41 protein-coding genes and 1 riboswitch (1 of these 42 cut by a window edge) are annotated in these 45,212 nt (G+C 53.1%); of the genes, 18 read left to right on the forward strand and 23 right to left on the reverse strand.

The features are described from left to right. Together AB1598_08755 and gap are read right to left on the reverse strand one after the other, a co-directional pair. Nucleotides 1-453, reverse strand: partial view of a phosphoglycerate kinase gene (locus AB1598_08755; GenBank protein MEW6145090.1) — the 5' portion only. Its footprint begins 768 nt before the window's first position; only the first 453 of its 1,221 coding nucleotides appear in the window; its start codon is at nucleotides 451-453; its stop codon lies off the left edge, out of view. Continuing rightward, nucleotides 453-1,460, reverse strand: coding sequence for a type I glyceraldehyde-3-phosphate dehydrogenase (gene gap, locus AB1598_08760; protein MEW6145091.1), 1,008 nt, complete (start codon nucleotides 1,458-1,460; stop codon nucleotides 453-455). The genes AB1598_08755 and gap overlap by 1 nt, the downstream gene beginning before the upstream one ends. 190 nt (nucleotides 1,461-1,650) lie before the next feature. On the opposite strand from gap, the gene argC reads away from it, so the two are divergent. Next, complete coding sequence (gene argC, locus AB1598_08765) at nucleotides 1,651-2,688, forward strand: N-acetyl-gamma-glutamyl-phosphate reductase (protein ID MEW6145092.1); 1,038 nt, start codon at nucleotides 1,651-1,653, stop codon at nucleotides 2,686-2,688. A gap of 13 nt (nucleotides 2,689-2,701) precedes the next feature. Here the strand turns inward: argC and AB1598_08770 are convergent, their stop codons facing one another. Together AB1598_08770 and AB1598_08775 are read right to left on the reverse strand one after the other, a co-directional pair. Further along, nucleotides 2,702-3,880 carry a cysteine desulfurase family protein gene (locus AB1598_08770; GenBank protein MEW6145093.1) on the reverse strand — a complete coding sequence of 393 codons (1,179 nt, stop codon included), beginning with the start codon at nucleotides 3,878-3,880 and terminating at the stop codon, nucleotides 2,702-2,704. A gap of 52 nt (nucleotides 3,881-3,932) precedes the next feature. Then, entirely contained in the window at nucleotides 3,933-4,838 is a 906-nt protein-coding gene (locus tag AB1598_08775; GenBank protein MEW6145094.1) for a LysR family transcriptional regulator, read from the reverse strand. 153 nt (nucleotides 4,839-4,991) lie between these two features. On the opposite strand from AB1598_08775, the gene katG reads away from it, so the two are divergent. The 5 genes from katG (at nucleotide 4,992) to tilS (ending at nucleotide 12,226) form a co-directional block, all read left to right on the forward strand. After that, complete coding sequence (gene katG / locus AB1598_08780) at nucleotides 4,992-7,244, forward strand: catalase/peroxidase HPI (GenBank protein ID MEW6145095.1); 2,253 nt, start codon at nucleotides 4,992-4,994, stop codon at nucleotides 7,242-7,244. A 259-nt stretch (nucleotides 7,245-7,503) separates the two neighbouring features. Further along, on the forward strand, nucleotides 7,504-9,915 hold the full coding sequence (gene pheT, locus AB1598_08785; protein ID MEW6145096.1) for a phenylalanine--tRNA ligase subunit beta: 2,412 nt from the start codon (nucleotides 7,504-7,506) through the stop codon (nucleotides 9,913-9,915). A 24-nt stretch (nucleotides 9,916-9,939) separates the two neighbouring features. Further along, nucleotides 9,940-10,224 carry an integration host factor subunit alpha gene (locus tag AB1598_08790; protein MEW6145097.1) on the forward strand — a complete coding sequence of 95 codons (285 nt, stop codon included), beginning with the start codon at nucleotides 9,940-9,942 and terminating at the stop codon, nucleotides 10,222-10,224. A gap of 3 nt (nucleotides 10,225-10,227) precedes the next feature. Continuing rightward, nucleotides 10,228-10,890 carry a DUF502 domain-containing protein gene (locus tag AB1598_08795; protein MEW6145098.1) on the forward strand — a complete coding sequence of 221 codons (663 nt, stop codon included), beginning with the start codon at nucleotides 10,228-10,230 and terminating at the stop codon, nucleotides 10,888-10,890. Nucleotides 10,891-10,900: 10 nt separating this feature from the next. Next, nucleotides 10,901-12,226 carry a tRNA lysidine(34) synthetase TilS gene (tilS, locus tag AB1598_08800; protein ID MEW6145099.1) on the forward strand — a complete coding sequence of 442 codons (1,326 nt, stop codon included), beginning with the start codon at nucleotides 10,901-10,903 and terminating at the stop codon, nucleotides 12,224-12,226. Between the two features lie 24 nt (nucleotides 12,227-12,250). On the opposite strand, the gene AB1598_08805 is transcribed toward tilS, so the two are convergent. Then, complete coding sequence (locus AB1598_08805; protein ID MEW6145100.1) at nucleotides 12,251-13,210, reverse strand: ROK family protein; 960 nt, start codon at nucleotides 13,208-13,210, stop codon at nucleotides 12,251-12,253. 93 nt (nucleotides 13,211-13,303) lie between these two features. Here AB1598_08805 and AB1598_08810 point away from each other — a divergent pair, with 93 nt between their 5' ends. The 3 genes from AB1598_08810 to AB1598_08820 are packed head-to-tail and all read left to right on the forward strand — an operon-like array spanning nucleotide 13,304 to nucleotide 16,518. Continuing rightward, the gene (locus AB1598_08810; GenBank protein MEW6145101.1) at nucleotides 13,304-14,440 is read left to right on the forward strand and encodes an acyl-CoA dehydrogenase family protein; all 1,137 of its coding nucleotides are present in this window, start codon (nucleotides 13,304-13,306) and stop codon (nucleotides 14,438-14,440) included. After that, nucleotides 14,437-15,594, forward strand: a complete 1,158-nt coding sequence (locus AB1598_08815; protein MEW6145102.1) for a thiolase family protein — start codon at nucleotides 14,437-14,439, stop codon at nucleotides 15,592-15,594. The genes AB1598_08810 and AB1598_08815 overlap by 4 nt, the downstream gene beginning before the upstream one ends. A 24-nt stretch (nucleotides 15,595-15,618) precedes the next feature. Continuing rightward, nucleotides 15,619-16,518: a sucrase ferredoxin gene (locus tag AB1598_08820; protein MEW6145103.1), complete on the forward strand. Its 900-nt coding sequence runs from the start codon at nucleotides 15,619-15,621 to the stop codon at nucleotides 16,516-16,518. Between the two features lie 48 nt (nucleotides 16,519-16,566). On the opposite strand, the gene AB1598_08825 is transcribed toward AB1598_08820, so the two are convergent. Next, nucleotides 16,567-17,079: a nitroreductase family protein gene (locus AB1598_08825; GenBank protein MEW6145104.1), complete on the reverse strand. Its 513-nt coding sequence runs from the start codon at nucleotides 17,077-17,079 to the stop codon at nucleotides 16,567-16,569. A gap of 161 nt (nucleotides 17,080-17,240) precedes the next feature. Between AB1598_08825 and AB1598_08830 the strand changes: the two genes are divergently transcribed. The 4 genes from AB1598_08830 to clcA all read left to right on the forward strand — a co-directional run bounded on the left by AB1598_08830 (nucleotide 17,241) and on the right by clcA (nucleotide 21,194). Beyond that, nucleotides 17,241-17,726 carry a peroxiredoxin gene (locus tag AB1598_08830; GenBank protein MEW6145105.1) on the forward strand — a complete coding sequence of 162 codons (486 nt, stop codon included), beginning with the start codon at nucleotides 17,241-17,243 and terminating at the stop codon, nucleotides 17,724-17,726. 111 nt (nucleotides 17,727-17,837) lie between these two features. Then, the gene (argH, locus tag AB1598_08835) at nucleotides 17,838-19,220 is read left to right on the forward strand and encodes an argininosuccinate lyase (GenBank protein ID MEW6145106.1); all 1,383 of its coding nucleotides are present in this window, start codon (nucleotides 17,838-17,840) and stop codon (nucleotides 19,218-19,220) included. Between the two features lie 16 nt (nucleotides 19,221-19,236). Then, nucleotides 19,237-19,656: a PPOX class F420-dependent oxidoreductase gene (locus AB1598_08840; GenBank protein MEW6145107.1), complete on the forward strand. Its 420-nt coding sequence runs from the start codon at nucleotides 19,237-19,239 to the stop codon at nucleotides 19,654-19,656. Between the two features lie 182 nt (nucleotides 19,657-19,838). After that, on the forward strand, nucleotides 19,839-21,194 hold the full coding sequence (gene clcA, locus AB1598_08845) for a H(+)/Cl(-) exchange transporter ClcA (protein ID MEW6145108.1): 1,356 nt from the start codon (nucleotides 19,839-19,841) through the stop codon (nucleotides 21,192-21,194). 96 nt (nucleotides 21,195-21,290) lie between these two features. Here clcA and gshA read toward each other — a convergent pair whose 3' ends face one another. The 8 genes from gshA to AB1598_08885 form a co-directional block, all read right to left on the reverse strand. Next, on the reverse strand, nucleotides 21,291-22,553 hold the full coding sequence (gene gshA / locus AB1598_08850; protein MEW6145109.1) for a glutamate--cysteine ligase: 1,263 nt from the start codon (nucleotides 22,551-22,553) through the stop codon (nucleotides 21,291-21,293). Nucleotides 22,554-22,560: 7 nt separating this feature from the next. Further along, nucleotides 22,561-23,493: an RDD family protein gene (locus AB1598_08855; GenBank protein ID MEW6145110.1), complete on the reverse strand. Its 933-nt coding sequence runs from the start codon at nucleotides 23,491-23,493 to the stop codon at nucleotides 22,561-22,563. Nucleotides 23,494-23,632: 139 nt separating this feature from the next. Continuing rightward, entirely contained in the window at nucleotides 23,633-24,757 is a 1,125-nt protein-coding gene (locus AB1598_08860; GenBank protein MEW6145111.1) for a thioredoxin domain-containing protein, read from the reverse strand. Nucleotides 24,758-24,870: 113 nt separating this feature from the next. After that, nucleotides 24,871-26,163 (reverse strand): adenylosuccinate lyase, encoded by a 1,293-nt coding sequence (gene purB / locus AB1598_08865; protein MEW6145112.1) that lies wholly within the window; start codon nucleotides 26,161-26,163, stop codon nucleotides 24,871-24,873. Beyond that, complete coding sequence (locus AB1598_08870; GenBank protein ID MEW6145113.1) at nucleotides 26,160-26,918, reverse strand: MBL fold metallo-hydrolase; 759 nt, start codon at nucleotides 26,916-26,918, stop codon at nucleotides 26,160-26,162. The genes purB and AB1598_08870 overlap by 4 nt, the downstream gene beginning before the upstream one ends. A 187-nt stretch (nucleotides 26,919-27,105) precedes the next feature. Continuing rightward, a complete protein-coding gene (locus tag AB1598_08875; protein MEW6145114.1) occupies nucleotides 27,106-28,647 on the reverse strand; it encodes a cellulose synthase family protein in 1,542 nt (513 codons plus the stop codon). Between the two features lie 36 nt (nucleotides 28,648-28,683). Continuing rightward, the gene (locus AB1598_08880; protein ID MEW6145115.1) at nucleotides 28,684-29,850 is read right to left on the reverse strand and encodes an LL-diaminopimelate aminotransferase; all 1,167 of its coding nucleotides are present in this window, start codon (nucleotides 29,848-29,850) and stop codon (nucleotides 28,684-28,686) included. Between the two features lie 151 nt (nucleotides 29,851-30,001). After that, nucleotides 30,002-30,772, reverse strand: a complete 771-nt coding sequence (locus AB1598_08885; GenBank protein ID MEW6145116.1) for a lysophospholipid acyltransferase family protein — start codon at nucleotides 30,770-30,772, stop codon at nucleotides 30,002-30,004. 99 nt (nucleotides 30,773-30,871) lie between these two features. Here AB1598_08885 and AB1598_08890 point away from each other — a divergent pair, with 99 nt between their 5' ends. The 4 genes from AB1598_08890 (at nucleotide 30,872) to mnmE (ending at nucleotide 35,059) form a co-directional block, all read left to right on the forward strand. Then, entirely contained in the window at nucleotides 30,872-32,026 is a 1,155-nt protein-coding gene (locus tag AB1598_08890; GenBank protein MEW6145117.1) for an SAM-dependent methyltransferase, read from the forward strand. A 133-nt stretch (nucleotides 32,027-32,159) separates the two neighbouring features. Further along, a complete protein-coding gene (locus AB1598_08895) occupies nucleotides 32,160-32,741 on the forward strand; it encodes a TetR/AcrR family transcriptional regulator (GenBank protein ID MEW6145118.1) in 582 nt (193 codons plus the stop codon). 22 nt (nucleotides 32,742-32,763) lie between these two features. Next, nucleotides 32,764-33,471, forward strand: a complete 708-nt coding sequence (locus tag AB1598_08900; protein ID MEW6145119.1) for a carboxymuconolactone decarboxylase family protein — start codon at nucleotides 32,764-32,766, stop codon at nucleotides 33,469-33,471. Between the two features lie 181 nt (nucleotides 33,472-33,652). Further along, on the forward strand, nucleotides 33,653-35,059 hold the full coding sequence (mnmE, locus tag AB1598_08905; GenBank protein MEW6145120.1) for a tRNA uridine-5-carboxymethylaminomethyl(34) synthesis GTPase MnmE: 1,407 nt from the start codon (nucleotides 33,653-33,655) through the stop codon (nucleotides 35,057-35,059). 227 nt (nucleotides 35,060-35,286) lie between these two features. Here mnmE and AB1598_08910 read toward each other — a convergent pair whose 3' ends face one another. The 4 genes from AB1598_08910 to AB1598_08925 form a co-directional block, all read right to left on the reverse strand. Then, complete coding sequence (locus AB1598_08910) at nucleotides 35,287-36,099, reverse strand: aminotransferase class IV (GenBank protein ID MEW6145121.1); 813 nt, start codon at nucleotides 36,097-36,099, stop codon at nucleotides 35,287-35,289. 28 nt (nucleotides 36,100-36,127) lie between these two features. Beyond that, a complete protein-coding gene (gene pabB, locus AB1598_08915; protein MEW6145122.1) occupies nucleotides 36,128-37,375 on the reverse strand; it encodes an aminodeoxychorismate synthase component I in 1,248 nt (415 codons plus the stop codon). A 139-nt stretch (nucleotides 37,376-37,514) separates the two neighbouring features. After that, nucleotides 37,515-39,515, reverse strand: coding sequence for a (Fe-S)-binding protein (locus AB1598_08920; GenBank protein ID MEW6145123.1), 2,001 nt, complete (start codon nucleotides 39,513-39,515; stop codon nucleotides 37,515-37,517). 323 nt (nucleotides 39,516-39,838) lie between these two features. Beyond that, nucleotides 39,839-40,993: a lytic transglycosylase domain-containing protein gene (locus tag AB1598_08925; GenBank protein ID MEW6145124.1), complete on the reverse strand. Its 1,155-nt coding sequence runs from the start codon at nucleotides 40,991-40,993 to the stop codon at nucleotides 39,839-39,841. Nucleotides 40,994-41,089: 96 nt separating this feature from the next. Next, a riboswitch (cyclic di-GMP riboswitch) is annotated at nucleotides 41,090-41,176 on the reverse strand. A gap of 178 nt (nucleotides 41,177-41,354) precedes the next feature. Here AB1598_08925 and AB1598_08930 point away from each other — a divergent pair. After that, nucleotides 41,355-42,083, forward strand: coding sequence for a hypothetical protein (locus AB1598_08930; GenBank protein MEW6145125.1), 729 nt, complete (start codon nucleotides 41,355-41,357; stop codon nucleotides 42,081-42,083). A gap of 19 nt (nucleotides 42,084-42,102) precedes the next feature. On the opposite strand, the gene AB1598_08935 is transcribed toward AB1598_08930, so the two are convergent. The 5 genes from AB1598_08935 to AB1598_08955 form a co-directional block, all read right to left on the reverse strand. Further along, on the reverse strand, nucleotides 42,103-42,714 hold the full coding sequence (locus AB1598_08935; protein MEW6145126.1) for an exosortase H-associated membrane protein: 612 nt from the start codon (nucleotides 42,712-42,714) through the stop codon (nucleotides 42,103-42,105). Then, the gene (xrtH, locus tag AB1598_08940) at nucleotides 42,683-43,240 is read right to left on the reverse strand and encodes an exosortase H (GenBank protein ID MEW6145127.1); all 558 of its coding nucleotides are present in this window, start codon (nucleotides 43,238-43,240) and stop codon (nucleotides 42,683-42,685) included. Before xrtH ends, AB1598_08935 begins: the two co-directional genes overlap by 32 nt. 137 nt (nucleotides 43,241-43,377) lie before the next feature. Then, nucleotides 43,378-44,025 (reverse strand): cation transporter, encoded by a 648-nt coding sequence (locus AB1598_08945; GenBank protein ID MEW6145128.1) that lies wholly within the window; start codon nucleotides 44,023-44,025, stop codon nucleotides 43,378-43,380. Between the two features lie 82 nt (nucleotides 44,026-44,107). After that, nucleotides 44,108-44,803: a DNA repair protein RadC gene (gene radC / locus AB1598_08950; GenBank protein MEW6145129.1), complete on the reverse strand. Its 696-nt coding sequence runs from the start codon at nucleotides 44,801-44,803 to the stop codon at nucleotides 44,108-44,110. A gap of 107 nt (nucleotides 44,804-44,910) precedes the next feature. Continuing rightward, nucleotides 44,911-45,212, reverse strand: a 302-nt coding sequence (locus tag AB1598_08955) for a TCP-1/cpn60 chaperonin family protein (protein MEW6145130.1), incomplete at its 5' end; no start/stop codon positions are given.

A 45,212-nucleotide genomic window follows, 5' to 3' on the forward strand; every position in this document is an offset into this window, starting at 1 on the left:
CGTGCCGAACGCGTCGTTCACGTATATATCGGCGTATGAAGCGAGCTCTTTCGAAAACTCGGGGTCGTTGTCGGTCTCTTCCTTGTGGAACCGGAGGTTCTCGAGAAGCATCACCTCACCGGGCTCGAGCGCGTCGAGCGCCTCCCTTACCTCGGGGCCTATGACCTTCCCCGTGAACTTGACAGACTTCCCGAGAAGCTCGGACAGCCTGGTTGCTATGGGTTTTAACGACAGGTCGGCGATCGCTATCCCCTTGGGCCTCCCCAGGTGGGACCCGAGTATAACTTTCGCCTTTCTTTCGACGAGATAGTCTATGGTCGGTAAGGCTCTTCTTATCCTGTAATCCTCGCTAATCTTTCCGTCCCTAATCGGAACGTTGAAGTCCACCCGTACAAACACTCTCTTGCCGTGGAATACGGAATCGGGAAGGTCGGATATAACGAGCTTGTCCATCACATTTTTTCTCCTATGAATTCAAGCAGATCGACCACTCTCGACGAATAGCCGTACTCGTTGTCATACCAGCCGATGACTTTCACCAGATTGCCGTCGACGACCGACGTGAGCGCGGAATCGAATACCGCCGAATGCGGGTCGCCAATGAAATCCGAAGAGACAAGCTCCTCGTCAGAATACCTGAGATAGCCTTTGAGCTCCCCTGAAGCCGCCTGCCTGAATTTCTCGTTCACCTCTTCGGGGCTAGTGTGCTTTTTGACTTCGCACGTGAAATCGACAACTGAAACGTCAGCTGTCGGGACTCTCATTGCGACCGCGCTCAGCTTGCCCTTTAACTCGGGGAATATAATCTGGATGGCCCGCCCGGCTCCGGTATCGGTCGGAATAATGGAGAGCGCCGCCGCCCTCGCCCTTCTCAAGTCTTTATGCGGGGCGTCGAGTATCCTCTGGTCGTTCGTATAGGAATGAATGGTCGTCATCTCGCCCCTTACGATGCCGAAGCTCTCGTGGAGCACCTTGACGATGAGCGCGAAGCAGTTAGTGGTGCATGACGCGTTAGAAATGATATGGTGCTTTTCGTTGTCGTAACCCTGCTGGTTTGTACCGAGTACGGTCGTGAAATCGACCTCGCCCTTGGCGGGCGCAGTAATGACCACCTTCTTCACTGTTTTGCCGAGGTGGGCCGATGCCGCTTCCTTCGTCCTGAATACGCCGCTCGCCTCAGCCACTATGTCCGCCTTAACGTCTTCCCACGGGATATTCTTAGGGTCTTTTTCGGAAAACACCCTTATCGCTTTACCGTCGACGAGTATGTGGCCGTTCTCGGATTTGACCTCGCCCTTATAAGGGCCGAATATGGAATCGTATTTGAAGAGATGGGCAAGCGTTTTGGAATCCGAGATATCGTTGATCCCCACAAACTCCAGATCCTTTCGTCCCACCCCTATGCGCAGGATGTGCCTGCCGATCCTCCCGAACCCGTTAATGCCGACCTTGATAGACATCTAAAAACCCTCCGGAACTCCCGTTTTTTAGTACTATTAAAGAATAAAGCCTAAAGAAAGTACCCTTTCAAACAATTTGAGTCAAGGTATGTGAGAGAGAGTTAAAACCCCATATAACTATACCATCGATAAAGGAAAATCTCCAAAAACTTGTATTTGACAATTTTACCGTTTATTTTCAATCCTTATCATGAAAAAGAAAGCGGCGATACTGGGAGCGAGCGGCTACACGGGCGGCGACCTGCTCAGGTTCCTGCTCATGCACCCGCACGTGGAAATCGTTTATTTAACGGCTGATAAGCACTCAGGAAGGAATATTTCCGACGTATTTCCCCACCTTCGCGGGTTCCTCGACCTGAGACTCGAGCCCCTCGATCCAAGTGCGCTGCCGGAGGATATTGACGTCGTTTTTCTGGCCCTGCCCCACGGGGAATCAGCAAGAGTCGTCAAAGAACTCTATAAGAAGGACTTAAAAATTATAGACCTTGGGGCGGACTTCAGGCTGAGTCACGTAGGCTATAAGGAGTGGTACGGCGAGCACCCGTGCCCCGAGCTAATAGAGGAAGCCGCGTACGGGCTTCCCGAGATCAACAGAGGCAAGGTAAAGAAGGCTAAATTAATAGCGAATCCGGGGTGTTATCCCACTTCCGCCATACTGGGGCTTGCGCCGCTACTCAAAGAAAAACTGATCGAGCCCGATACGATCGTGGTCGATTCCAAGTCGGGCGTATCGGGAGCCGGAAGGTCGCCCTCGCTCGACTACCACTTCTGCGAAGTGAACGAAGGGGTCAGGGCGTACAAGGTCGGGGAGCACAGGCATATGCCCGAGATCGAGGAAGTGCTCTCGATTTATTCCGGAAACGGCGTGCACGTATCGTTTACCCCGCACCTCATACCGATGGACAGGGGCATACTCTCGACCATATACGTAAAATTGAAGAAGAAAAGGACTACCGGACAGCTCATAAGTCTCTACGAGGAGCATTACGGAGGGGAGAGGTTCATAAGGATATCACCCGAGAATGTCTATCCGTCAACGTCGCAGGTGAGAGGCTCCAATTTCTGCGATATAGGCATGAGGGCTGACGAGGGCAAAAAAACGGCGGTAATAGTCTCGGTCATAGACAATCTGGTCAAAGGCGCCTCCGGAGCAGCCGTTCAGAATATGAACGTCATGATGGGGTTCGAGGAATCGGCCGGGCTCGAGGTGCCGCCGGTATTCCCCTGAGTATTCTGCGCTCTTAAATCGCCGCGGAATTCCTGCCGCGGGTTTTTCTTATCCTCTCGACCGCTCTCGGGATAATTTCGGCCGCGCTCTCTATATCCTCTTCTCCCGTAAACCTTCCCAAGCTGAATCTCACCGATGACGCGGCTTCCGCCCGTGAGAGGCCCATCGCCGTGAGCACATGAGAGGGGTCTACCTTGCCTTCCGAGCACGCGGAGCCCGTCGATACCGCAACGCCTTCAAGGTCAAGCGCCATCGAGAGCGAATCGCCGCTCACGCCGTCTATAAACACATTTAGGGTATTCCAGAGAATCCTGTCTATATCGCCGTTCAGTTTCACGCCGCCTATAATAGACGAGAGCCTTTCCCAAAGCCCGTCCCTGAGCGGCTTTATCCTCATTTCATCTTCCTTCATCTCGCGGAGAGCGATTTGAGCGGCCATGCCCATGCCCGCAATTGCAGGCACGTTCTCCGTGCCCGAACGCGCGCCCCTTTCCTGTCCTCCGCCGTGTATAAGAGGGCGGAGCGGAATCTTCTTATTAATTCCGTCCCTCACGTAAAGCGCGCCCGCGCCCTTGGGGCCGTAGAACTTGTGAGCGGATATGGTCAGGATATCGGCGGGAATCTGTTTCACGTCTATATCTATCTTTCCCGCCGCCTGCACGGCGTCCGTATGGAATATAGCCCCCTTTTCTTTTACTATGCGGGCGACTTCATTGACGGGCATGACCGCTCCCGTTTCGTTGTTGGCGAATATGCATGATACCAATAACGTGTCGTCGGAAATGGAGTCGCTTAACTCGTCGAAGTCGATAATTCCGGAAGAGTCCACGCCCAGATAAGTGACCCTGAACCCGTCACGCTCGAGGAACCTGAACGTCTCGAGCACCGACTCGTGCTCTACAGCCGTCGTAACGAGATGGCTCCCCTTTTCCTTTAAGCCGTAAGCCGCTCCCTTTATCGCGAAATTGTTGCTCTCGCTCCCGCCCGAAGTGAAGAATATCTCCCGCGGGCTCGCCCCTATAAGCCCTGCCAACTGCTCCCTCGCGCGGTCGAGCGCACCCTTCCCCTTCATGCCGAACGAATGAATGCTCGAAGGGTTCCCGAAGCCGTCCCCGAGATAGGGCATCATCGCTTCAAGCACGCGCGGGTCGAGAGGTGTAGTAGCGTTGTAATCGAGATATATTTTTTTCATCGCGCTCAGGACATTAAGTTTACATTAGAGCGGGATAATTCGTAATTCGGACTCACTGGGTTTGGGTGCCGAGAAGGCATTCATACTCGTCTTTTACGATCCGGATGAATTCCAAAGCGAGTTTCGAGGGCTTCCTGTCCCTGTGCCACGCCGCGACCACCGTACGCCTGGGGGACTGGCCCCTGATCGGCCTGTAAACGCACCTGTTGGAGGCATCCGTCATGACGAGCATCTTAGGCACGAGCGACACCCCGCTCCCGAAGGAGACGCAGTGCTGTATAGTCGACAGGTTCCACGTGCGGCAGACTATATCCGGGTTTATCTGCCTCTCGTAGCAGAAATTGTTTATCTGCTCGCCGAGGCAATGCTCCTCGTCGAGAGCGATGAACGGGATACCCTTCAGATCCTCAATCGTCACGTCCTCCGATCCCGCAAGCTCGTGAAATGGCGATATGGCGAGTATTAGGGGGTCTTCGAAAAGAGGCTCCGTCCTTATCAGTCTCTCTTCGATAGGGAGGCTCATCACGGCGAGCTCTATCTCGAGCCCGATCAGGCTTTTGATCAGTCTTTCCGTGAGGTTTTCGTTTACTGAGATTTGGGCCCCGGGAAAGGATTCATGAAACCTTTTGAGGACGCCCGGAAGAATGTAAGGCGCAATCGTCGGTATAAGCCCTACGGAAAGCTGCCCCTTGCCCGAGCTTAGCTCCTCAGTAATCCCGGACTTTATGTCTCCCGCTTCCCTTAGTATGAGCCTCGCCCTCGGGAGGAGCGCCCTCCCCGCTTCAGTGAGAACGGTGTTTCTGCCGAGCCTTTCGAAGAGCTTCTGACCGAGCTCCTGCTCAAGCTTTTTTATCTGCTGGCTTAGAGAGGGCTGAGCGACAAAGCACATCCCGGCAGCCTTGCTGAAACCGCCCGTCTCCGCGACCGCGACAAAGTATCTAAGCTGATGAAGCTCCATATCGAGACGCCCTCACGCAAACTATACAGTCTGAGACTGAATATCCATAGTCATTACCTATAGATATTATAGATAATTCATATTTGACGTCTATAGCTCGTCCGATTAATAATATTAATGCAAGGAGACAACCAAACAGGAGGTAACAAAAAAATGAGTGATAAAAGTACACTTACAACGTCACATGACAGTACTAAGGGAAAGATTATTACTGACGGTGAAAGCAAGTGCCCGTTCACGGGCGGAATGCCGAAGCACGGCGCCGGGGGCGGCACTTCAAACCGGGACTGGTGGCCGAATATGTTGAGGCTGAACATCCTGCGCCAACACTCTTCTTTATCCAATCCCATGGGCGCCGAGTTCAACTACGCCCGTGAGTTCAAGACCCTCGATCTGGATGCAGTGAAGAAAGACATCTTCGATCTTATGACCACGTCCCAGGAGTGGTGGCCGGCCGACTACGGTCACTACGGGCCGCTCTTCATCCGGATGGCGTGGCACAGCGCGGGAACTTACCGCATCACTGACGGCCGCGGCGGCGGGGGCTCCGGAAGCCAGCGCTTTGCGCCGCTCAACAGCTGGCCCGACAATGCTAACCTCGATAAGGCGCGCCTGCTGCTCTGGCCGGTCAAGCAGAAATACGGCAGAAAAATTTCCTGGGCCGACCTGATGATCCTGGCCGGCAACTGCGCCCTCGAATCCATGGGCTTAAAGACATTCGGTTTCGCCGGGGGACGCGAGGATATTTGGGAGCCCGAGGAAGATATATACTGGGGCTCTGAAGCCGAGTGGCTTGGAGACAAGCGTTACTCAGGCGACAGGGAGCTCGAGAATCCCTTGGGCGCCGTTCAGATGGGCCTAATCTACGTGAACCCCGAAGGACCGAACGGAAATCCCGATCCCATCGCTGCGGCCCGCGACATCCGCGAGACCTTCGGCCGCATGGCTATGAATGACGAAGAGACCGTAGCGCTCATTGCCGGCGGACACACGTTCGGCAAAACCCATGGAGCCGCCGATCCGCAGAAATATGTCGGTCCCGAACCCGCTGCCGCGGGCATCGAGGAGCAGGGACTAGGGTGGAAAAACAAGTTCGGCAGCGGCAACGGAGACGACACCATTACAAGCGGACTCGAGGGCGCATGGACCACAACCCCTACCAAGTGGAGCAGCAACTATTTCGAGAACCTGTTCGGTTACGAATGGGAGCTGACGAAGAGCCCTGCGGGCGCGCATCAGTGGAAGCCGAAGAACGGAGCGGGCGCCGGCACGGTGCCCGATGCGCACGACCCGAAAAAGAGCCACGCGCCGTTCATGCTTACGACGGACCTTTCCTTGCGGATGGACCCTGTATATGAGCCGATTTCGAGACGCTTTTACGAGAACCCGGACGAGTTCGCGGACGCCTTCGCACGGGCATGGTACAAGCTAACGCACCGCGATATGGGTCCGCGCGCGCGCTTGCTCGGCCCGGAGGTGCCTGAGGAAGAGCTCATCTGGCAGGACCCTATCCCGGATGTTACGCATAAACTGATCGACAATAAGGACATCGCCGCGCTTAAGGCTAAAATCCTCGCCTCGGGCCTGTCCGTGTCCCAGCTGGTATCGACCGCCTGGGCGTCGGCATCGACGTTCCGCGGCTCCGATAAACGCGGGGGCGCGAACGGCGCGCGCATTCGCCTCGCGCCGCAGAAGGATTGGGAAGTAAACAATCCGGCCCAGTTAGCGAAAGTGCTGGAGACGCTCGAAGGCATACAGAAAGAGTTCAACGCCCGAGAGACCGGGGGCAAGATGGTTTCACTCGCAGATTTGATCGTTCTCGGCGGATGCGCAGGCATCGAACAGTCGGCGAGGAACGCCGGTCATAAAGTAACAGTTCCCTTTACGCCCGGACGCGCCGACGCGTCGCAGGAGCAGACAGACGTCGAATCCTTCGCCTACCTCGAGCCGGCTGCGGACGGATTCCGCAACTACCTGTCCGGATTCGCGCTGCGGGCGGAGGAGATGCTGGTCGACCGGGCGCAGCTCCTCACGCTGACCGCCCCAGAGATGACGGTTCTAATTGGCGGCCTGCGCGTGCTTAACACCAACTTCGATCAGTCCCGGCACGGCGTCTTCACTAAACGCCCTGAGGCGCTGACCAATGACTACTTCGTCAACCTGCTCGATCTGGGCACGACATGGAAAGCGACATCCGATACCGGAGAACTGTTTGAAGGCCGTGACCGCAGGACAGGCGAGCTCAAGTGGACCGGCACACGAGTCGATCTCATCTTCGGCTCGAACTCGGAGCTCCGGGCTATCGCCGAGGTCTACGCATGTGAGGATTCTCAGGAGCTGTTTATGCATGACTTTGTGGCGGCGTGGACCAAGGTGATGAATCTCGACCGCTTCGACATGGCCTGATTACGGAAGCGCCTTAACCTCAAATATGACGGTCGGCCGGAAATAATCGGTCTAACATGGTTTCGATAAATGAGTCGCGGTGATGAACCCTCTACCCGGGAGTGTTCATCACCGTTTTTTTTGTCATATTTCAAATCCCTCCTCCTTTCAGTAAACCGGGCGACGCCGAACGAGCGGAAAATGCCGCAATTCAGAAATACGTAAAGTATTGACCCGGCTCTAAGAATATGTAATTATTAAATTTTGGTGGGTCATACATATGATAATCACGGTTAACTGGCTGAGGGAATACGTCGACTTCGGGATCACTCCGGAAGAGCTTGCTGACAAGCTCACGATGGCGGGGCTCGAGGTGGAGTCGGTCGAGTACCGCGGGAAAGGTCTCGAGAACGTGGTCGTAGCGCAAATCCTCGGAATGAAGCCTCATCCCGATGCGACGAAGCTCTCCCTCTGCGATGTCACGGACGGAGAACACAGCTACGCCATAGTTTGCGGGGCGAACAACATGAAGCCCGGAGACAAGGTCGCGCTCGCAAAAATCGGCACCAGCCTCCCGCCCGGACCGAAATTCCCCGAAGGCATGACGATCAGGAAAGCCAAGATCAGGGGCGAAGTGTCGGAAGGGATGCTCTGCGCCGAGAACGAGCTCGGCCTGGGAGAAGAGAGCGACGGAATAATGATCTTACCCGCCTCAGCGAAACCGGGAGCGAGACTTATAGACGAGATGGGACTTAACGACGTCGTATTCGGGATCAACGTCACGCCGAACCGCCCCGACTGTTTGAGCGTGGTCGGCATTGCGAGGGAGGCGGCCGCATTACTTGGAAAGGAATTAAAATACCCCGGCTTTGCCGTCACCGAATCGGGCGGCGATATAAATCAGCTCGTGAAAGTGGAACTCCTCGACAGCCAAAAGTGCCCGAGATATTCCTGCCGGGTGATAATGAACGTGAAAATCGGCCCTTCTCCCGCGTGGCTCAAGTCGAGGCTCGAATCCTCGGGCGTGAGGTCGATAAACAACGTCGTTGACGTGACGAACTACGTGCTTCTGGAGCTAGGCCAGCCGCTCCACTCATTCGACTACGACCTAATCGAAGGGAAAAAAATAATCGTCAGGGCAGCGGGCGAAGGTGAGGTTTTAACGACCCTCGACGGAGTCGAGAGGAAGCTCACGCCGGAAGACCTGCTCATATGCGACGGCAAACGGCCGGTCGCGCTTGCGGGCGTGATGGGCGGGGCGAACACGGAGGTGTCGGACGGCACGACGAACATTCTCCTCGAAAGCGCGTACTTCGACCCGACCACAGTAAGAAAAACGTCGAGAAAGACCGGGCTCAAGTCGGAATCCTCATACAGGTTCGAGAGGGGGGTAGATCCGAACGGGGTGACGAAGGCGCTCGACAGGGCGGCCGAGCTAATCAGGGAATTGTCCGGAGGAGAAGCCGCAAAAGGCAGAATAGACGAATACCCGGTAAGAATAGAGCCAAGGACTGTAAGTCTTACTCTCAAGCGCGTCAATTCGATCCTCGGCACCGGCATCGACGCGGGGGAGATCAGGCGGATATCGGAAGGGCTCGGTTTCGAAAGTGCTGCGTCATCGAACGGGGAGATCGTATTCCGCATCCCCACGTGGAGGGTAGACGTCGCGAGGGAAATCGACCTGATCGAGGAAGTCGCTAGGCATCACGGCTACGGCGGCATTCCCAGCACGCTCCCGCCCGTAATAATGAAATCGGAGGGGGTAGACCCCGCTAAAAAAGTCGAGAGGAGGTTCAAGGAGATATTCGTCTCGGGAGGGTTCTCCGAAGCGATAAACTTCAGCTTCGAAGACTACGAGATACTCACGCTTTTCGGAAAGACCGAAGCGCTCAGGATACTGAACCCGCTCTCGAGCGAGGGAGCCGTAATGAGGACGAGCCTGCTGCCCGGTCTCATAAGAAACTGCGTGCTCAACCTGAACAGGCAGGAGCAGAACGTGAGACTGTTCGAAATCGGGAAAATATTCATACCGTCGGGGAAAGGCGAGCTCCCCGTAGAAATAACTAAATTGGCCGCGGCTGCAACCGGAAGAAGACAGCCGGAACTCTGGGACAAGGAGGAATTCGACTTCTACGATTTTAAAAGCATGCTCGATAAGGGGTTCGACGCCCTGTCGATCTCGGGGATAGTCGAATTCCGCCGGGCAACGGAAACCGGATTCCTCCACCCGGGCAAATCCGCAGCGATATCGGCCGGGGACAGCGAGTGCGGTTTTATAGGCGAGCTGCACCCGGACCTGAGAGACAGGCTCGAAATCCCGAAAAGCCTCTATGTAATGGAACTCGATCTGGACAAGATAACCCTGAAATTCAGCGAAACGAAAAAAGCGTTCACGCCGCTCCCCAGGTTCCCCTCCGTAAGAAGGGACATAGCGCTGATCGTCGACGAGGAAACGCCCGCGAGCAGTATTCTGGAAGAGATCAGGAGGCTAGATTCAAAGCTTATCGAGGACGCCCTGGTGTTCGACGTGTTTACGGGAAGCCCGGTGGAAAAAGGAAAAAAAAGTGTCGCGGTTTCATTGCATCTGAGGGCTCATGACAAGACCCTCACGGAGGAAGAAATAAATAAAGTACAGGATAAGACAATTAAAAAACTTCAATTGGCTCTCGGGGCCGATTTGCGTACAATATAATAAACAGGAGGGGTAAGAAACATCATGACGAAAAAAGAACTCGCTGATGTTATACATACCAAGATCGGACTCTCCAAGAGGGAGTCTGCGGAAATAGTCGAGTTTTTCTTCGAGGTGGCAAAAGAGAAGCTAAGCAGGGGCGAGGGCATAAAGCTTCCCAGGTTCGGCAGCTTCCGCGTACAGAGCAGGAAAGCCAGGAAAGGAAGGAACCCCGCCACCGGCGAAACGATAGAGATCGCCGAGAGACGCGCTGTCGTATTCAAACCCAGCAGGTTTCTCCGCGACGCCATCGACAAGCAGACAGCTTGATGAATGAGGCAGATCTATAGTTTCTTCAGGCAAAACATTATAGCCGGTATCCTTATCACCGTTCCGTTCGGGCTTACTCTATTCATCTTATACACGATCGGCAGATGGATTGTGGAGTTTGTGAACTCTGCACCCAAGCTGATAGGAGGATTGCTCGCCGACCTCCCCGGCATCGTTGAAGTAGTTACGTTTCTAATCAGTCTTATCGGCACCTTGCTGATAGTGCTCCTGATCGGCGCAATAGCGAGAAACATAGTCGGAGGGAAGCTAGTCAGCTTCGGGGAAGCTATCATATCGAAAATACCTTTAGCAAGGACCATATACCTCGCGACCAAACAGGTAATCGAGACTCTGTTTATAGGCACCGGCATGAAAAACCTGAAGAGGGTAGCCCTTTTTGAGTTTCCGAGAAAGGGCATATACTCGATCGGGTTCATAACCGGAACGCTCGAGCATGGGCAGCAGCAAAACCAGTCAGGCAAAAAACTCATTAGCGTCTTCGTCCCCACGACTCCTAATCCGACGAGCGGCTACTACATCATGCTTCCCGAAGAGGAAATAACCGAGCTTTCTATCTCCATAGAGGACGCTATCAAGATAATAATGTCAGGCGGACTTGCGGCAAACATCATCGAAAATGCTCTCCCGGGTAAAAACAACAATTAACAAGTACAAGATGCTCGATCCCGGAGACAGAGTTGTCGTCGGGGTTTCGGGAGGCGCCGACTCGATAGGGCTCCTTCATTCCCTCCTAGAGCTAAAGGAATACAAAGCGGAACTGATCGTCGCACATCTGAATCACGGCATCAGGGGCAGGGAAGCCGAGCGGGACGCGGTATTTGTGAAACGAACGGCCGAGTCCCTCGGCCTTAAATTCGCGCTCGGCAAGGCCGACGCGCCGGGTTACAAAAAAGAAAAAAAACTATCTCCGGAAGAGGCGGCGCGGATACTCCGCTACGAATTCTTCGAGAAAACGCGAAGGAAATTCGGAGCGGACAAGATAGCGACAGCCCATACGCTCGACGACCAGGCGGAAACCGTGCTGATGAGGCTCATGAGGGGGAGCGGAGCGAAGGGGCTTTCGGGCATACCCCCGGTCTCGGAGGGCGTGATAATAAGGCCGCTTATCGAAACCGCGCGCGCGGAAATAGAAAAGTACCTTGAATCGAAGGGCGTCGGGTGGATCGAGGATTCGACGAACAAGCTGAGAGAGATACAGAGAAACAGGATAAGGCTCGATCTGATTCCCGAGCTCGAGACCTATAACCCCAGAATAAGGGAGACCCTCGCGCGGACCTCCGACCTCATGAGGATCGAAGAGGACTACATAGACCGCGAAGCGAAAAGGTATTTCGCGCGTATCTTCGCACCGGACGTGCGCGGACTCAAGGTAGACCTGAGAAAATTCAAAAGGCTCCATCAGGCGCTAAGGCTGGGCATATTGAGACTCGCAATCGAAGAGCTTAATAAAGGACTCAGGAACATTACATCTCTGCACCTTCTCTCCGCGGACGAGTATTTAACCTCGGGCGCAGTATCGGGCGAAGTGGAATTCCCGGACACGATAGTAATCGCCAAGGGTTACGATTCGTTCCTCGTAACTACCAGGTCAGGTCTCGAGCGCAAATTTTCCTATTCCATCGGCTCTCCGGGGAAATGGAGATTCCCCGAGTTCGAGGTCGATATAGTGGAGGTGACGGCCGAGACGCTCGAGGAAAAGAGGGAAGACATCGTCTATCTCGACTCAGGCAAGCTAGCGTTCCCGATCGAGGTAAGGAACTTCAGGGCCGGGGACAGCTTCATACCACTCGGGATGAAGGGCGAGAAAAAGCTGAAAAACTTCTTCGTGGACGAGAAAATCCCCCGGTTCGAGAGATACAGGATACCGATATTCACGAGCAGAGGAGAGATTTTCTGGGTCGGGGGCATGAGGATCGACGACAGGTTCAAGGTAAGGCGGAAAGGAAACAAAGCGCTAAAGCTGAGCCTCCGTATGCCGTGACTCTTCCGGCAGATCGTTTCACGCTCACTTACCTGAATTAAGCGCCAGATAGGAAGCGCCTATAATCCCCTCGTCGTCACCGAGCACGCTTTCCATTACCTTCACCCTCTCCGCAGGGGCCCTGAGCGCCCTTCGCTTGAGCTCGGCAAGCGCCCTCTCGATAAACAATTCCCAGGCCTGCGACACGCCCCCGCCTATCACTATCATTTCTACGTTGAGTATATTCACGAGGCTCGCCATCCCTATCCCGAGCGCGATACCGAACTGCTCCCAGATGCCGAGCGCAACCCTGTCGCCTTCCTGAGCGGCTTTCATCACCACTTCGGGAATTCTTCCCGGATCTTCGTCCTTAACCAGTTCCCCGAGCGCCGTTTCCGCGTCCGGGTCGGCGAGCGCCTCTTTTACCATGCGCCTTATCCCTGTCGCCGATGAATAGACTTCGAGGCACCCGTAATTTCCGCAGTTGCATTTAGGTCCTCCGGGATAGATCGTCATGTGACCGACCTCTCCGCCGAAGCCGTCCGCACCCCGCCACAGCTTTCCGTCTAACACTATCCCGCCGCCGACCCCTGTTCCGAGCGTGATCATCACGAGCGAGTCGACATCGCGGCCGGCCCCCATCCACCACTCCCCGACTGCGGCGCAGTTGGCGTCGTTTTCGATGATCACCCCGATCCCGTCCCCGAGCCTTTTGCGGAGACTCTCCCTTATTGGGTAGTTGTTCACGTTCGATATATTGGGCGCCTGCGTGATTATCCCGGTCTTGAAATCGATAATTCCCGGTATCCCGAATCCTACTCCGGATACGTCCTCGCCCTCACTCACGCTCCGGATCAGGCTCGCCAGGTTATCGATTACCGCCTCAATACCCTTATCCGCCTGTGACGCTATCTTCATGCGTCTGAGTATCTTCCCGTCCGCACTTACGACAGCCCCTCTTAAGTTCGTTCCGCCGACATCTATTCCTATAACCTTCTTTCCCATCACTAGTTTCTCGTCCGTATAAAAATATGCCGATCCATGCTGTAAAATATCATCCATACCAGCGTTTGTGTAAAGACGGAGAATAAAAAATAGATGGATTTCGAATTCACCGAAGAACAGAAGATGATAAGGAGTGTTGCGAGGGAATTCGCCAGGAAGGAGATCGCCCCTGCTGCAGCTCACTACGACAGGACTGCGGAGTTCCCGCATGAAATTCAGCGCAAGGCGCGGGAACTGGGACTCATTAACGTCATCATACCCGAAGTGTACGGCGGCTCGGGGCTTACGGCGGTCGAAATGATAATCGTCGCCGAAGAGCTCGCGTGGGGCTGCGCTGGCATCGCCGTAGGCGGTATCGCCATCAACACGCTCACGGCGCAGCCTATACTGCTTGCGGGCGCGGAGGAGCAGAAGAAAAGGTATCTCGGTATCCTCTCCGAAGGGTTCGGTTCATACTGCGTCTCTGAGCCGAACGCGGGCTCCGATGTAGCCTCCATGCACACGAGCGCGCGGAGGCTTAAAGACAAATACATACTCAACGGTAAGAAGACCTGGATATCAAACGCGAACGAGGCGGCTTTCTACGTCGTATTCGCCAAAACGTCCCTTGATGACGGACACAGGGGGATCAGCGCTTTCATTGTCGACAGGGACGCGCAGGGAGTCGAGGTATCGAAGAAATTGCACAAGATGGGGCAGAGGGCGAGCGACGCGTGCGAGGTCACGTTCAATGACGTCGAGCTTCCGCCGGAGTCGCTTCTCGGTGGAGAAGGCGAAGGGTTCAAGCTCGCCATGAAGGTATTCGACCATACGAGGCCCCTTATCGCCGCACTCGGCGTGGGAGTCTCCCAGCGCGCGCTCGACGAGTGCATAAGCTATTCGAGAGAGAGGGAGGCGTTCGGCAGGCCTATACTCGACTTTCAGGGCGTGAGCTTCAAGATAGCGGAGATGGGCATGCGGACAGAAGCAGCGAGGCTCCTCGCTTATAACGCCGCCTGGAAGGCGGCTAAGGGAGAGAGGAACACGCTCGAAGCCTCCTATGCAAAGACCTTCGCCTCCGACACCGCCATGTGGGCGGCGACAGAAGCAGTCCAGATATACGGGGGCTACGGCTATTCGGAAGAATATCCGCTCGAGAAGCTGATGAGGGACGCAAAGGTGCTGCAAATATACGAGGGCACGAACGAAATACAGCGAGTAGTAATGGCGAAGGAGCTGACGAGAGAATGAATGAACCCGTTATTATAGACGCGATACGCACGCCTGTCGGAAGGAACCGGGGAGCGCTCAGGAACATTAGACCCGATGAGCTATATGCCATGCTCATCGGCGAGATGCTGAAAAGGACCGGGATAGGAGGGCAGAGGATAGACGACGTAATCACGGGCTGCGTGACTCAGTACGGCGAGCAGGGAGCAAATATCAGTAGGCTGGCAGTGCTGCTTTCACCCCTCCCCTCGTCCGTCCCGGCCGTTACGCTCAACCGCATGTGCGGATCGAGCCAGCAGGCTGTCCACTTCGCCTCCCAGTCGATAACCGCGGGCGACGCCAGGTATGTGCTTGCGGGCGGAGTGGAGTCCATGACACGCGTACCGATGTTCTCCGACATAAACGGAGGCTTCGAGAATCTCAATCCCGGGATCGGAGAAAAATACGAGCTCATTCATCAGGGACTATCAGCAGAGCGCATAGCGGCAATATACGGCATCGGCAGACAAGAGCTCGACAAGCTCAGTTACCAGAGCCATCTGAGAGCCGCGCACGCAGCCAGGTCAGGTTATTTTAAAGAGCAGATCATACCCGTCACGGGAGTAGACGCGGAGGGTAAGCCGTTTGTTCTCGATTACGACGAAGGGATAAGATTTAAGCCCGACCTCGAAAAAATGTCCTCACTCCCTCCGATCTTCAGAAGCGGGGGTGTTGTTACGGCAGCCAATTCGAGCCAGATTTCGGACGGAGCCGCGCTCCTCCTGATCGCCGATCGCGAAACATCAGTCGCCGACGGTTTCAAACCGCGGGCAAGAATCCGGACAAGGGTGGTTTTAGGCGGAGACCCCACGCTCCAGCTTATAGAAGTCATACCCGCAACGATGAAAGCCCTCCTGAGTTCAGGGCTCAATTTGCCGGATATCGACGTAATTGAAATCAACGAGGCGTTCGCATCGGTCGTGCTCGCATGGTCGAAGGAGCTCAAGCCCGATATGGCGAGAGTAAATCCAAACGGCGGGGCGATAGCCCACGGCCATCCATTAGGCGCTACAGGGGCCGTGCTCATGACGAAGCTGCTTAACGAGCTCGAGCGCATAGACGGACAGTTCGGGCTACAGGTGATGTGCATAGGGCACGGCATGGCGACCGCGACCATAATCGAAAGACTCCGATAAATTTCAAGGTAAGGGAGATGAAGTTTGAGTGAACGGATCAAGCGCGGCACCTTATGCTCGCTCGACTCCCTCGGAGCGGATGAGGATATGTACGGGACCGCGACGACTGTCGAGACCTGGCTCGCCCTCGAATACGACGGGCGATGGTCGGGCGAAGCGTTCCGCGAGAGCTATATACCGGAGACGGTAAAAGCCGCTTTTAAACGTTATCAGGATACATTCCCGAACCCTCGCCTCCAGCTTGTAAAAAAGCGAAAGCGGAGCCCGGACGGCATAAAGCTCTTCATGGCGCATTCGAGGGAGAAGGACTCCGTGCTCTATGAGGCTACACTCGGCGCATACGAAGACCTCTGCGACCGGGACATCGATTCGCTTTTCGGAGAGAGGGCGAAAGAACCCTTATTTCTCATATGCACGAACGGGGAGCACGACAAGTGCTGCGGGAAGTTCGGCATGCCCGTGTACATGGAAGCGGCTGAGGGCATGTACGGCGAAAACGTCTGGCAATCGACCCACCTCGGAGGGCACAGGTTCGCATCCACATTCGTCTGCCTGCCCCACGGCCTCTATTACGGGCGCGTCAGGGAGGGAAAAACGGCTGAGCGAATATTCGGCGAATATAAAAACGGCAGGATAGAGCTCATGAGCTACAGGGGACGCTCCTGCTACAGCGCTCCTGTTCAGGCTGCCGAATATTTTCTGAGGAGGGAAACCGGAGTGAGGGAGATATCCGCCTTTTATTTAAATAACGTAAAGGAAGAGAGCGGTAGAATAAACGTTGAATTCTTAGCCGGCGAAGGCGGGAACATTTTCCGGGTCAATCTAAGAAGGCTCGACAGCGCTCTCAGAATACTCAAGAGCTGCGGTGACAAGGAAAGGTCATTCGCGCCTCAATTCAGACTGCTGGGCATAGGAGAAGAATGAAAAAGGAAGCCTCTCCATGCCGACCGTATGACGTAAAACGAGTCCGAATTACTTAATCGCCCTGTTCCCGAACGTATCCAGATGAAACACCACTGCGGGCGGCTTTCTGGACTTGACCGAGCCTGCATGTCTTTCGTCGAAATATCCGAACGGTAAAACAGTCAGGACGTGAAGATTATTTGGTATACCCAGATATTTCTTTAGCCCCACCCTGTCGATATTCCCTATCCAGCAGGAGCCGAGCTTATGGCTCCAGGCAGTGAGCACCATGTTCTGCACGGCGCGTGTACCGTCCGTCTCATGCCATTTCGAGGAGGGGTCCGTCACGACCACGACCGCGAAATCCACCTCGGAAACGAACCTCCCGCTAATGCAGTATTTCCCGAGCCCTTCGAGCTTCTCCTTGTCCCTCACCAAAATGAACTGCCAGGGCTGGTCGTTGTGCGCGCTCGGCGCGAGCCTGCCCGCTTCAATAACCTCTCTCACGACGCTCTCAGGCACAGGCTTTCTTATGTAGCTCCTTATCGAGCTAACTGTCTTCACACACTCGAACACGTCCATTCTATTGTCGCCTCCAATAATACAGAATCAGTGAATACTTATGCACATCCTATTATTATAGATTAGTCCAACCGACGCAAAGATTCTCCCTCCCATAACGTACGAGCAAAATCCGGATTCCTTGAGTATCATTATGCTAAACACCGTTAGAGGGGTTTAAATTGTCGGAAGGAGTAAAGATCGGCGACAGGGCCCCTTCGTTCAGCCTGCCTTCGGAGAGCGGGGAGACCGTTGACATTAGGGACTACATCGGCAAAAGACCCGTAGTCTTATTTTTCTATCCCAAGGACAATACGGCAGTATGCACTAAAGAGGCCTGCGCGTTCCGGGACAGCTACGACGAATTCCGGAATATAGACGGCGCGGAGGTATTCGGTATCAGCTCCGATCCCGTCGAATCCCATAAAAACTTTTCTTCCGGGCACAACCTCCCTTTCAGGCTCTTGAGCGATGAAAAGGGGACAATAAGGGAGCTTTACGGCGTCCCCAGAACCCTCGGCATCTTCCCCGGCAGGGTTACGTACGTAATAGACGGGGAAGGCGTGGTGATACGCATAATCTCATCCCAGCTCGACTACAGAAAACACGTCGAGGAAGCGATAAAAGCCTTGAAGTCTCCGGACAGGAAAAAACCGCAGCGGGGCTGAACGGGGGGTTCAGACTCTTATAATAAACCCCTCTCCATGATATAGTTTCTGCATCCGTTTATTCAATGACGGCCGCACTGTATTATAATGACCTAACGGAGGAAAGAGAGCGTGCTCAAAAAACCCTGGGGGGGCAGGTTCAAGAAGGATACACATAAGATCGCAGAGAAGTTTTCGGCGTCCATAGACTACGACAAGAGGCTTTACAAAGAGGACATAGAGGGGAGCATAGCGCACGTGACCATGCTCGCCGAAACAGGGATCATTCTCAAAAACGAAGCCGAAAAGATCACGAAGGGCCTAAGGCAGATCGAGAAGGAGATCGACTCGGGCAAGTTCCCCTTCAGGGAAGAATACGAAGACATTCACCTGAATATCGAAAAACGCCTCATCGAAAAGATAGGGGATACCGGGGGAAAGATACATACAGCGAGGAGCAGGAACGACCAGATAGCGCTCGACATGAGGCTTTATCTGAGAAAAGAGATAAACGAGATAATCGCTCTCTTAAAGGATATAGCGGAGCGCCTCCTCGGGCTCGCAGAGAAAAATATAGACACGGTGCTCCCTCTCTACACCCACCTCCAGAGGGGACAGCCCGTCCTCCTTTCCCATCACCTGATGGGCCTCTACGAGATGCTGAAGAGAGACAGGGAGAGGTACCTCGACTGTCTCGAAAGGGTGAACGCGATGCCGCTCGGGGCGGGGGCGGGGGCGGGGACGACGTTCCCGATCGACAGGGAATTCGTCGCGAAGCTCCTCGATTTCCCCAAAGTCACTCAGAACAGCATAGACACCGTGAGCGACAGGGACTTCATAGTCGAGTTCATAGCCGTTTCGGCCAATCTGATGATGCACCTGAGCAGGGTGTCGGAAGAGTTCGTACTCTGGTCGACGAAGGAATTCGATTTCGTCGATCTCGGGGACGAGTTCACCACCGGATCGAGCATCATGCCCCAGAAAAGGAACCCCGACATGGCCGAGCTCATACGCGGCAAGACCGGCAGGGTCTACGGGAACCTCGTTGCCATACTCACGATCATGAAAGGCCTCCCGTTCTCATATAACAGAGACATGCAGGAGGACAAGGAGCCGATGTTCGATACGGGAGACACCGTCAAATCCTCGCTTGATGTCTTAAGAGCCATGCTGGAAAACATTAAATTCAAGCATGAAAACATGAAAAAGGCCCTTACAGAGGGCTTTATCACCGCGACCGACATAGCGGATTATCTGACGCGGAAAGGCATGCCGTTCAGGAAATCGCACGAGGTCACCGGCAGGATAGTCGGCTATGCCGAGGAGAAAGGGAGAGAGCTTGTCAACCTCCACATATCGGAATACAAGATGTTCTCGAAGCTCTTCGAGGAAGACCTCTTCGACCACATCACGCTCGAAGGCTCGGTCAGCGGCAGGAAATCCTTCGGCGGCACGGCGAGGCAGAACGTCGTCAGGATGATAGCGCAGGGGAAGAAAGAGACGGGGAAATGGTGAATCCGAATTGAAGGAGATGTCCAAGGACGAATGGAGGGAATTCCTCCTCCGGGGGACCAAGACCGGCAAGCTCGCGACCGTGAGGAAGGACGGGCGCCCGCACGTCGTGCCCGTGTGGTTCGATCTCGACGGCGATGCTGTAATATTCACGACGGGAGGGGAGTCATTGAAGTACAAGAACATGAAGCGCGACCCCAGGGTATCGATCACGATAGACGACCAGACCCCGCCCTATTCATACGTAATGATCGAGGGGACGGCTTCATTTTCGGAGAACCCGGAGGAGCTCCTCTACTGGGCTACGCGCATAGGGGGCCGCTACATGGGGGAAGACCAGGCGGAAGCGTACGGAAAGCGAAACTCGACACCCGGCGAAGTGATCGTACGAATCACGCCGGCAAAGGTTGCGGCTTACAAAGACGTCGCGGGGTGGTAGGTCCTTATCGCGGACATTATCCCAGCATCGAAATGCTGCAGATCGGAATCATATATCTTCAAATTTCCTATTGCGCAAATATACCGCAGGAAAGATAATTAAATACGATTCCGGAGAGCCGGTATCCCGAAATTTCATAATTCAATTAATCGCTCGGCGCATTTAACACGCCGGAGGGAGAAATGAAGCTTCACTCGGAGCGGAAGCCCGGAAAAGAGCTATACATAAGCAGGATTATGTCGAGGTTCCTGGCGGCCGAGAAAAAATACAGCCCCATATTATTCTGGGCACTTATTGTCGGCATAATAACGGGGATAGTAGCTGCCCTCTTTCAGCTTTCGATAGAAAAAGTCCTGGATTCGAGGGAATTCCTGCTCGGGCTGCTTCCGCAAAATCAGGCGGCCCGGTTAATCGTTTCAGTGCTGTTCTCGGCCGTTCTCGTATTCATAGCCTTTCTGCTCGTAAGGAGGTTAGCCCCTGAGGCGAGCGGGAGCGGAGTGCACGAAATTGAAGGCGCGCTCGACGAGGTAAGGCCGATAAGATGGAAGAACGTTCTCCCCGTCAAGTTCATCGGAGGGGCGCTGTCTCTCGGAGGAGGGATGGTCCTCGGAAGGGAGGGACCGACGATACACATGGGGGGCAACATAGGCAAGATGGTCGCCGATCTTTTCAAAGCGGCCAGGGAAGACACTCACGCGCTTATAGCGGCAGGCGCGGGCGCCGGGCTGACGGCCGCGTTTAACGCCCCGCTTGCGGGCATACTCTTCGTATTCGAGGAGATGCGTCCCGAATTCAGATACAACTTCCTCTCCGTCCAATCGGTGATCATAGCTTCGGCGGCCTCGGACATCGCCCTCCGCTCGATAATGGGACAGGGCCCGGATATAGAAATGGCGATGCTCCCCCCTCCGCCGCTTACCTCCCTATGGTTATTCGTCATATTCGGGTTCCTCTTCGGCATACTCGGCGTCGTTTTCAACTTTTTCCTCATAAGGACGCTCGACTATTTTTCGAGCCTGAAAGGCCCGGCATTCACTCTTACCGGACTCTACGTAGGGGGGTTCATTGGGTTAGTCGCTTGGCTTTATCCCGATATGGCAGGCGGAGGATACGTAGTCATTCCCGAGGCTATTTCGGGCGTAATCCCCGTTACGATGCTCATACTCCTTTTCTTCGCTCGCTTCGGGACGACGATGATAAGCTACGGCTCAGGGGCGCCGGGCGGCATATTCGCGCCGATGCTGGCTCTCGGGACTCTATTCGGCATGTGGTACGGCAACGTCGCGGTCGGCTTCCTCCCCGCGCTCGATATTAAACCCGAGCTGTTCGCGGTAGCCGGTATGGCCGCCCTCTTCTGCGCCACTGTAAGGGCGCCGCTCACGGGCATAGCGATCACGATAGAGATGACGGGGAATTACTTCCTGATTCTCCCTCTTATAATCACATGCCTCACCGCAACGCTAGTCGCGGAGGGACTCGGAGGGAAGCCCGTTTACACGCTTCTCCTGAAACGAACACTCAGTCTCGCGAGGAAATAAAGCTGCCAAAGACAAGAAGTATCTTGTATGAAGGAAAACTAAAGAATAGACAAGTGAGACCGGCCATAGACGGTATAACGGAAAGGAATATTTAAATCAGAGAGACTCTTCCTTACATCCCCCCTCCCTCAATATCTCCTCTATTTCGTACCCCGCGGCTATGCTCGCTATACACGATACAAGCTCGTGGGCGGGAGAGTATATCATGCTGCCTTCGCCTGCCCCTGCTTTATCTCCCTCTCCCTTCATCGGGGAGAACTCCATCCCTTTCGTGTTGAGATTCTCATGGTCGCTCTTCCCCTTGTTCAGTCTCAGGAAGCCGCCTGCCACTTTCGCCTCTATGAGATAGAATACGGGCTCGGCGGCCGCACCCGATTCCAGTTTGAGCACGGTCGGTATCCCTTCCTGGATCACGATATCCCTCACGGGCTTTCCACCCTTGCTCACCCTCATGCGCTTCCTGCCCTCGGCGTTGAGTCCGCGTATCTCGTCGCCGCTCGAGACGCTTATGACGGCCATGCCGTAAGTCCCGGAGTTGCTCTTGATGAACAAGTAGGGCTCCTCGGAAACCCCCTTATCTTTATAGACCTTTCTCAACCCCTCAAGCATCGAGTCCGCAACCGAAGCGGCCTTATCCCTGTCCCCCGGACTGTCGAAGTCGATGCCTTCCAGGGAAACCGTGTCAATCGAAATGATCCAGGGGTCTATGCCGATGAGCCCGGCGACCTCGCTGGCGAGCTTATTGTAATACTCGAAATGGACGCTTTTTCTCCTCGTGTGCCAGCCTATTTCCACAGGAGGCTCGACCGGCTGAATTATATCCTTCAGGGTTTTGGGGCATTTCTCCGAGAAATCATTATTTATGAGAAGCAGGTCCGGCGACATCCTGGATGTCAGTATACTGTGGCCATCTTTCATTACCTTGTACGCAACGACCTCTTCTCCGCTCTGAGACAGGAAGCTCGCCTTGTCCTGGCTGAAGTCGTCGCTCACTATGCCGACTTCCACCTCGTAATCGACTTTCTCGAGGATGGATTTAAGCACGAAGATGTTCTCCCAGTAAAAGGGGTTCCTCGTATGGAGCTCGGGGATGATGAGGATTTTCCTGACCTTCGGGTACTTGCGGAGGAAATAGTCCTTGAAGAGCCCGGATGCACGGTCCCTGAAAGGCTGAGACAGGTTATTAAACCCGGCGGGGAAAATATTCGTGTCTACGGGAGCGATCTTGTGACCGGATACCCTGACATCGACCGAGGAGTAGAGCGGTATGAATTCCTTTTCCGCTTTTCCCCCGACCCAGGACACTATCTTATCCCTGTTTTCAGATATCCTGATGTTTAATTCATCGAGATGCCACATCACTCGCTCAATCCTTTACGACGTACGTGCCGGCGATTTTGTCGTGCCACGTCTGGCACTCGGAATCGACCAAAAACCACAAAAATCCGGCGAACAAAAAAGCACCCGAAATGTAATACCCGACCCATCTCACGAACGATTCCCAAAGCCCCACCCCCTCGCCTTCGCTGTTCATCAATTTTATACCCATAACCGTCTTTCCCACGGTTTTGCCCCCGTACCCGTGAAAAAATACGAAATACGTGGACGAGAGAAGGAAGAGCACCGCGTAGAGCGGCTGAATTATATTCCCCGAGCCGTAAGCCCCGAAATCGAAACCGTACACGACGAAGAGACCTGCGAATACCGCGAGCAGCGCGATCAGGGAAACGATCAAGATATCTATGATCAGGGCCAGAGCACGCGATACGAAGCCGGCGAGATTATATACGTCCGTGTCCCGCGCATAAGATTCCGCTCCCTTATCCCCATACGGTTCGTAATACGCGTCGCCGCCCTCAATAAAAGCGAACGGGTCGTTATGGGTATCCGATGTATCCCTTTCCTTGAGCGGCGCCTTATACGAAGCGCCGGGGGATAAATCCTGAGGCCGTTCTCCCCCGTATTTTCCCGCTTCAACGTCTTTAGAGGCGGGAAACAGCTCATAAGATTCAGCAGGCGGACCATCGGCGCGGGCAGACGTCCGCCTCCGGCCGGAAGGGCCGGGCTTACCGGATTCCGTGCGGAGCGGCGCATCCGCATCCCTTATAGGTATGTCCAGGAACAATTCGCCGGTCAGAGGGTCGCCGGACGGCTTTTCCGACCGCCCCCGGGATTTCCTGCCTGCCTTTTTCCCGGTCTCCTGCGTGAGCGGGGCAGTACCTGTATAGAGCGGGAATCCGCATTTTTTACAGTGTTCGAGATGGTCAAAACTGTTGTATCCGCACGACGGGCATTTCATCGGTGTCAGCAGCAGAATAGATTATCGAAAAAAAACATCACTCACAAAAAAATGCGCCCTAACCCGATCAATCAGACTATTCGCGCTGATATGCACATCGAACCGGGATAGGGCGCAGCAGAATCTATTTCGTACAGTATCAGGATCCTTCCGAAAGCTGTATTTCAATTGCTGACTTAAGTCCTTCCGGATTGGCGCCGGGGACTATCATACCGTTCACGACGAAAGTCGGTGTGGACTGCACGCCGACCGATGTAGCCTCTTTCATCTGATTTTCGACTTCAGCCTGTACTTCTTTCGAGCCAAGGCACGCATTGAACTTCTTTGTATCGAGCCCGACCTCTTTCGCGTACTGGTTGAATTTCTCCTTCGAGTTTTCGAGCGTTATATCCTTCTGGCTGTCGAAAAGCTTGTCATGGAAGGCCCAGAATTTATCATTACCCTGTTGATATGCGCACACGGAGGCGATAGCCGCAGGCATAGCCCAGTTATGGTTCTTGAGGGGCAGCTGCTTGTAAGCGATTTTGACCTTGCCGTTGTATTCCTTAAGGATCTGAGGGAGCATGTCCTTACCCCTCTTGCAGAAAGGACACTGAAAATCGGAATACTCCACTATGACCACCTTGGCGTTCTCGGCACCCTTCACGGGCACGTCTTTGAGCGATATCTTTTCCATTACTTCTTTGTGCGGGTCGACGGTCGTGTCGTATATCTCGGACCCGAGAACAAGGTACTTGCCGTCGGCGCTGATGAAGACAGGGACGGTCTGACGGCCTCCCATCGTAAAGGAGCCCTCGTTGAAACCGGCAATCTTGGAATCCTTGAATTTGGAGACGTCTATAATCTCGTTGTTGATGATAAGAAACTTCCCGTCGGTCGTCATGAGAACCGGGAACTCCCCCCTCGGTAACGGTATGGCGCCCTGCTTGATGTTCTTGATAGGTGTTACTTTAAAATCCGCCGTATTCACCATGTTGCCCATCAGAAGATACTTCCCGTCCTCGCTCATCACAAAGGCGACTTCCTGCGACCCCTGGGAGGTATTGATAACGATCGTTCCCTTCTTAAGGCCTTTTATTGAGCTCGCCTCGAATCCCTTAATCTCTATGACCGCGTCAGGTGATAGGTTTGCGCCGAAATTTTTCTTGAAGAACGACTGGAGTCGCGCGGTTTCCTCCTTCGATATTTGCTGGCCGAACGCCTGGCTGCCTACAATTATGAACGCTATTGTAAGTAGTGCCGAAGTCAAAAATTTAAACTTCATACATGCCTCCTTGGTTTTGGTTAGGTAAAACTATACCACTGAATGTTAAGAAAGCAACATAATCTACGCCGGCCAAAAATAGACGCTACTATCCATAAACATTCAATTTTCATTCATGAAAACACCCTTTCGAATATCCGGTCCACGTTCCTGAGATCCGCGGTTACGTCAAAACATTCCGTAATTTCCTCTTTAGTTAACAATCCGGTTACTTCACGGTCGCCGAGCAGGAGCTCGCGGAAATCGGCCTTCTCCTTCCAGGTCTTCATTGCGTTACGCTGAACGAGCTTGTACGCCTCCTCTCTCGATATACCCTTTCCAACGAGCTTCAACAGCACCTTCTGTGAGAAGATCAGGCCGCGCGTGAGCCAAATGTTCTTTTCCATGTTCTCCGGATAGACCTGAAGCCCTTCCAGTAGAAAGCTAAGCCTCGCGAGCATGAAATCAAGCAGGATCGTGCTGTCAGGTCCTATCACACGCTCGACAGAAGAGTGACTGATATCGCGCTCGTGCCAGAGCGGTATGTTTTCGAGCGCCGAAACGGAGTAAGAGCGCACGAGACGGGCGAGCCCGCACAGATTTTCCGAAAGCACGGGGTTCCTTTTATGGGGCATCGCGGACGAGCCCTTCTGCCCTTCCGTAAACGGCTCTTCGAGCTCGAGCACCTCCGTCCTCTGAAAATGCCTTATTTCGAGGGCAATTTTTTCGATAGTCGACGCTATTATGGAAAGAGTGAGGAAATATTCGGCGTGTATATCACGCTGTATTATCTGTGTCGATATCGGGGCAGGCTTAAGACGGAGGCGTCTGCAGGCGTCTTCCTCGATCTCAGGCGGGACGTTCGCGAAAGTACCCACCGCCCCCGATATCTTGCCGACGCTGATGACGTCCTTCGCCCGTTTCATCCGCTCGAGGTTCCGTTTCATTTCGTCGTACCAGAGCGCGAAAACGAGCCCGAGCGTCTTGGGCTCGGCATGTACGCCGTGCGTCCTCCCGATCAAGGGCGTCATTTTATATCTATGCGCCTGTTTTTTCAGTATTTTAATCACAGCTTCAAGGTCCTTTATGATTATCAGGGCCGCGTCCCTCAGCTGAAGCGCTAGAGCGGTGTCGAGGACGTCCGACGACGTCAGGCCGAGATGTATATACCTCGAATCCTTACCCACGTGCTCGGATACCGACGTCAGGAACGAAATAACGTCGTGCTTGAGCTCTTTTTCGAGCTCGTTTATCCTCGCGACGTCGAAGCCTGCCCTCTTTTTTATCGCCACTACGGCCTTTTTCGGTATCTTCCCGTATCTGGCCCACGCCTCGCATACCGCTATCTCCACCCGGAGCCAGTTAGCGTACTTGGCCTCTTCGGTCCATACGGAGGACATCTCGGGTCTTGAATATCTCGGAATCAAATCGACAACACCTCTCCCAATGTTTTTCTAGGGGCGACTGAGATTTGCACCCCCGACGCCTGCCCGTTTTTCCTAAGCGCGCTCGATGCGGACTCAAAGGCGACTTCGGGCCTGTTGTTCACCTGGCTCAGATGGGCGAGCACTACGTGCCTGAGCCCGCCGTGCACGAGATCCGAGAGCAGCTCCGAAGCCTGGTTATTCGAAAGATGTCCCAGACGCCCCCTGATCCTCTGCTTGAGGTCCCAGGGATAGTGGCTGTAGAGCAGTATATCGTTATCGTGGTTGAATTCGATCACGAGAGCGTTCGATCCCCTGAGCCTCTCCCTGACGAGCGCCGTAACAGAGCCTATGTCCGTTACGACCCCTATTTTCTTCCCCTGGCCGGACTCTATGGAGAAGCCGACCGGGTCAAGCGCGTCGTGCGGCACCGAGAACGGCGTAATAAGCATGTCCCTTATCATAAATGAAGCATCGGTATCGAATTCCCTGAGAGAGCTCACCTTATTGGCCCAAAGATGCGTAGTGGCTCTCGCCACATGAACCGGCACACCGATATTCTGAAGGGCAGCCGTGTGGTCCGAATGCTCGTGAGTCACGATAACTGCATCGATATCGGAAAGTTCCACGTCCAGTTTCCTGAGCTTGAGAACGATCTGTCTGAGACTTATTCCCGCGTCGACCAGTATCCTAGTCTCCCCGGATTCTATATAAAGACAGTTCCCGGAACTGCCGCTTGCAAGTGTACAGATTCTCATCGGTTAGCCGGTCTTATCCGTTTTGGAAGTTTAGTATGGATTATTATTTCACTATAAGTCAACACTATAATACGGCAGACGCTGAAAAGACCGGCCCGATTCGCGACAGATGAAGCAACTTTAACCGCAACTGCCATAAAGAGGCCCGAGGGGCCCCGCTATTACGTCAAGTCTCAAACCGGCCGTATTAAAAATCCTTCTCTCTCTGAAGCGCGGGCTCAGGGATGATCGCATTGATGTGCGGAGCCGCGCCCTTTTTGCCCGTACCGTGAAAGAACGAAAGAAGCCCCGTGTAAAGAAACCCGAACTGTATGAGGAGGAGGAACGGGACCCATCCCATGTGCCCCATGTATATTGCGAACACGGTCTGCAGAAAAAATAATACGCCGAAAACTATCTCTATTACCGCGGTCGCTTCTTTCGATGCTGCATAGCTCCTCGACCGCCAGTTGTCGCTCCTGGAGGTTACAGCGAACTTCGGCGTGCGCCTGAACTCGGAGCTTTTACCTAAAAGCGCTTCCAGCACGGCCTTCGAGTTATTCACAGCCATGCCGGCCCCTATCGATATCGCGAGCGGCACGTACTTGAGATACGGGAGCCAGTTCTTACCGTGCACCTCCCTCACCGTGATTATATAGAAAAGCACGAAGCTGAGTGTGCCCGCCGTGATGGCGAACACGTTCACGAATATGCCGCTGTCCCAGCCGATCCTGCTCCAGAAAAAACCCATCGGAAACATCAGCAGAAAGAGGACCAGGAGTAGGAGATACGAGATATTGCCGAAGAGGTGAAAGAAAGCCTCCGACTTGATCTTGAACGGCAGGTTCTTCCGCCTGAATATCTCCGGAAGTATCTTTAAAGCAGTTTGAACACCGCCCTTAGCCCACCTGTGCTGCTGTGATTTAAAGGCGTTCATATCCACCGGGAGCTCAGCATCCGCGGTCATATCCCGGAGGTAGACCAGCTTCCATCCGGCGAGCTGCGCCCTGTAGCTCAGGTCGAGGTCCTCGGTCAGCGTGTCGTGCTGCCACCCGCCCGAGGTTTCGATGCATTCTTTTCTCAACACTCCCGCCGTCCCGTTGAAATTAAAGAACATCCCGCCGTTATACCTCGACGTCTGCTCGATCATAAAATGCCCGTCGAGGAGTATCGCCTGAGCCTTTGTGAGCGTCGAGTAATCGAGATTAACGTGACCCCACCTCACCTGGACCATGCCTACCTGGGGATCTGAGAAGAAATCAACCGTATTCCTGAGGAATTCCCTCGGGGGCAGGAAGTCCGCATCGAATACCGCGAGCAGCTCGCCCTTCGCTCTCTTGAGCCCTTCCCTGAGAGCCCCGGCCTTATAGCCCTCCCTTTCCGTCCTGTGTATATAGACGATATCGATACCCGATTCTCTGAACCGGTTTACACACCTGCTCGCGATTTCAACGGTCTTATCGGTCGAGTCGTCGAGCACCTGAATCTCGAGCAGCTCCCTCGGGTAGTCGATCTTGCAGACCGAGGATATCAGCCTCTCGACCACGTACATTTCATTATAAATCGGGAGCTGAATTGTAACTGCCGGAAGGTTTTTATACGTGGAATGAGGTACGGGCTTCTTATCTTTGTTCCTGTTGTATAAATAGGTAAGGTAATACCGGTGCAGACCGAATATGCAGAGAAGCGTCAGCGTTACGGCATATAGGACAGTTACAATTATCTTAGAAGTTAAAATAAAATATTCCACTTCTCATTTCCCGCTGCCTTTTGCTTACGGGCAGGATCAGAACTTTGCCTCTTTGAGCCTCTCAACCGCCTGAACAATTCTTTCGGTATTGAACGTCGTAGAAACACGCGCATAGCCCTCGCCGTACTTTCCGAACCCCGTTCCCGGGGTTACGACGATCCCGGTCTCGGTCAGGAGCCTTGCCGAGAATTCCTTGGACGACAACCCCCGGGGGACTTCGAACCATACGTAGAAAGTGGCCATGGGCTTATTGTAGCCGAGACCAGCCTCGTCGAGACCCCTGCAAAAAATATCTCTCCTCTCCTGGAATATTCTGATTCTATCCTCGAGGCCGATCCGGTAATTCTTCAAGGCTTCTATGCCGGCGATCTGAACGGCCTGAAAAGCGCCCGAATCTATGTTCGTCTTGATCTTCCCGAGCCCCCCGATCGCCTTCCTGTTTCCAACTGCAAAACCGATCCTCCATCCGGTCATGTTGAACGTCTTGGACAGGGAATGGAATTCGATCCCGACCTCCTTTGCGCCGTCGAACTGGAGGAAGCTGGACGGTTTATAACCCTCGTAAGCCATTTCAGTATAGGCGGCGTCGTGACATATAAGAATATTATATTTGACGGCAAAATCCACAAGTTCCTTGTAAAAGTCCCCGCCCGCAACCGCAGCCGTGGGGTTGTTCGGATAGTTCACGAACATCATCCTGGCTTTCCGTGCAATATCTTCCGGAATAGAGCCGAGATCGGGGAGAAATCCGTTCTCCTTAAGGAGCGGGACCGCATATGGGACCCCTCCGGCGAAGCTTATCGAAGTCGGATAAACAGGGTATCCCGGGTCCGTATATAAACCTATGTCTCCCGGGTCGAGAAAGGCAAGAGGGGTATGCGCTATGCCTTCCTTCGAGCCGATAAGCGCCACGACCTCGGTCCCGGGGTCGAGCTCCACACCGAACCGCTCCATATACCAATCCGCGACCGCTGTCCTGAACGAGAGAAGTCCTTCATACGATGGGTACCTGTGGTTTTGCGGGTCCTCGGCCGCTCTCTTAAGCGCCTCGACTATGTGCCGCGGGGTAGGTATATCCGGATCGCCGACGCTCAAATCTATGATGTCCACACCCTTGGACCTCATTTCGCTCTTCTTTGCATCGATTTCCGCGAACAGGTAAGGCGGAAGGTCAGCTATTCTCTTCGCCCACTTCAAATCCATTTAAAATTCTCCTTTGTTTCTCCCCTCTTGGGATTTTCTATCATAACCAACCCTGCGTGTTAGAGCAAGATGGAATGAGCCCTGCTGCCGTGCAGAAGGCCGCTGTCACAGGCCCGTGAAATCCCAGGAGCCTCCGCGCCCGGGCGGGGGATCAGGCTTTATACGCCAGGCTTATCCTTTCGTAGGCGATCCCGGCAAGCTCCTTTCTCGGATGACCGGGACTTATCGCCTCGAGCTCCTCGAGCTCGACGCTTATCGACCTCAAGCCGAGGAGCCTGAAAAAATGCTCGAAAAACGTTATTTCGCCGTGATAATAAACGAGAGGCCCGCTCGCGGCGTCCACCTCTTTCCCGTCTATCTTTCTGTACCTGATACAGAGCGGGAGGACCCGGACGCCGCTCCCTTGCGCGACGTCGAGAAATGAGGTTTTGAAGGGTTTGACCCCGCGGCCGTCGGACGTCGTACCCTCGGGGAAGAGGACGACGTTGAATCCCATATATAATATATCTTTTATATTTTGCATATCTTTTAGCAGGCGCGACCTGTTCCGCCTCTCTACGAACACGCCTCCCGAGTACCTGATGATGGCCCCCAGGAGGAACGCGTCCTCGAGCTCGGAGTTCGCGACAAAGACTGCAGGGACTGTTGAGAAAATCGCGAAGATGTCGATATAAGACAGGTGGTTCGAGACTATGAGGTAGTTCTCCTTCCCCTTCCCGAGCTTGTTTATATTTCTCCACGTGACTTTTACCCCCAGCACCCGAAGAGCGGCGCGCAGATAAAAGGACGAGATGCGGGAGAAATACCTTAGCTTCGCCTCTTTGTTTCTTGCTATAAGGTCGACAGAAAACGATAGAGCGATGAATGTGATTACAAGAATAACGAAGGCGATTATCTTGATAGGTTTGAGAAGCCCTGCCATGTCCCTCCGTCGGAAGCGCCCGCTCATAAATACAGGCGCTGTGATACAATTTATGCCGGATATAATTTACTCCACGGGGTGAAGATTTAAAACAGGGAAATGAACGACCTTACGGAAATTATCAAAGAGGAGATTATAAATAAAGGCGGAATCACATTCGCCGAATTCATGGAGACGGCCCTCTACCACCCCGGGCTCGGTTACTACACGTCAGGCGGCGCAAGGGTCGGGAAAAGCGGGGACTATTATACGAGCCCGAGCGTCGATCCCGCGTTCGGAGAGGTGCTGGCAGGGTTTATAGCGAGATCGGCGAGCCTCCTTAACGCACCCGGGCTCCGCGTTATGGAATTCGGCGGGGGGGCAGGGACCCTCGCCGGAGACATACTCGACTCACTCGAGCGGAACCACCCGGAGTGCTACGCGAGGGCGGAATACCTGATAATTGAAAAGAGAAGCCCGACGCCTGATGCGTTAGACAAAGAGCTCGAGAAGCATGGAGCAAAAATTGAATTCATCTCCGATATTTCCGAAATGGGGCCTGACGGAGTGAGCGGGATTATCTTATCGAACGAGCTCGTAGACGCCCTGCCCTTCCATCGGGTGAGATTCAGAGGCGGATCCTTGAGTGAAATATTCGTCACGCTCAGGAACAATGAATTCGCGGAGGTTGAGGGCGAGCCGAGCACGCCCGAGATATCGCGATACTTCGACGGCTACGGCATTTCCTTCAGAGACGGTCAGGAAGCAGAAGTAAATCTTAACGCGCGAAGGTGGCTTGAAGCGGCCGACAAGGCACTCAAGAAAGGCTTCATTCTGACGATAGACTACGGATTCCTCGCTCCCGAGCTCTACGGCCCTGAACGTATGAAGGGTACATATAAGTGCATGCATAAACACTCTATCAGCGAGAACCCCTACGAAAACATCGGCGGGCAGGATATCACAGCCCACGTGGACTTCAGCAATCTTATCAGGACAGGCGACTCGCTCGGGCTTAAAAAGATAAAATACACAACACAGGGACAGTTTCTCATAGACTGGGGCGTGCTCGATTTCATGTCCGCCGGAATGTACGGGGGGGAGAGCCTGTCCGCCGATGAAACATTTAAAAGGAACAGGGCGATAAAGAACCTTTTTCTTCCGGACTCCATGGGGAACAGCTTCAAGGTGCTGTTGCAGTCAAAGAACATTGAAACTAGCATCGAAGACTTCTACCCGGAATCGACTTTGAAGCTGAGCTTCGGAGTATTGTGAATGCAAGCCTGCCCTGAGATCGAAACACGATTGATCTAATTCCGCTCCTGTAAAAAAAATACCCATTGACATTAATTTCTATTTGATCTATTATTAGGACTAACTAGTCAGTACTAAATAGGAGCTGAGAAGATTGAACAAAAGCAAAGAAAAAATACTGGCAAGCGCGAAGGAGCTCTTTCACGAAAACGGCTTTCAGCAGACGTCGGTAGACGAGATTCTTAAAAAGAGCGGCGTAACGAAGAGCAATTTCTACTATCACTTTAAAAGCAAGGAAGAGCTCGGCCTTGTGATACTCGAAAGACTCATCAGGCAATATGAAGCCGACGTGCTTGTTAAAACCCTTGGTAATAAATCACTCGGACCGTCCGAGAGGCTCGTCGAATTCTATAACTCAGTCAGAACATTCCACAGGGATTTGCAGAACCCAAAGGGGTGCCCTTTCGGAAACCTCGCAATTGAAATGAGCGGATCGAACGAAAACTTCAGAGAGAAGCTTTCGACATTCTTTAACTCATGGGAGAAAGTCATAGAGGGATGCATACAAGAGGGTATGAGCACAGGGGAATTCCGGGGCGACCTTCCCCCCGGAGTGATCGCCCAGCTGATCCTCTCCCACCTGGAAGGTGCGATAATGATGGTTAAAACACACAGGTCCATAGAACCGCTTTCTTCAGGGAGCCAAACAATTTTGAGGCTTTTAAGAGCCGCCTGATAAAATACACAAGGAGGTGTTTATGTCCGAATATTTATTCAAGAGCGATATATCGAGCGATATGGCGCTCCTTAAAGAATTGAATCCTGAGCTCCACGGCGCCTGGATGAACCTTCACAACGGAGTATTTTCAGACGGCGCTCTCACTCAGAAGGAAAAGCAGCTTATAGCGGTCGCCGCCGCTCACATAACGAGATGCCCTTACTGCATAAGGTCGAGAGTCAGGCAGTCGAAGAACCTGGGGGCTTCCGATCAGGAAATAATCGAGGCGATCTACGTCGCGTTCCGCTTCGCGATGGGCGGGCCATACGCATATTCGAGCATAGCGTTCGAAGCACATGACGCGCTCGAGCACAACATCCCTCTCACCGAAGGACATTTCTTCAAGAAGGACATAACCAAGGAAATCAACGAATTCAGCAAATGCAGCGGGGAGAACTCGGAGGCCTTCAAGGAGTTCACCAAGAAGGTGTTCGCCGACGGGGCTCTCAGCAAAGACTTCAAGAGAGGTTTGATGGGGCTTGCATGCGGACACATGACGAAGTGCCCTTACTGCATAAGGGGCTGCGTGAAGGACGCGAGGAGCGCAGGCTATACAAAAGAGCAGATGGCCGAAGCGATAAATGTGGGCATGGTCATGTCCGCGGGCGCCTGTTTCGCGTATACCAGCATCGCTATGGATACACTCGCGGGACTTAACGAGAAAAGTAAGAAGAGGGCTGTGAAATAACCGGAGCTCGTTGTAATTCCCGATAAGAATTCCATCCTTTGAGAGAAGCTGAGGGCGCCACCCCCGGCTTCTCTCATATTAATGGTCTGATTTTTTCTCCGCCAGATACAACCAACCGTTATCATAGGAAAAATAATACATAATGGCACCACAGGGGCTATTGTGGTAACTTATCCATCTGATGAACCGGCACTCGATATCGAATGAGGACACGATTGCGGCTGTCGCGACCCCGCCCGGCAGCGGAGGCATAGCCATAATCAGGATCAGCGGGCCGAAATCGTCCGAAGTCCCGACGCTCATATTCAGATCCGGACGGGAGGGCGCGGAAGCGAAGCTGATGGAGTCGCACCGGCTCTATCACGGGCTGATTATAAATCCCGCGACGAACGATATAGTAGATGAGGTCCTGTGCGTGTTAATGAAGTCCCCTAACTCGTATACTGGGCAAGACATCGTAGAAATTCATTCACATGGCGGACAACTGGTTCCGAAAAGGATACTGGAGATACTATTCGGTTTGGGCATAAGGCCGGCAAACCCGGGGGAATTCACCCTCAGGGCATTTTTAAACGGCAAGATGGACCTCACGCAGGCCGAAGCCGTATCCGATATTATCAATGCGCGCACCGAAGAGGGACTGAAACAGGCGGAGCTACAGCTCGAAGGAGAGCTATCCCGGAGTATAACAGGATTCAAGGAGACGACTCTCGACATAATGGCTGAAATTGAGGCCCAGGTGGACTTCCCCGAAGATGAAATTGACCCGATAACCAAAGATGCCATGTCCAGCCGTATAAACAGTCTGATTTCCGGCATCAATAACCTGCTTGCCACTTATGAAGAAGGTCGGATAATCAAGCACGGCGTTAAGACAGCCATACTCGGAAAGCCGAATGTAGGAAAATCGAGCCTTCTGAATATGCTTTTAATGAAGGAAAGGGCGATCGTGAGCCCACTGCCCGGCACTACCAGGGATTTCATTGAGGAAAGTATCGATATTGGAGGGATACCGCTGGTACTCATCGATACGGCGGGAATCAGGGAGACGTACGACGAGATAGAGCACGAAGGAGTGAGACTGGCAAAGAAAAAGGCGGAAGAGGCGGAGCTGCTGCTTATAGTGCTCGACGGAAGCGAGCCGCTCGACAGGGACGATATGGAGGTATTAAAAGGCGCCGCCGGCAAAAAAGCCATCATCATACTGAACAAAGCCGATAAGGGGATCACATTGAACCCGGAATCCCTCCCCTGCCAGACACATAAGGATAGAATAATTCATACGTCGGCAAAGACGGGCACAGGGACAGAAGAGCTGAAAGCTTCGGTCAGGAGGCTGCTGACAGACGGAAACAGCCGCACAGACGGCAGCGAAATCATCTTGACTGAGTTAAGACACAAACTTGCACTCGAGAATTCCGCAGACCGTCTCTCAGCGTTCCTGGAGCTGCTGGAAAAAGGCGAGTCGCCCGAATTCCTCGCTATAGAGCTAAGGGCCGCATTGGATTCATTCGGGGAAATAACCGGCGAGGTGACGACTGAAGACATCCTCGGAAGAATCTTCAGCAAATTTTGCATTGGGAAATAGGGTGTTATGGAATGTTTCACGTGAAACATCCACAATTGTGGATAAATATTATCATATTTATGAAGACGGCATTAAGATAGATTATTCTGTGTTTATGGGTAATTATATCATTATCGGCGTGTTATCCCCAATTTTTATCCACAATCCTTCCACGGTTTTTTAATTTTTCTTTTTTTTTCAGGAAGTTGAGAAATCGCTGTAAAAATTGCCAATTGCCATGCCTGTATTTATATCCATCCAAGCCTTGAAAACACTAGATTTTTTATGGCTCCATAAAGCTCGTAATCGAAAGGGAGCGCCGTTTCACCCAACTCTGAAATCAGGACGGTTCCTGAAAGAGAATTCGTCAGAAAGGCCATTCTTGAGCCGGCCAGACGTTCGGGATGATACGCGCCATCCTCTAAGCGGAGACCGATATCGCCTACGGAATTCATCAATAATTCTCGAATGATGCCGGGCAGCAAGCCACACTCGACGGACGGCGTACGGAGAGTATCTTCCTCAACCCAGAAAATATTGCCTGCAGTACCTTCGGCTATCTCCCCTCTTTCATTAAGAAAGATAGCTTCATCATATCCTTTTCGGGAAGCCTCCCTTCTGGCTATGATATTCTCGAGGTAATTGAGGGACTTAATGCTACGAACCGGGGAGTCTGCGCATCTCGCGAATTTATTGATGCACACACGCACACGCTCCTTCGAAGAATTGTAGTCCCTGACGATAATAGCTATATCGCCTCTCGCCGGATTGTCATAGTAATTCGGGCCTCCGTCCGAGAGAAGGCATATTTTGACATAAGCATCCGATATGCCTGAATTTATTATTACTTTATTCACATGCTCGGCTAGCCTGTCCCTCTCCATAAGCGGTATGCGAAGAAGCCGGGCGCCCCGCGACATACGGTCGTAGTGCTTGTCGAAAAATAAAGGCATGCGGCATTTGTAACGAAAGGTTTCGAAAAGTCCTTCCCCGAAGAAAAGAGCCCTCAGCGGAAGCGGAGAATCGAGCTTTGTACCGTTTATATATACCTGTTCAGACACTATTTTTCCTTTAGATATGATGTTCCGATTATTCGGAGAGCCCGAGCGCCCTTTTTATTGCTAGCGACTTCAGAAGGGTCTCCTCATACTCTTTCTCAGGGTCGGAATCCCATACTATCCCTCCCCCTACCCAGAACGTAGCCTTCCCGGGATCCGTTACAAGAAGTCTTATGCCGACGCTCAGTGTAAAGTCACCGTCGGGGAAGAATGCGCCCAAAGCGCCGCAATAAGGACCCCTCCAGTGCGGCTCGAGCGCATCGATAATCTCGAGGACTCTTCTCTTAGGGGCCCCCGTGACCGAGCCCGGAGGAAACGTGTTTTTAATTATCCGGCCAACCCCCGCTCCGCTCACGAGCCTCCCTTCTACCTCCGATACAAGCTGGTGGAGCGTCGAATACGTTTCGACATCGAAGAGTCTCGTAACCTTGACCGAGCCCGCCCTGGATACTCTGGCCAGGTCGTTCCTCATGAGATCCACGATCATGAGGTTCTCCGCTCTCTCCTTCTCGCTGCTCACCAGCTTCGCTTTCTTTATGGTATCGGACTCGGGATTCATTCCCCTCTCCACGGTCCCCTTTATCGGCCGCGTGGTCAAAATTTCTCCCCTTCTACTGAGAAACAGCTCCATAGAGCCGCTCGAAATCTGGAAGCCACCGAAATCTATGTAGCAGCCGAAGGGCACTTGTTGCACGTGAAACATCCGCAAGAAGGATTCAAGCGGCGCAATACGTGAATCGACAGTAAAACGCTGTGAGAGGTTTATCTGATATATATCCCCGTCCCTGATATATCCTTTTGCTGTCTCGACCATATTTATATATTCTTCCCTGCTCATATTGGATACGGGAGCGCTTGCAATACGGTTGTCGTGATTTGAAGTACCGGCAGTGCCGGTTATTTCTTGACCGGTTTTGAATTTTAAATCGGCAGTACCCCCTCTCTCTATATCTTCCTCACGGTAGAGAAGAAATTGTAGATCCGGGAGCCTCTCGCCTTCTTTAATATGTGAAGGTGTAAAACCCTGCTCGGTATATGCCGAGTATTCGTATCCTATATACCCCACGGCTACATAGCCTTCACTCAGGAACCCTTCGAGAACTGTCAGCGGATCACGTCTGGTTCGTATGGCGCCCGAGGCAGTATTGACGGTCACGAGCCCGCGTTCGGCATAAAAAAATCCCTTCGGCTTTCCGAAGCGCATGAAAGACTCTGATTTTTCATCCGCTCCGAACCATCCGCCCCCCGAGTCCAGAAACAGGCACGAAATCCGGTCCATGGCTATCAATATTAACTTTTTTTAATGGACTTACAATGAGCAAAACGGTTGAGCAGGCTCTTTAGTGTTGTATTAATTAGTTATCTTGTTATAGGCTCCCGTGATCCTCTTTGCGCATTTCTGCAGCATCTCCAGAGTCTCAAGACTTGCTTTCGGTCTCGACGGATTCCCTCAGAATCACCGATATGTCCTTGATCTCCATCTTGTCGTTGCCAGCGTGCTTCGACGCGTCTTCGAACATAGTATCGCAAAAATAACACGCGACAGCCAGCGTATCGGGGTTCTTGGACTCCACTTCCTCGAACCTGTTCCAGTTCACCCTCGGGGCCTCTTCCTCCATCCATATCTTCCCTCCGCCCGCTCCGCAGCAGAAGCTCCTCTCGCGCCTCCTGTCGAGCTCGATGAGCCTGAGACCGGGTATGGACTGAAGCAGCTCCCTCGGCTCGTCGAAGACCCTGTTATACCTGCCGAGATAGCACGGGTCGTGGTATGCAACTCCCTGATTTATCTCTTTCGTCGGCCTCAATTTCCCCTGCTTCACGAGATCGTTCAAGAGCTGCGTGTGGTTTACGACCTCGTAATTGCCGCCGAATTGAGGGTATTCGTTTTTTATGGTGTTAAAACAGTGAGGGCAGTTGGCGATGACCTTCTTCACCCTAAGCCCGTTGAGCGTCTCGATGTTCTGCGTTGCGAGCATCTGATAAAGAGCCTCCTCCCCTAGCCTCCTCGCAGGATCCCCGGTGCAGCTTTCCATGGGGCCGAGCACGGCAAAATTGACACCGGCCTGGGTGAGGAGGCTTACGATCGATTGTGCTATCTTCTGACCCCTCGGGTCATAACCTCCATAGCACCCCATCCAGTAGATATAGTCGAAAGTGGAGGCGTCCTCGACCCCGTTCTCCCCTATCACGTTCACGCCCTCGTATCCCGATATCCACTTCGCGCGGTCGCCCTCGCTGAACCCCCAGGGATTCCCCTGCGTCTGGAGCTTCTGAAGGGTTTTGACCGCCGTCCCCGTGAGCCGCCCTTCTAGGGTAAGGAACCGTCTCATTTCCATGATCTTCCCCATCTGGTCGATGAAAAGAGGGCATTGCTCCACGCATGCGTTACAGCTCGTACAGGCCCACAGCTCATCCTCCGTTATCCAATCCGGGCCGGGGATCGTAGCAGCCTCACCGCCGTTCGAGGAATTGCCGTTCAAAAGCGCCTTCCCTTCGCTCGATGCGTAGTGCCTGAGCTTTACGACTATCTCTCTCGGGGAGAGCGGTTTCTCGGTATGCCACGCCGGGCAGTTGTCCGTGCACCTTCCGCACTCGGTGCACGTATAAGCATCGAGTATATCCTTCCATGTGAAATCCTGTATTTTCCCCGCGCCGAAGTGGTCTACGTCCTCGGGGGCATTTTCGAAGTCTATAGGCCTGAGCGCCCCGCGCGGCTGGAGGTTCTGAAAAAAAACGTTCGGAATGGCCGTGAAAACGTGGCTGTGCTTGGAATAGGGTAGGTAGTTAAGGAACCCGAGGACTATGAGCACATGGAACCACCAGAAGAATTCGTGGGAGTAGTTGAGGCCCGATTCGCTCATTCCCGAGAAGAAAACGCCCGCCAGGGTGCTCGAGACGGGAAGCCATGCCGCATCCGCCTTGCCCATGGCTACTCTCGTGGCCATAGTGCCGAGCGCAGTGACCATGAGCCCGAATATGAGCCCGAGTATAACCACGGCGTCGAGACCGTTCACCTCTCTTCTTTTTGCAATAGTGGTCCTGTTAATGATCCCCATTATTATCGCTATCACGACCAGGGTCTGGACAATATCCAGAATGAATTCATAGACGTTATGGGCCCCGCCGGGGATGAGCCTGAATCCTGGGAAAACCCCGCTTATGAGTATCTCTATCGTGCCTATCGTGACTATCACAAATCCCCAGAAAATCATGAAGTGCTCTATGCCGGCGAATTTATAATTTGTGACGAGCCTCTTCTGGCCGAATACGTATATGAGAACGCGCCTTACCCTCTCGCCGATGTTGTCGAACCTGTTATCGTATTTTCCCAGACGGAGTAATTTGAAAAGGTTGTATACGTTATAGAAGAAAAACCCGAAAGCGGCTATTATCAAAATCGCCATTATGACCGGCTTCATAAATTGTCTCCTTGTAAGCGGGCGCCCGGACTGCCAGACCTTCTCTAATTATCTTAAGAAAAAGCATTGTGATAGTCAAGTAAAAACAGGCCTTTAAGCCCGCCGTGGTGAATTTTTGAATAATAAAACGGGGGCAATAATACAGGGGCCGCGAAAGTAGCGTGTATCGCATATATAGGCTATAAGGCATATATATGCAGGGCCGTCTCCGCCCGGCGCGGGCGGGCGCAAATACGGTAAGTGCCGCGAGCCTGATCCGCATTCAGTCATGAAGCGGCCAGGGACGGATATAAATTGACGGGAATGAATCGGGAATAAATAGGTCAGTTCAGCGTGACCAGGACCGATTTGACTCCGGGTTCGGCGGTTATAATGTCGTTCCCGTATCTCTTCGCTTCGTCCTTTGAAGGGAACCCGCCTACTTTCACCCTGTACCATGTCCCCTTGCCGGGGAGGTCGACCGTCTCGATGTATGCGGGGTAGGTTTTCGACTTGAGGCTCTCTTCCATTTCCTTTGCCAGCTGAAGATCGGGGAACGACGCCAACTGCACCGCGTACTGCCCTTCGCGGGCTTTCTCTACAGGCTGACTCACGGAGACATCATGAGTATTTTTCTTATCGGCCGTCAAGCCGGTTTTCTTCTCGGTATTTTCCGCCTTAACAGTCAGCACGGGTTTTTTCCGTGCATCCGAAGCACCGGTCTTGACGCCGTTCATATTCCTGCCGCCCAGGGTCTCGACGTATACAAACGATTTCCTGGCAGCGGCCGGGGATTTGACACCGTCTTTCCTGCTCGCGATCATCGAGTCGAAATTCCTTTCCCCCGGGTGTTTCTTCAGATAATCGTAATGGGCGTACACCCTGTTCACGTATTCGATCGTTTCCTCGTAAGGGGGTATCTTATAATCGTACTTGATCACCGCGTTCTCGCCGGCGTTATACCCGGCTATCGCGAGCGTCGTGTTGTTGTTGAACATGTTCATGAGCATGCTGAAATACTTTACCCCGCCCTCGATGTTCTCTACAGGGTCGAACGGGTCGGAGACGCCTATACGATCAGCCGTCGCCGGCATGAGCTGCATTACGCCCATAGCCCCCTGGGGCGATACCGCTTCGGGATTGAAGTTGGACTCCACCTTTATCATGGCCTTGATCAGAAGGGGGTCTATCCCGTACCATCCTGCGGTGCTGTTGATATGCTCGTCGAACTTGTCGGAGTACTTGTATTTGTTGAGGTATCCCCTCTGGCTCTTGGGAGTGCCGCGGAAGGTGCCCCACGGGCTCCCTATCTTTTTATATCCGCTGCTCTTGGGGTCGATATTAGTGTAGTAGACGACGCCGTTTGAGTCTTTTTTGTAATAATACGAATTTGCGGAGGAGAATTCGGGGAAAATAATAGAGATCAGCAAGGGCAGGATTAATGAGGCCCGGAACAGACGGTTACCGAAATCGTGTACCTTACTGTCAGCTCTTCTCACGCGAGACCCCGGATAGCGCATCATCAAAAAGGCACAACCGGACTGCCAGAATGTCTAAAGAAGAGCGGAATTTGATAACGACCCATCCTCCATCTCTTCGGCAACCCGCCGCCATAGGCTTATTTTACCCTTAGGCCCCAGGCTTTGCGCCCTATCCTTTCGAATAGTTTGCCTTTTCGATCAGAACATCCTATCTCCAAGCTCCGCGATAATTCTATTACCTTATATTATTTTTGTCAATGAGTTTTGAAGGTTATGTATATTAATTAATGTACTACGGCATTTAACTTAATATAGAGTGCGAGGAATTGGAAACCGTTTACAATATTATTGTTTTTGTATAAGATGAAACGGCCGAGCCATGCTGAAGACGCTAAAACAAATTGTTCTATTACCGTTTGAAGATTTCCTCTCGGGGCTCGAAAGATCTATCGGGAAATCAGCCCCCGTCAATATCGCCCTAATCGTGGTAATTTTCGTTATCACGTGGTGGATATACGTCCCCGTTCATGAGCTTTTTCACGCATTCGGATGCATATTGGGCGGGGGCACAGTGACGGAGCTCGCGATAAGCCCCAAATACGGCGGAGATATACTGGAGAAAATTTTCCCGTTCGTCTCGTCAGGCTCTGATTATGCCGGGCAGCTCACCGGATTCGATACGGGGGGGAGCGACCTCACGTACCTGCTGACCGATTTTTTCCCGTTTCTCCTGACCGTGTTCATAGGCGTCCCTCTTCTAAAGTCGGCCTCTCGTTCGACCCCTCTCGGGGCGAGCATAAGGCTCGGGATTGCTCTGCCTCTAGCCTTCGCCCCCTTCATATCGTTCAGCGGCGATTATTACGAGATGGGGTCTATAATAGTCTCGCGTGCGGCTGAGCTGTTTTCGCCTTCCCTCGATATCGAGAAGTGGAGGAGCGACGACCTGTTCAAGCTTTCGGACGGGCTCTTTTTTTCAGGCGGGCAGTACGGGACGGGCGATATTGCGGGGGTATCCCTCTCGTTTATCCTGGGGGTCGTGCTTATATACGCGACTTATTTTCTGGGTGTGTTGTTCAGCAGGATATTATCCGGCTTATCGAAAAGATGAGCTCTCCAGGAGTATATCTTCACTTCTTCGATTTCTTACGCAGGGCTTTCTCTTTAGGTTTTTTGTTCCGGAAGAAGTAGAGGTACGCTCCTATCAAAAACGGCTCGAACCTGACTACCATATTATTTATAAAACCCCAGAGGAATTCCCAGAACAGCTGTGACGCCACTCCCCCCTTTTCGTAGCCCTGGGTTTCGAGCGCGGCCGAGAGTTTTTCGCCTTCGAGCGAGAACACGAAGAGGAAATGAACGACGACGAGTATCAAAAGCGCCTCCAGATATATCCACTTTCTTTTCAAAAAAGGATAAAAAGCGGCCATGATCGCGAACGTCAGCGGGGCGTTAAAAGTATAGTTCGAAATCGGGACGTCTATCGTCGTCTTTAAGATGGTCACGCCGTACTTCTGCGGTATGAACCCGACCGAGACTATGTCGCCCTGTCTCAGAATCGACACGATATCCACGTCCTTGAGGATGGTAATCGCATACGAGGCGATGGTCGTGACCGCCATGCCGTAATAGCCCTTGATGCCCAGCCAGACCGCGAGAGAGATAATATAGGCTACTACGAATATGAGCGAAGCCTTAAGAAGGACGGACCTAAATAAGGGCTTCTTGTTTTCCTTGTCCATGGCTCAGGTAGGTCAGGTAAAGAACGAAAGTTGCCAGAGCAACGGCTATCATTACACCCTGTGCTACATAAAGGTGTATTAAATCGAATAGATCCTTGTGATAGACACCTGCATAAGCGAGCGCTACAATCCTTATCAGATTCAATACCTGTATGACAAGAAAACCGGCAATTATGCCTATAAGCCTGTTCTTCCAGGAAGCCGGAAAGGTCAGAACCGCTACCGAGTAAATCATAACGGCCTCCAGCCCGTTGCATCCGAACTCTACATCGAGCGAGATGGACGGGAGGTGTATGACCGAGCCCTGAATCGTGGAGGTGACGCCAATAAGCCCCAGTATCTTGGCCGTCACGTAGACTATGGCGTTTGAATACCCGCCGTTTATGTCCACGACGTCCTGCACTGGCTTCAGTCCCAGGAGCAGGAAAAACGCCCCCATGAGAAGCACGTAAGTCAGCACGAACCTTAATATGCTGATAGAGCTCGACTGGCCTTTATCCGGGGCACCCGTGTTTTTATCCTTCATCCTGATCTCTTATTGAAAATTATTCCGCAGAGGAACCGAATCCTCGCAGCAGGTTCTAAATATACATAGTGAGTGTATCATTTTCAAAGAAAGAATAATTTGAGAGAAAAGCCCGCGGTAGAGACCTGCGAGCCCTGTCACGCCCCGCAGCATCCGGCTTTGCCTTCTTTCAAAATTTCCCGGCCCTCCCTCATCAGAAAAAACACCATAACAATTCCGGCCAGAGGGTCGGCCCACCATATTCCGAACAGATAGTTAAGCCCGAGACCCGCGAGGAGCGCAAGGGACAAGTAGCAGCAGGCGAGCGTCTGCTTCGAATCGGCGAGGAGGCTCCTGCTCCCGATCATCTTTCCGGTTCTTTGCTTCATAAAAAACAAAACCGGCATCACCACGAGCGAGACTGCGGCTATCACGATCCCGAGGATGCTTGTCTCAGGCCACTCGCGTAAAATGAGCTTCTTCAGGGACTCATAGAGCACATATACCCCCAGCACGAAAAAAGTGTACGCGACAAGTCTCGCCGCTTTCGCTTCCATCCTTTCCTCCTCTTCAGTGGAAAGGTTCCCGAGCCCGCGGAAGCGCCATATCATTATTCCCCCTGACAGCGATTCGACGAAGCTGTCGAGACCGAACCCGACAAGCGCGATGCTCCCGGAGACCATCCCAGCGGCAACAGATACGGACCCTTCCAGAAAATTGTATGCGACCGTAAAAACAGATAGATAGAATGCCTTTCTATGCGGTCCGTTGCTGATGGAAGAAGCACTGCGGTTTAAAATTTCCATGGTGCGTCTAAATATAGCTTAACAGATGACCGGACAATTTCGAATAGACGCGTCCGCAGGATTATAAGCCCGGGCGAGGAGATCAAGGCTTCACGGGTGACAGCAGACCATTTTCCATGAAGCTGAAATAGCCGTCCTTGCCCACGATGATGTGGTCGAGGACCCTTATGTCGAGCATTCTGGCTCCATCCGCTATGTCTCTTGTTAGAGACTTGTCCTCTCTCGAGGGCTCAGGGTTCCCGCTCGGGTGATTGTGCACGAGTATTATTCCAGAAGCGTGCCGTGAGAGCGCCGATTCGATTATGCGCCTCGGGTAAACGGCGACGTTATCGACCGTGCCTTCGTGAAGCAGCGTGTAGTCTATCACCTCGTTCCTCACGTTCATATAGATCACCATGAAGGCCTCGTTCGTCATGCCGGACAGACTGACACGGACGAATTTCAGTACCGCGTCGGGCGAAGTGAGGGCGTCCCCCTTCTTCATGTTCTCGGCGAGGTACGAGTTGTAGAGCTCTTTCACGAGTCTTATGAGCGTCGCAGACATAGACCCCACGCCGCTCAGCTCCTCTAACTTTTTCCGGTCGGCGTCGAGCACACCCGAGAGCCCGCCGAACTCGCTTATGAGCTTCTTTGCCACGGGCTTCACGTCCCTACGGGGAATCGAGAACGTAAGCAGAAGCTCGAGCAGCTCGTAGTCGTGCATGCCGTCGGCCCCCGCTTTGCGGAACCTATCTCTCAACCTCTTCCTGTGGTTTATATAGTGAGGTTTGTCAGACATATCATTCGGGACAAAATTTTAACCGCTTTCTTGCAAATAAAAAAAGGCGGGCTGCCCCGGAAAGAGACAGTCCGCCTTTGATTTGGAAATGCTTTTTTCTAATTAAATTACATCATATCGCCCATACCGGGGTGTCCCATGCCTCCGTGCATTCCGGGTCCGGCGCCTTCGGCCTTGGCGGGCTTCTCTGCGATGAGGGCTTCTGTGGTGAGGAGGAGTCCGGCCACGCTGGAGGCGTTCTGCATCGCGCTCCTCGTTACCTTCGCAGGGTCGACTATTCCCGCCTCTATCATGTCGCAGTACTCCAGCTTCGCTGCGTCAAAGCCGTTAGCCCCCTTCTCCTCGCTTACCTTCCCCACTACTATTGACCCGTCCCAGCCCGCGTTAGCCGCTATCCCTCTGAGAGGCT

The organism is Thermodesulfobacteriota bacterium (assembly GCA_040754335.1).
GTDB lineage: Bacteria > Desulfobacterota_D > UBA1144 > Nemesobacterales > UBA2774 > 2-12-FULL-53-21.

Coding starts and splice junctions, on each gene's coding strand:
- AB1598_08855 (MEW6145110.1), bottom strand. CDS start 23,493: ATGAAATGCCCGTCGTGCGGATACAACAGTTTTGACCATCTCGAACAC.
- clcA (MEW6145108.1), top strand. CDS start 19,839: ATGAAGCTTCACTCGGAGCGGAAGCCCGGAAAAGAGCTATACATAAGC.
- AB1598_08840 (MEW6145107.1), top strand. CDS start 19,237: ATGTCCAAGGACGAATGGAGGGAATTCCTCCTCCGGGGGACCAAGACC.
- katG (MEW6145095.1), top strand. CDS start 4,992: ATGAGTGATAAAAGTACACTTACAACGTCACATGACAGTACTAAGGGA.
- tilS (MEW6145099.1), top strand. CDS start 10,901: ATGCTCGATCCCGGAGACAGAGTTGTCGTCGGGGTTTCGGGAGGCGCC.
- AB1598_08870 (MEW6145113.1), bottom strand. CDS start 26,918: ATGAGAATCTGTACACTTGCAAGCGGCAGTTCCGGGAACTGTCTTTAT.
- AB1598_08790 (MEW6145097.1), top strand. CDS start 9,940: ATGACGAAAAAAGAACTCGCTGATGTTATACATACCAAGATCGGACTC.
- pabB (MEW6145122.1), bottom strand. CDS start 37,375: ATGGACCGGATTTCGTGCCTGTTTCTGGACTCGGGGGGCGGATGGTTC.
- AB1598_08795 (MEW6145098.1), top strand. CDS start 10,228: ATGAGGCAGATCTATAGTTTCTTCAGGCAAAACATTATAGCCGGTATC.
- AB1598_08805 (MEW6145100.1), bottom strand. CDS start 13,210: ATGGGAAAGAAGGTTATAGGAATAGATGTCGGCGGAACGAACTTAAGA.
- xrtH (MEW6145127.1), bottom strand. CDS start 43,240: ATGAAGGATAAAAACACGGGTGCCCCGGATAAAGGCCAGTCGAGCTCT.
- AB1598_08810 (MEW6145101.1), top strand. CDS start 13,304: ATGGATTTCGAATTCACCGAAGAACAGAAGATGATAAGGAGTGTTGCG.
- AB1598_08900 (MEW6145119.1), top strand. CDS start 32,764: ATGTCCGAATATTTATTCAAGAGCGATATATCGAGCGATATGGCGCTC.
- AB1598_08880 (MEW6145115.1), bottom strand. CDS start 29,850: ATGGATTTGAAGTGGGCGAAGAGAATAGCTGACCTTCCGCCTTACCTG.
- gap (MEW6145091.1), bottom strand. CDS start 1,460: ATGTCTATCAAGGTCGGCATTAACGGGTTCGGGAGGATCGGCAGGCAC.
- AB1598_08930 (MEW6145125.1), top strand. CDS start 41,355: ATGCTGAAGACGCTAAAACAAATTGTTCTATTACCGTTTGAAGATTTC.
- gshA (MEW6145109.1), bottom strand. CDS start 22,553: ATGTGGCATCTCGATGAATTAAACATCAGGATATCTGAAAACAGGGAT.
- AB1598_08775 (MEW6145094.1), bottom strand. CDS start 4,838: ATGGAGCTTCATCAGCTTAGATACTTTGTCGCGGTCGCGGAGACGGGC.
- AB1598_08945 (MEW6145128.1), bottom strand. CDS start 44,025: ATGGAAATTTTAAACCGCAGTGCTTCTTCCATCAGCAACGGACCGCAT.
- mnmE (MEW6145120.1), top strand. CDS start 33,653: ATGAACCGGCACTCGATATCGAATGAGGACACGATTGCGGCTGTCGCG.
- argC (MEW6145092.1), top strand. CDS start 1,651: ATGAAAAAGAAAGCGGCGATACTGGGAGCGAGCGGCTACACGGGCGGC.
- AB1598_08920 (MEW6145123.1), bottom strand. CDS start 39,515: ATGAAGCCGGTCATAATGGCGATTTTGATAATAGCCGCTTTCGGGTTT.
- AB1598_08860 (MEW6145111.1), bottom strand. CDS start 24,757: ATGAAGTTTAAATTTTTGACTTCGGCACTACTTACAATAGCGTTCATA.
- AB1598_08885 (MEW6145116.1), bottom strand. CDS start 30,772: ATGGCAGGGCTTCTCAAACCTATCAAGATAATCGCCTTCGTTATTCTT.
- AB1598_08890 (MEW6145117.1), top strand. CDS start 30,872: ATGAACGACCTTACGGAAATTATCAAAGAGGAGATTATAAATAAAGGC.
- pheT (MEW6145096.1), top strand. CDS start 7,504: ATGATAATCACGGTTAACTGGCTGAGGGAATACGTCGACTTCGGGATC.
- AB1598_08935 (MEW6145126.1), bottom strand. CDS start 42,714: ATGGACAAGGAAAACAAGAAGCCCTTATTTAGGTCCGTCCTTCTTAAG.
- radC (MEW6145129.1), bottom strand. CDS start 44,803: ATGTCTGACAAACCTCACTATATAAACCACAGGAAGAGGTTGAGAGAT.
- AB1598_08815 (MEW6145102.1), top strand. CDS start 14,437: ATGAATGAACCCGTTATTATAGACGCGATACGCACGCCTGTCGGAAGG.
- AB1598_08825 (MEW6145104.1), bottom strand. CDS start 17,079: ATGGACGTGTTCGAGTGTGTGAAGACAGTTAGCTCGATAAGGAGCTAC.
- AB1598_08770 (MEW6145093.1), bottom strand. CDS start 3,880: ATGAAAAAAATATATCTCGATTACAACGCTACTACACCTCTCGACCCG.